Annotated in this window: 47 protein-coding genes and 1 pseudogene (2 of these 48 running past the window's edge); 31 read left to right on the top strand and 17 right to left on the bottom strand. The window is 71.4% G+C overall.

The window, feature by feature from the left end; translation table 11 throughout:
* Nucleotides 1-26: the final stretch of a glycoside hydrolase family 28 protein gene (locus K7G61_RS25985; RefSeq protein ID WP_225849401.1), read on the top strand. It extends 1,468 nt beyond the left edge of the window; the window shows 26 of its 1,494 coding nt (coding positions 1,469-1,494); its start codon lies off the left edge, out of view; it ends in the stop codon at nt 24-26.
* A gap of 444 nt (nt 27-470) precedes the next feature.
* Here the strand turns inward: K7G61_RS25985 and K7G61_RS25980 are convergent, their stop codons facing one another.
* Complete coding sequence (locus K7G61_RS25980) at nt 471-1,016, bottom strand: DUF1697 domain-containing protein (RefSeq protein ID WP_225849400.1); 546 nt, start codon at nt 1,014-1,016, stop codon at nt 471-473.
* Between the two features lie 263 nt (nt 1,017-1,279).
* On the opposite strand from K7G61_RS25980, the gene K7G61_RS25975 reads away from it, so the two are divergent.
* The 9 genes from K7G61_RS25975 (at nt 1,280) to argF (ending at nt 12,282) form a co-directional block, all read left to right on the top strand.
* Nucleotides 1,280-2,473 (top strand): AAA family ATPase, encoded by a 1,194-nt coding sequence (locus K7G61_RS25975; protein ID WP_225849399.1) that lies wholly within the window; start codon nt 1,280-1,282, stop codon nt 2,471-2,473.
* A gap of 95 nt (nt 2,474-2,568) precedes the next feature.
* Entirely contained in the window at nt 2,569-3,000 is a 432-nt protein-coding gene (locus tag K7G61_RS25970; RefSeq protein WP_308190703.1) for a nucleotide pyrophosphohydrolase, read from the top strand.
* 133 nt (nt 3,001-3,133) lie between these two features.
* Nucleotides 3,134-3,595, top strand: a complete 462-nt coding sequence (locus tag K7G61_RS25965; protein ID WP_225849398.1) for a DUF6099 family protein — start codon at nt 3,134-3,136, stop codon at nt 3,593-3,595.
* Nucleotides 3,596-3,628: 33 nt separating this feature from the next.
* Nucleotides 3,629-4,552: an LLM class F420-dependent oxidoreductase gene (locus K7G61_RS25960; protein ID WP_225849397.1), complete on the top strand. Its 924-nt coding sequence runs from the start codon at nt 3,629-3,631 to the stop codon at nt 4,550-4,552.
* A 7-nt stretch (nt 4,553-4,559) separates the two neighbouring features.
* Nucleotides 4,560-5,453, top strand: coding sequence for a homocysteine S-methyltransferase (mmuM, locus tag K7G61_RS25955; protein ID WP_225849396.1), 894 nt, complete (start codon nt 4,560-4,562; stop codon nt 5,451-5,453).
* Between the two features lie 160 nt (nt 5,454-5,613).
* A complete protein-coding gene (locus K7G61_RS25950; RefSeq protein WP_225849395.1) occupies nt 5,614-7,218 on the top strand; it encodes a 3' terminal RNA ribose 2'-O-methyltransferase Hen1 in 1,605 nt (534 codons plus the stop codon).
* Complete coding sequence (locus tag K7G61_RS25945) at nt 7,215-9,791, top strand: polynucleotide kinase-phosphatase (RefSeq protein WP_225849394.1); 2,577 nt, start codon at nt 7,215-7,217, stop codon at nt 9,789-9,791. The genes K7G61_RS25950 and K7G61_RS25945 overlap by 4 nt, the downstream gene beginning before the upstream one ends.
* A gap of 150 nt (nt 9,792-9,941) precedes the next feature.
* Nucleotides 9,942-11,165, top strand: coding sequence for an arginine deiminase (locus K7G61_RS25940; RefSeq protein WP_225849393.1), 1,224 nt, complete (start codon nt 9,942-9,944; stop codon nt 11,163-11,165).
* Between the two features lie 118 nt (nt 11,166-11,283).
* Nucleotides 11,284-12,282 carry an ornithine carbamoyltransferase gene (argF, locus tag K7G61_RS25935; RefSeq protein ID WP_225849392.1) on the top strand — a complete coding sequence of 333 codons (999 nt, stop codon included), beginning with the start codon at nt 11,284-11,286 and terminating at the stop codon, nt 12,280-12,282.
* A gap of 98 nt (nt 12,283-12,380) precedes the next feature.
* Here the strand turns inward: argF and K7G61_RS25930 are convergent, their stop codons facing one another.
* The 3 genes and pseudogenes from K7G61_RS25930 to K7G61_RS25925 all read right to left on the bottom strand — a co-directional run bounded on the left by K7G61_RS25930 (nt 12,381) and on the right by K7G61_RS25925 (nt 15,303).
* On the bottom strand, nt 12,381-14,021 hold the full coding sequence (locus K7G61_RS25930) for a glycoside hydrolase 43 family protein (RefSeq protein ID WP_374204236.1): 1,641 nt from the start codon (nt 14,019-14,021) through the stop codon (nt 12,381-12,383).
* Nucleotides 13,998-14,321, bottom strand: a pseudogene (locus K7G61_RS37370) (cellulose binding domain-containing protein); the annotation flags it as partial. The gene K7G61_RS25930 and the pseudogene K7G61_RS37370, both read right to left, overlap by 24 nt.
* A 514-nt stretch (nt 14,322-14,835) precedes the next feature.
* On the bottom strand, nt 14,836-15,303 hold the full coding sequence (locus K7G61_RS25925) for a hypothetical protein (RefSeq protein ID WP_225849391.1): 468 nt from the start codon (nt 15,301-15,303) through the stop codon (nt 14,836-14,838).
* A 98-nt stretch (nt 15,304-15,401) separates the two neighbouring features.
* Between K7G61_RS25925 and K7G61_RS25920 the strand changes: the two genes are divergently transcribed.
* The 6 genes from K7G61_RS25920 (at nt 15,402) to K7G61_RS25895 (ending at nt 21,833) form a co-directional block, all read left to right on the top strand.
* Nucleotides 15,402-16,007 carry a dihydrofolate reductase family protein gene (locus K7G61_RS25920; RefSeq protein WP_225849390.1) on the top strand — a complete coding sequence of 202 codons (606 nt, stop codon included), beginning with the start codon at nt 15,402-15,404 and terminating at the stop codon, nt 16,005-16,007.
* 775 nt (nt 16,008-16,782) lie between these two features.
* On the top strand, nt 16,783-17,106 hold the full coding sequence (locus K7G61_RS25915) for a hypothetical protein (protein WP_225849389.1): 324 nt from the start codon (nt 16,783-16,785) through the stop codon (nt 17,104-17,106).
* A complete protein-coding gene (locus K7G61_RS25910; RefSeq protein WP_225849388.1) occupies nt 17,103-18,554 on the top strand; it encodes a hypothetical protein in 1,452 nt (483 codons plus the stop codon). The genes K7G61_RS25915 and K7G61_RS25910 overlap by 4 nt, the downstream gene beginning before the upstream one ends.
* Nucleotides 18,555-18,596: 42 nt before the next feature.
* Nucleotides 18,597-19,769, top strand: a complete 1,173-nt coding sequence (locus K7G61_RS25905; RefSeq protein ID WP_225849387.1) for a DUF262 domain-containing protein — start codon at nt 18,597-18,599, stop codon at nt 19,767-19,769.
* Nucleotides 19,766-20,878 carry a DUF3696 domain-containing protein gene (locus tag K7G61_RS25900; protein WP_225849386.1) on the top strand — a complete coding sequence of 371 codons (1,113 nt, stop codon included), beginning with the start codon at nt 19,766-19,768 and terminating at the stop codon, nt 20,876-20,878. The genes K7G61_RS25905 and K7G61_RS25900 overlap by 4 nt, the downstream gene beginning before the upstream one ends.
* Before the next feature lie 16 nt (nt 20,879-20,894).
* Nucleotides 20,895-21,833 (top strand): hypothetical protein, encoded by a 939-nt coding sequence (locus K7G61_RS25895; protein ID WP_225849385.1) that lies wholly within the window; start codon nt 20,895-20,897, stop codon nt 21,831-21,833.
* Between the two features lie 199 nt (nt 21,834-22,032).
* On the opposite strand, the gene K7G61_RS25890 is transcribed toward K7G61_RS25895, so the two are convergent.
* The 3 genes from K7G61_RS25890 to K7G61_RS25880 form a co-directional block, all read right to left on the bottom strand.
* Nucleotides 22,033-23,562, bottom strand: coding sequence for a UDP-N-acetylglucosamine 1-carboxyvinyltransferase (locus tag K7G61_RS25890; RefSeq protein ID WP_225849384.1), 1,530 nt, complete (start codon nt 23,560-23,562; stop codon nt 22,033-22,035).
* 193 nt (nt 23,563-23,755) lie between these two features.
* Nucleotides 23,756-25,069: a hypothetical protein gene (locus tag K7G61_RS25885; RefSeq protein ID WP_225849383.1), complete on the bottom strand. Its 1,314-nt coding sequence runs from the start codon at nt 25,067-25,069 to the stop codon at nt 23,756-23,758.
* The gene (locus tag K7G61_RS25880) at nt 25,066-25,935 is read right to left on the bottom strand and encodes a class I SAM-dependent methyltransferase (RefSeq protein ID WP_225849382.1); all 870 of its coding nucleotides are present in this window, start codon (nt 25,933-25,935) and stop codon (nt 25,066-25,068) included. The genes K7G61_RS25885 and K7G61_RS25880 overlap by 4 nt, the downstream gene beginning before the upstream one ends.
* 331 nt (nt 25,936-26,266) lie before the next feature.
* On the opposite strand from K7G61_RS25880, the gene acnA reads away from it, so the two are divergent.
* From acnA to K7G61_RS25825, 11 genes are all read left to right on the top strand, one after another.
* Nucleotides 26,267-28,984: an aconitate hydratase AcnA gene (acnA, locus tag K7G61_RS25875; RefSeq protein WP_308190702.1), complete on the top strand. Its 2,718-nt coding sequence runs from the start codon at nt 26,267-26,269 to the stop codon at nt 28,982-28,984.
* A gap of 619 nt (nt 28,985-29,603) precedes the next feature.
* Nucleotides 29,604-30,998 carry an N-acetylglucosamine/diacetylchitobiose ABC transporter substrate-binding protein gene (gene ngcE, locus K7G61_RS25870; RefSeq protein ID WP_225849380.1) on the top strand — a complete coding sequence of 465 codons (1,395 nt, stop codon included), beginning with the start codon at nt 29,604-29,606 and terminating at the stop codon, nt 30,996-30,998.
* 81 nt (nt 30,999-31,079) lie between these two features.
* A complete protein-coding gene (locus K7G61_RS25865) occupies nt 31,080-32,012 on the top strand; it encodes a carbohydrate ABC transporter permease (RefSeq protein ID WP_225849379.1) in 933 nt (310 codons plus the stop codon).
* A 15-nt stretch (nt 32,013-32,027) separates the two neighbouring features.
* The gene (locus K7G61_RS25860) at nt 32,028-32,963 is read left to right on the top strand and encodes a carbohydrate ABC transporter permease (RefSeq protein WP_225849378.1); all 936 of its coding nucleotides are present in this window, start codon (nt 32,028-32,030) and stop codon (nt 32,961-32,963) included.
* 271 nt (nt 32,964-33,234) lie between these two features.
* Nucleotides 33,235-34,437 carry an ROK family transcriptional regulator gene (locus K7G61_RS25855; RefSeq protein WP_225849377.1) on the top strand — a complete coding sequence of 401 codons (1,203 nt, stop codon included), beginning with the start codon at nt 33,235-33,237 and terminating at the stop codon, nt 34,435-34,437.
* 139 nt (nt 34,438-34,576) lie between these two features.
* On the top strand, nt 34,577-35,689 hold the full coding sequence (locus K7G61_RS25850) for a sugar ABC transporter substrate-binding protein (protein ID WP_225849376.1): 1,113 nt from the start codon (nt 34,577-34,579) through the stop codon (nt 35,687-35,689).
* Nucleotides 35,690-35,870: 181 nt separating this feature from the next.
* Nucleotides 35,871-36,659: an ATP-binding cassette domain-containing protein gene (locus K7G61_RS25845; protein WP_225849375.1), complete on the top strand. Its 789-nt coding sequence runs from the start codon at nt 35,871-35,873 to the stop codon at nt 36,657-36,659.
* Between the two features lie 17 nt (nt 36,660-36,676).
* Nucleotides 36,677-37,963, top strand: coding sequence for a sugar ABC transporter permease (locus K7G61_RS25840; protein ID WP_374204235.1), 1,287 nt, complete (start codon nt 36,677-36,679; stop codon nt 37,961-37,963).
* A gap of 232 nt (nt 37,964-38,195) precedes the next feature.
* On the top strand, nt 38,196-40,169 hold the full coding sequence (gene dxs / locus K7G61_RS25835) for a 1-deoxy-D-xylulose-5-phosphate synthase (protein ID WP_225849373.1): 1,974 nt from the start codon (nt 38,196-38,198) through the stop codon (nt 40,167-40,169).
* A 169-nt stretch (nt 40,170-40,338) separates the two neighbouring features.
* Nucleotides 40,339-41,898 (top strand): amino acid permease, encoded by a 1,560-nt coding sequence (locus K7G61_RS25830; RefSeq protein ID WP_225849413.1) that lies wholly within the window; start codon nt 40,339-40,341, stop codon nt 41,896-41,898.
* Between the two features lie 67 nt (nt 41,899-41,965).
* Nucleotides 41,966-42,829, top strand: coding sequence for a thioredoxin domain-containing protein (locus K7G61_RS25825; RefSeq protein ID WP_225849372.1), 864 nt, complete (start codon nt 41,966-41,968; stop codon nt 42,827-42,829).
* An 87-nt stretch (nt 42,830-42,916) separates the two neighbouring features.
* Here K7G61_RS25825 and K7G61_RS25820 read toward each other — a convergent pair whose 3' ends face one another.
* The 5 genes from K7G61_RS25820 to K7G61_RS25800 all read right to left on the bottom strand — a co-directional run bounded on the left by K7G61_RS25820 (nt 42,917) and on the right by K7G61_RS25800 (nt 49,547).
* A complete protein-coding gene (locus tag K7G61_RS25820) occupies nt 42,917-45,046 on the bottom strand; it encodes a 3-hydroxyacyl-CoA dehydrogenase NAD-binding domain-containing protein (protein ID WP_225849371.1) in 2,130 nt (709 codons plus the stop codon).
* Complete coding sequence (locus K7G61_RS25815; protein WP_225849370.1) at nt 45,043-46,284, bottom strand: acetyl-CoA C-acyltransferase; 1,242 nt, start codon at nt 46,282-46,284, stop codon at nt 45,043-45,045. Before K7G61_RS25815 ends, K7G61_RS25820 begins: the two co-directional genes overlap by 4 nt.
* A gap of 213 nt (nt 46,285-46,497) precedes the next feature.
* Entirely contained in the window at nt 46,498-47,742 is a 1,245-nt protein-coding gene (locus tag K7G61_RS25810) for a ribonuclease D (RefSeq protein ID WP_225849369.1), read from the bottom strand.
* 139 nt (nt 47,743-47,881) lie between these two features.
* A complete protein-coding gene (locus K7G61_RS25805; protein ID WP_225849368.1) occupies nt 47,882-48,547 on the bottom strand; it encodes a response regulator transcription factor in 666 nt (221 codons plus the stop codon).
* A 376-nt stretch (nt 48,548-48,923) separates the two neighbouring features.
* Complete coding sequence (locus K7G61_RS25800) at nt 48,924-49,547, bottom strand: DUF3000 domain-containing protein (RefSeq protein ID WP_225849367.1); 624 nt, start codon at nt 49,545-49,547, stop codon at nt 48,924-48,926.
* Nucleotides 49,548-49,691: 144 nt separating this feature from the next.
* Here K7G61_RS25800 and hemE point away from each other — a divergent pair, with 144 nt between their 5' ends.
* Nucleotides 49,692-50,759 carry a uroporphyrinogen decarboxylase gene (gene hemE / locus K7G61_RS25795; protein ID WP_225849366.1) on the top strand — a complete coding sequence of 356 codons (1,068 nt, stop codon included), beginning with the start codon at nt 49,692-49,694 and terminating at the stop codon, nt 50,757-50,759.
* A 66-nt stretch (nt 50,760-50,825) separates the two neighbouring features.
* On the opposite strand, the gene K7G61_RS25790 is transcribed toward hemE, so the two are convergent.
* Complete coding sequence (locus K7G61_RS25790; RefSeq protein WP_308190701.1) at nt 50,826-52,037, bottom strand: DUF4349 domain-containing protein; 1,212 nt, start codon at nt 52,035-52,037, stop codon at nt 50,826-50,828.
* Between the two features lie 209 nt (nt 52,038-52,246).
* Here K7G61_RS25790 and hemG point away from each other — a divergent pair, with 209 nt between their 5' ends.
* Nucleotides 52,247-53,719 carry a protoporphyrinogen oxidase gene (gene hemG, locus K7G61_RS25785; protein ID WP_225849365.1) on the top strand — a complete coding sequence of 491 codons (1,473 nt, stop codon included), beginning with the start codon at nt 52,247-52,249 and terminating at the stop codon, nt 53,717-53,719.
* Between the two features lie 4 nt (nt 53,720-53,723).
* Nucleotides 53,724-54,461 (top strand): hydrogen peroxide-dependent heme synthase, encoded by a 738-nt coding sequence (gene hemQ / locus K7G61_RS25780; RefSeq protein ID WP_225849364.1) that lies wholly within the window; start codon nt 53,724-53,726, stop codon nt 54,459-54,461.
* 23 nt (nt 54,462-54,484) lie between these two features.
* On the opposite strand, the gene K7G61_RS25775 is transcribed toward hemQ, so the two are convergent.
* On the bottom strand, nt 54,485-54,913 hold the full coding sequence (locus tag K7G61_RS25775; protein ID WP_225849363.1) for a helix-turn-helix domain-containing protein: 429 nt from the start codon (nt 54,911-54,913) through the stop codon (nt 54,485-54,487).
* Between the two features lie 160 nt (nt 54,914-55,073).
* On the opposite strand from K7G61_RS25775, the gene K7G61_RS25770 reads away from it, so the two are divergent.
* Entirely contained in the window at nt 55,074-56,006 is a 933-nt protein-coding gene (locus tag K7G61_RS25770; RefSeq protein WP_225849362.1) for an NADP-dependent oxidoreductase, read from the top strand.
* A gap of 53 nt (nt 56,007-56,059) precedes the next feature.
* Here the strand turns inward: K7G61_RS25770 and K7G61_RS25765 are convergent, their stop codons facing one another.
* The 3 genes from K7G61_RS25765 to murC form a co-directional block, all read right to left on the bottom strand.
* A complete protein-coding gene (locus K7G61_RS25765; protein WP_225849361.1) occupies nt 56,060-56,755 on the bottom strand; it encodes a peptidyl-tRNA hydrolase in 696 nt (231 codons plus the stop codon).
* Between the two features lie 112 nt (nt 56,756-56,867).
* Nucleotides 56,868-57,272, bottom strand: coding sequence for a peptide-methionine (R)-S-oxide reductase MsrB (msrB, locus tag K7G61_RS25760; protein ID WP_225849360.1), 405 nt, complete (start codon nt 57,270-57,272; stop codon nt 56,868-56,870).
* A gap of 10 nt (nt 57,273-57,282) precedes the next feature.
* Nucleotides 57,283-57,671 carry the final stretch of a UDP-N-acetylmuramate--L-alanine ligase gene (murC, locus tag K7G61_RS25755; protein ID WP_225849359.1) on the bottom strand. The gene runs 1,015 nt beyond the window's last position, so the window shows 389 of its 1,404 coding nt (coding positions 1,016-1,404); its start codon lies beyond the right edge, outside the window; the stop codon is at nt 57,283-57,285.

Below are 57,671 nucleotides of genomic sequence, written 5' to 3'. Positions count from 1 at the left end.
CCTTCCCGTCCTTCCCGGCCCTGTGACCTCTCCGCCCCCACCCCTCACCGGCGGGCCTCACCGGGCCGCGGATCCCGGTGGGCGGCCTCCGAAGCGGCGGGCGACCTCCGAAGCGGGGCGCGGGCGGCGCGCGCGGCCCGCGCCCGCGTGAGACGGTGGGAGGACCCGGGGGTCCACCCACGACTCGGAGGCGCACCCGCGAGGAGGACCGAGATGAGGGCGCTGGAGACGATCGGATTCTCGCTGGCCGTGATCATCATCGTTGTCGCCCTCCTGCTCTTCCTGATGGGCGGCCCGAACTACCCGCGGCACCGTTAGCCGGCCCGGCGAAACCCGCCCGCAAGGCCTGGCCCACCCGGCCGGGCGGGGCCCGGCACGACCCGCCTTGGCCGCCCGGCCGGGTGAGGCGCCGGCACGACCGCCCGCCCTGGCTCGCCCGCCGCGGCGGCCCGGCGTGGGCAGTACAGCGGTCAGCCTGCGCTGAGCTCGACCAGCTTGCCGACCGTGTTCCAGTTGCGGGACGTGGCCGTCATGCCCAGCCAGCGGTCGGTGAACAGCCCCGCCAGCCTGGAGTCGCGGATCGTGTCGGGAAAGTGGGCGTAGATCTCCCGCTCACCCGCCCGGAAGGTGTCGGGCGCGTACGCCTCCGGGTCGATGGTCGCCAGCCGGTCCAGCGGCGGCGGGCCGGACAGGAAGACGACCAGGAAACGCGATCCGTCGATCCCCTCCATCGGGAAGGGGTTCGCCTCCGCCACGCGGCGCAAGTCCGTGCCCGAGCGCACCAGGCAGGCGATCGTGAGGCCGAGCTCCTCCGCGATGGCCTGCTGCAGATCGCCGGCGATCCGCAGCGGGTCCTCCTCCTCGTGCGTGAACACGGCATTGCCCGACTGGAGGTGGGTGCGCGCGTCGGTGGCTCCGACACGCGCCAGCAACTCGCGCAGAGTCTGCATCGGCAGCCTGTTGGCGCGGCCGACGTTGATTCCGCGCAGCAAGGCGACATATCTGGTGCTGGTCACGTCACAACCGTAGCGAGCGGCACTGACAGCCGGCGGCATAGCGAACGGGCCGCGACACACCCCGCCCGGGCGGCACGGACGGCGGTCGGGTACGGCCCCGGAAGGCCGCTCGCCGTGAGTGTCGCCTGCGGCCGCGGTGCGGACACGGTCGCATCGGTTTTCTCTCCGGTGGCCGCCCGGTTCATGCATCATGTCCCTCTTTCGGGCGATGCTTGCTCCGCTTGAACGGTTCTTCGCGTGTGCCGCTGGCTATTTTCGCGCCCATGAACACCCCCCACGACCGGCCGGCTGTCACCGAACTGCGCTTGTCGGCCTTCAAATCGCACCGCGGCGCCACCTTCGCGCTCGACCCGCTGACCCTCCTCGGCGGGCCCAGCGGCAGCGGCAAGTCGAGCGTTCTGGAAGCACTGGCCTCGTTGGGACGACTGGCCTGCGGGGCGGAGCTGGAGGAAGCGTTCGGGGCAGTCCGAGGGGGCGCCGTCGCGTGCGTGCCGCAGAGCGCCCGGCCCGACGCCCAGGGCCGGCGCGGGTTCCGCATCGGCTGCACGGTCACCGGTCCCGTCGGTCCGGTCCGGCTCGACATCGCCGTCCAGACCGAGCCGGCCCTGCGTATCGTCGGTGAGCGGCTCACCGGCGGCGGCGAGACTCTGCTGACCACGGCGCTCAGGGACCCGTCCCGGTCCACGGTCCAGGCCGCCTGGCACACCGCCGGTGTCGTGCCGGTCACGCGCGCCCCGCTGCCCGACGACCGCCTGGCCACCGCGCTGCTGCCCCTGCGCGTGTCGGGACGTACCGACGGCCAGCGGCTGGTCCTCGCCGCGGCCGAGCAGGTCGTGGTGGCGCTGCGCGGCATCTTCCCCGTGGCCCCGCGCCCGGAGCTGATGCGCGGGCCCGTACCGCTCGGCGACGGGCGCTTGCGCACCGCCTGCGACAACCTCCCGGCCGTACTCGCCAGGACCGAGGGCGAATGTGCCACCCGGCACGCGGCGCTGGTCAACGCGGTGCGCGAGGTGTGCAGCGGGCCCGTCGAGGGTCTGACCACCCTGCCCGCCGTGCTGCCCGGGGACGGGCGCGGCCCGCCGGTCGAAGCGGTGATCGCCGCTGTGGATCGCGGGCCGCTGGGCACCGTCCCGGTGGACCGTCTGGGCGACGGGGAACTGCGTTTCCTCGCCCTGGCCTTGGTACTGCTCACCGGGCCCGGTGTGCTCGATGTCGACACCAGTACGGAACTGCTGCCGGCCGGCCAGGTGCTGACCGTGCTCGGGGACGGTCTCGATCTCGGCCTCGACAGGCGTCAGACGCGCGAACTGCTCCGGCTCGCCGTCCTGGCCGGCGCCCGTGGGCACATCCGCCTGGTGGGGACCGTTCAGGACGTCTCCTGCGCGGAAGGCATGGGCGGTATCAGGGTCACCGGGCTCGGCGCGGATCACGAGGATGCGGTAGACCAGTCGGGGTGACGGACGGAACGGAACGTACAGCGAAAACGCGAGGACCGGGACCGGGACCGGGGTCGGCACCGGAACCGGGAATGGGGTCGGCACCGGAACCGGGAATGGGGTCGGGACGGGGCGCCGAGCCCGGTACCGGCTCCGGCCGCGAACCCGGCCTCAGCCCCGGCTCTGACCAGAGGGCCGCCGAGCGCCCGGACCTGGCGGCTCTGCAGCGTCGGCTCGCCGAATTCGCGGCGGTCCGGCGCTGGCAGCCGTACCACACCCCGAAGAACCTGGCGGTTGCGCTGAGTGTCGAGGCCTCGGAGCTGCTGGAGATCTTCCAGTGGATGACGCCGGAGCAGGCCGCGGCGGTCATGGACGACGAGACCGCGGCCCACCGGGTCCGGGACGAGGTCGCGGACGTGATGGCCTATCTCCTGCAGTTCTGCGAGGTGCTCGGCATCGACGTGCTGACCGCGCTGGCGGCGAAGATCGACCGCAATGAGCTGCGGTTTCCCCGGCCGATGGACGGCGCGGACGCTTCCTCCGAGTGAGTCGCCCGGAAACCGCGGACGGAGTTATCCACAGGCTCGCGGACATCGCTCCCGCCACCCCGCGAAGATCTGTCACTCTGGGTGATGTCAGCGGTGACGCAGGGTCGCCGCGATGGAACCGGGAGGTACGGACATGGACGCGGCACGCCTGGTGGCGCGGGCCGAGGAGGCGCTGCGCCGCGATCGGCGACCGGAGACTGTCGTCGCCGAGGCCTGGCAGGCGTACGAGCTGACGGAAGCGGTGGGCCGACTGCTGACGGCGGACCGGGACGGCCACGCGAAGGCGGACACCGGACCAGGGGAGTCGGTGGCCGGGGCGGACCACGCATGGCCCGTGGTGCGCGCGGGCCCCGCCCTCGCGGGAGTGGCCGCGGACGCGAGTCCACCGAGGGTGGTGCGGCTGACCTCGGTGCGTGACCCGGCCGGCACGTTGCACGCGCTGCGTGTGCTGCTGGGCGAGATCGGGCTCGCCCTGGTGGACATGGCGTGCACGGCCGAGGACGAGGCGGCGTACTGGCTGTGCATCGAGGCGCTGGACGCCGTGGACGACGCGAAGGACCGGGTGCGGGAGCTGAGCGGGGCGACCCCGCGGTGACCAGGGAGTCCGACGTACGGGCAGGATGGGGGGATGGAGCTACGAATCTTCACCGAGCCCCAGCAAGGGGCGAGCTACGACACGCTGCTGGCTGTGGCCAAGGCCACCGAGGACCTTGGCTTCGACGCCTTCTTCCGATCCGACCACTACCTCGTCATGGGCGACTCGGACGGCCTGCCAGGACCCACGGACGCGTGGGTCACCCTGGCCGGGCTCGCCCGGGAGACCAGCAGGATCAAGCTGGGCACGCTCATGACGGCGGCCACCTTCCGGCTGCCGGGCGTGCTGGCCATCCAGGTCGCGCAGGTGGACCAGATGTCGGGCGGGCGCGTGGAGTTCGGGCTCGGCGCGGGCTGGTACGAAGCGGAGCACTCCGCGTACGGCATCCCCTTCCCCAAGGAGAAGTTCGGCCGCCTGGAGGAACAGCTCGCCGTCGTCACCGGCCTCTGGTCGACTCCGGTGGGCCAGACCTTCGACTTCGACGGGAAGTTCTACCAGCTGAAGGACTCGCCCGGACTGCCGAAGCCCGCGCAGGCGAAGGTGCCGCTGATCATCGGGGGCCTCGGCGCCAAGCGGACCCCGGCGCTGGCGGCGCGGTACGCGGACGAGTTCAACCTGCCGTTCGTCTCGCTGGAGGACACCGCCTCGGCGATCGGCAGGGTGCGCGAGGCCCTCCAGGCCACCGGGCGCCCGGCCGACGAGATGGTGTACTCCAACGCCCTGGTGGCCGTGGTCGGCAGGGACGACGCGGAAGTCGCCCGCCGCGCGGCGGCGATCGGCCGGGACGTGGCGGAGCTGAAGGCCAACGGGCTGGCGGGTACGCCGGCCGAGGTCGTGGACAAGATCGGGCGGTACGCCGAGCTGGGCTCCACCCGCTTCTACCTCCAGGTCCTCGACCTGTCGGACCTGGACCACCTGGAGCTGATCTCCTCGAAGGTCCAGGCGCAGCTCGGGTGAGCGCGCGATGACCGGACCCGCGCTCCCCTCGGACCGTGCGCTGGTGCTGGACGGCGGGCTGTCCAACCAGCTCGCCGACCAGGGCTGCGACCTGTCCGACGTCCTGTGGTCGGCACGGCTGCTGGCCGATGCCCCGGCCCAGATCGAGGCGGCGCACACCGCCTACGTCCGGGCGGGAGCGCGGGTATTGATCACGGCGAGTTACCAAGCGACGTACGAAGGCTTCGCCCACCGCGGAGTCGGGAGAAAGGAGGCGACAGCCCTCATCCAGAGCAGTGTCACCCTTGCCCGCCGGGCGGCGGCCGGGCAGCCGGGGGTGCGGGTCGCCGCGTCCGTGGGGCCCTACGGTGCGATGCTCGCCGACGGCAGCGAGTACCGGGGACGCTACGGCAGGACAGTCCGCGAGCTGGAGCGTTTCCACCGTCCTCGCATCGAGGCACTGGCGGCGGCCGGGCCGGACTTCCTCGCCTTGGAGACCGTGCCCGACACCGATGAGGCCGAGGCGATGCTCCGCGCGGTGGAGGCCACGGGGGCGGGCGTGCCCGTGTGGCTCTCCTACACCGTCGAGGGCGGCCGGACGCGCGCCGGCCAGCCCTTGCCGGAGGCCTTCGCTCTCGCCGCGGACAGTCCGGACGTGGTCGCCGTGGGGGTCAACTGCTGCGCCCCCGCCGAGGCGGATCACGCGGTGGAGGTCGCCGCGGAGATCACCGGCAAGCCGGTCGTGGTCTACCCGAACAGCGGCGAAACCTGGGACGCGGGCGCCCGCCGGTGGCACGGTGGCGCGGCCTTCGACCCGGACCGCGTGACCGCCTGGCAGGCCGCCGGCGCCCGGCTGATCGGCGGCTGCTGCCGAGTCGGTCCGCGCGACATCGCCCGCATCGCGGCTGCCTTGGCCGAGTAGGCCCCGCCCCGCCGCCCCGCCGCCCCGCCGCCCCGCCGCCCCGCCGCCCCGCCGCCCCGCCGCCCCGCCGCCCCGCCGCCCCGCCGTGCCGGTGCCGGCGGGCGCGGGGATGCCCGGAAATGCTTGGTCGCCGCCGTGCCCGGCCGGAGATACTCGGTCGGTGTTCCTGACGATAACCACCACAGGTGGCAGCGCGGCCCGGCCCGCCACGGACCTCGGGTTCCTGCTGCACAAGCATCCGGACAAGGCACAGACGTTCAGCACGTCCTACGGCGGCGCGCATGTGTTCTACCCCGAGGCGTCGGCCGAGCGGACGACCGCGGCGCTGCTGCTGGAGGTCGATCCCTCCGCCCTGCTGCGCCGGGGGAAGGGCAAGGGCCGTGGCGGGGTGCCGGACGCGGCGCTGGCGCAGTACGTGAACGACCGGCCGTACGCCGCGTCCTCGCTGCTGGCGGTCGCGCTGCGGACCGTGTTCTCCAGCGCCCTGCGCGGTGAGTGCCGCGCCATGCCGGAACGGGCCGAGGAGCCGCTGCCGCTCACGATCGAGGTGCCCGTACTGCCCGCGAAGGGCGGCCCCGCCCTGGTGGCGCGGCTGTTCGAGCCGCTCGGCTGGCGGGTGGCGGCGGAGCCGGTGGCGCTGGACGAGCGGTTCCCGGAGTGGGGCGAGTCGCGGTACGTGCGCCTGACCCTGGACGGTGAGTTGCGGCTGGCCCATGCCCTGCGGCACCTGTACGTCCTGCTGCCGGTGCTGGACGACGCCAAGCACTACTGGGTCTCGCCCGACGAGGTCGACAAGCTGCTGCGCTTCGGCGAGGGCTGGCTGCCCGCGCACCCCGAGCAGAAGCTGATCACCAGCCGTTACCTGTCCCGCCGTTGGTCGCTGACCCGGCAGGCGATGGAGCGGCTGGAGCTCGCGCGGCTCGCAGAATCCGACGACGTCGAGGTCGAGGAACTGGACAACGCCGTCGCGGCCGAGGCGCCCGAGGGCGCGGAGGGGGAGCGCCCGACCCCGCTGGCCGTCCAGCGGCGCGAGGCGATCCTCGCCGAGCTGCGCGCCCGCGGGGCCGCGCGCGTGCTCGACATGGGCTGCGGGCAGGGCCAGTTGACCGCGGCGATGCTGAAGGAGACCCGGTTCACCGAGGTCGTCGGGGTGGACGTCTCCGTACGGGCCCTGGACATCGCGGCGCGCCGGCTGCGGCTGGACCGGCTCGGCGAGCGGCAGTCCGCCAGGGTCCGGCTGCTGCAGGGCTCGCTGACGTACACCGACGCTCGCCTCAAGGGGTACGACGCGGCCGTGCTCAGCGAGGTCGTCGAGCACGTCGACCCGCCGCGGCTGCCCGCCCTGGAGTACGCGGTGTTCGGCGCGGCCCGCCCCCGTACCGTCGTCGTGACCACCCCCAACGCCGAGTACAACGTGCGCTGGGAGACGCTGCCCGCCGGGCACGTGCGGCACGCGGACCACCGCTTCGAGTGGAACCGCGCCGAGTTCGCCGACTGGGCCCGCGCGGTGGCCGAACGGCACGGGTACGGGGTCGGGCTCGTGCCCGTCGGCCCCGAGGACCCCGAGGTGGGGCCGCCCACCCAGATGGCGGTCTTCACCCTCGCCCCGGCCGGCGGCCCCGGCCGCCACGACACGGGCACGACCGCGGGCACGAACGCGGACGACCCCGCCGACGAGCCCGCTGCCAACCCCGCGGACACGACCACGGGCACGACCGCGGGCACGACCACGGACACCGAGAAGGACCAGGAGGCGGCGGCATGACCACGAGTACCACCAGCACGACGAGCACCGCGGCCGCTCCCCGCACCCTCGCCGTCACCGACCTGTCCCTCGTCGTGCTGATCGGCGCCACCGGGTCGGGCAAGTCGACGTTCGCCGCACGCCACTTCAAGCCGACCGAGGTCATCTCCTCCGACTTCTGCCGCGCCCTGGTCAGCGACGACGAGAACGACCAGAGCGCCACCGGCGACGCCTTCGACGTCCTGCACTACATCGCGGGCAAGCGGCTCGCGGCCGGCCGCCGTACCGTCGTCGACGCCACCAGCGTGCAGCCCGAGAGCCGCAAGTCGCTGATCAAGCTGGCCCGCGAGCACGACGTGCTGCCGATCGCGATCGTCCTGGACGTTCCCGAGCAGGTCTGCGCCGAGCGCAACGCCACCCGTCCCGACCGCGCCGGCCTGCCCCGCCACGTCATCCAGCGCCACCAGCGCGAGCTGCGGCGTTCGCTGCGAGGGCTGGAGCGCGAGGGCTTCCGCAAGGTGCACATCCTGCGCGGCACCGCCGAGATCGACGCCGCCGAGGTGGTGACCGAGCGCCGCTACAACGACCTGACCCACCTCACCGGCCCCTTCGACATCATCGGCGACGTCCACGGCTGCTCGGCGGAGCTGGAGCGCCTGCTGGCCGAGCTGGGGTACGAGGACGGCGAGCACCCGCGCGGCCGGACCGCCGTGTTCCTCGGCGACCTGGTCGACCGCGGCCCGGACAGCCCCGGCGTGCTGCGCCGCGTCATGGGCATGGTCGCGGCGGGCACCGCCCTGTGCGTGCCCGGCAACCATGAGAACAAGCTCGCCCGCCACCTCAAGGGCCGCTCGGTGCAGCACACGCACGGCCTGGCCGAGACCGTCGAGCAGTTTGAGCGGGAGCAGGCGCTGGACCCGGAGTTCCGCGACCGGGTCGCGTCCTTCATCGACGGCCTGGTCAGCCACTACGTCCTGGACGGCGGCAAGCTGGTGGTCTGCCACGCCGGCCTGCCCGAGAAGTACCACGGCCGTACGTCCGGCCGGGTCCGCTCGCACGCCCTGTACGGGGACACCACCGGCGAGACCGACGAGTTCGGCCTGCCCGTGCGCTACCCGTGGGCCGAGGACTACCGGGGCCGCGCCGCCGTCGTCTACGGCCACACCCCCGTGCACACCGCCTCCTGGATCAACAACACCATCTGCCTGGACACCGGCGCGGTCTTCGGCGGCAAGCTGACCGCGCTGCGCTGGCCGGAGCGCGAACTGGTCGAGGTGCCGGCCGAGCGGGTCTGGTACGAGCCGGCGAAGCCGCTGCTCACGGAGGCGCCCGGCGGCCGCGAGGGGCGCCCGCTGGACCTCGCCGATGTCGCGGGGCGCCGGATCGTGGAGACCTCCCTGATGGGCCGGCTCGCCGTGCGCGAGGAGAACGCGGCCGCCGCTCTGGAGGTGATGAGCCGTTTCGCGATCGACCCGCGCCTGCTGGCCTACCTGCCGCCGACCATGGCGCCGTGCGCGACCTCCCAGCAGGACGGCTACCTGGAGCACCCCCTGGAGGCGTTCGCCGCCTACCGCGAGGACGGGGTGCGCCAGGTGGTGTGCGAGGAGAAGCACATGGGCTCGCGCGCGGTCGCCCTGGTGTGCCGGGACGAGGCCGCGGCGGGCAAGCGGTTCGGTACGCACGGGGCGACCGGCGCGCTGCACACCCGTACCGGACGGCCGTTCTTCGACGACCCCGCCGTCACGGAGGAGGTGCTCGCCCGGGTCCGGCGGGCGGTCACGGCCGCCGGGCTGTGGGAGGAGCTGGAGACCGACTGGCTGCTGCTCGACGCCGAGCTGCTGCCCTGGTCGCTCAAGGCGTCCGGGCTGCTGCGCAAGCAGTACGCGGCGGTCGGGGCGGCCGCCGGTTCCGTCTTCCCGCCCGCCCTCGCCGCCCTGGAGGCAGCCGCGGGCCGGGGGAGCGACGTGGCCGCGCTGCTGGACCGGCAGCGGGAGCGCGCGGCGGACGCCGCGGCCTTCACGGAGGCGTACCGCCGCTACTGCTGGACCACCGACGGCCTGGACGGAGTGCGCCTGGCGCCCTTCCAGATCCTCGCCGCCGAAGGCCGCGCCCTGGCCGCCCTCCCGCACGACCGGCAGCTCGCCCTCATCGACCGCCTCGTCGCCGCCGACCCGTCGGGGATGCTGCGCGAGACCGGCCGCCTCGTGGTGGACACGGCCGACGAGGACTCCGTGGCGGCGGGTGTGCGCTGGTGGCTCGACCTCACCGAGGCCGGCGGCGAGGGCATGGTCGTCAAGCCCCTGGCCGCGCTCGTGCGGGCCGAGGGCGGCCGCCGGCTGGTGCAGCCCGGCATCAAGTGCCGGGGCCGGGAGTACCTGCGGATCATCTACGGACCCGAGTACACCCGGCCCGAGCACCTGGCGCGGCTGCGCTCCCGGTTCCTGGGGCACAAGCGCTCCCTGGCGCTGCGCGAGTACGCCCTCGGCCTGGAGGCGCTCGACCGCCTGGCCGCGGGCGAACCCCTGTGGCGCGTCCACGAGGCGGTCTTCGCCGTCCTCGCGCTGGAGTCCGAGCCGGTCGACCCCCGGCTGTGAGATCACGCAACCGTGAGATCACGCAACCGTGAGATCACGCGACCGCGCGGGCCGGTGATCCGCGAGTCCGCCTCCCGGCAGCCGCCGCCGGGAGGCAGACTGGTGGACAGGCACCGTTGGCCCGGGTCCGGCGTGGGAAGGTCTTCTCTCATGGGATTTCACGTCGACTCCGAGGCCGGGCGGCTGCGCCGCGTCATACTGCACCGCCCGGACCTCGAACTGAAGCGGCTCACCCCCAGCAACAAGGACGCCCTGCTCTTCGACGACCTGCTGTGGGTGCGCAGGGCGCGGGCCGAGCACGACGGGTTCGCCGACGTGCTGCGCGACCGCGGGATCGAGGTGCACCTCTTCGGGGACCTGCTGCGCGAATCCCTTCTCGTGCCGCAGGCCAGGGACCTGGTGCTCGACCGGGTCTTCGACGAGAAGGAGTACGGCCCGCTGGCCACCGGGCACCTGCGGGCCGCGTTCGACGAGCTGGACGCCGCCGAGCTGACCGAGGCGCTGGTCGGCGGGATGACCAAACGGGAGTTCCTCGAACTGTTCGCCGAGCCGGTCTCCGTCCGCTTCCACGCCATGGACCTCGACGACTTCCTGCTGGCCCCGCTCCCCAACCACCTTTTCACCCGCGACACCTCGGCCTGGGTCTACGACGGGGTGAGCATCAACGCCATGCGCTGGCCCGCCCGGCAGCGCGAGACCGTCCACTTCGAGGCGATCTACCAGCACCACCCGCTGTTCGCCGCAGGCGGCTTCCACATCTGGTCCGAGGGCCAGGCCGCCTACCCCTCGACCATCGAGGGCGGCGACGTCCTGGTCATCGGCAAGGGCGCGGTGCTGATCGGGATGAGCGAGCGCACCACACCGCAGGCGGTGGAGATGCTCGCCCGCGGGCTGTTCGAGGCCGGCTCCGCGCAGACCATCGTGGCCCTGGACATGCCCAAGGGCAGGGCGTTCATGCACCTGGACACGGTGATGACGATGGTCGACGGCGACACCTTCACCCAGTACGCGGGCCTGGGCATGCTGCGCTCGTACACCATCCAGCCGGGTGCGGCCGGCGGCGAGCTGAAGGTCACCGACCACCCGCCCGAGCACATGCACCGGGCCATCGCGGCCGCGCTCGGCCTGGACGCGATCACCGTGCTCACCGCCACCCAGGACGTGCACTCCGCCGAGCGCGAGCAGTGGGACGACGGGTGCAACGTGCTGGCCGTGGAGCCGGGAGTGGTGGTGGCCTACGAGCGGAACGCGACGACCAACACGTTCCTGCGCAAGCGCGGCATCGAGGTGATCGAGATCCCCGGCAGCGAACTGGGCCGCGGCAGAGGCGGGCCGCGCTGCATGACCTGTCCCATCGAGCGGGACGCGGTGTGAGGAGGAGCACTGGTGACGGCGGGGGCGGCGCGAAGAAGGGACTGTATAACAATGCTGGAGTTCGTATAGAGTTCCAGAGTTCTGAGCAGCCGTACCCGTCACACCGAGGAGTTCCGCGATGGCCGTCGACCTCAAGGGCCGGCACTTCCTGAAGGAGCTGGACTTCACACCCGAGGAGTTCCGCCACTTCGTCGAACTGGCCGCGGAGCTGAAAGCGGCGAAGCGAGCCGGGACCGAGCAGCCGCGGCTCACCGGCCGCACCATCGCGCTGGTCTTCGAGAAGACCTCCACCCGGACGCGGTGCGCCTTCGAGGTCGCCGCCGCCGACCAGGGCGCCCGCACCACGTACCTCGACCCCGCGGGCTCGCAGCTGGGGCACAAGGAGTCGGTCAAGGACACCGCCCGGGTGCTGGGCCGGATGTTCGACGGCATCCAGTACCGGGGCCACGGCCAGGCCGTCGTCGAGGAACTGGCCGCGCACGCCGGGGTGCCGGTCTGGAACGGCCTCACCGACGAGTGGCACCCCACCCAGATGCTCGCCGACATCCTGACGATGACCGAGCACAACCCGCGGCCGGTGGAGGAGATCTCGTACGCCTTCCTCGGCGACGCGCGCTCCAACATGGGCAACTCCCTGTTCGTGACCGGCGCGCTGCTCGGCATGGACGTCCGCGTCGCCGCCCCGCGCAGCCTGTGGCCGGCCTCCTCGGTCGTCGCCGACGCGCGGCGGCTGTCCGAGACCACCGGGGCGCGCCTCACCCTCACCGAGGACGTCGAGGAAGCGGTGGCCGGCGCCGACCACGTGCACACCGACGTCTGGGTCTCCATGGGCGAGCCCAAGCAGGTGTGGGACGAGCGGATCGAGCTGCTCAAGCCGTACGCGGTCACGTCGGCCGTCATGCGCGCCACCGGCAAGCCCGAGTCGACCTTCCTGCACTGCCTGCCCGCGTTCCACGACCTGGGCACCGCCGTGGGCCGCGAGATCCACGCCCAGTACGGCCTGGACTACCTGGAGGTCTCCGACGAGGTCTTCGAGTCCGAGCGCTCGGTCGTCTTCGACCAGGCGGAGAACCGGCTCCACACGATCAAGGCGGTTTTGGTGGCCACGCTGGCGTAGCCCGGGCTGCCGTACCGGCGGGTGTGTGCCTGACCGGCGCGGCCCGGGTCGCGCCGAGCCGGCCGGCAGCGCGGCGGCGCGCGCTGCCGGCCGTCGTGTCACGGCGTCGACAGCGTGAAGCGGTCGACCTTCACCGATCCGCCGAGTGCCTGGGTGGCGTAGTCGAAGACGGCGAAGCGGTAGCCGAGGAAGAACTGCCAGGAGTTGTCCAGCGTGAAGCCGGGACCGAGCGGGGTGAAGTTCACTCCGTCGGTGCTGTAGGAGAAGTGGCCCTGGTCATTGGATCCCGGCCTGATGTCGGCGCCGGCGCGCAGCCAGATCTTGCCGCCGCTGACGGACGCGGTGGCCTGCTGGGTGCCGGTGCTCGTGGTGTTCCACGAACTGTTCATGGTGACGTTGTTGGTCATCACCACCTTCGTGGCGCCGTTGTCCTTGGTGACACCTATCCACGCGGAGGAGTTGCGGAAGAGGGCGAGTCCGGCGCGGTCGCCGTCGCGCATGGTGCCGTAGTCCAGCTCGATCGTCGCGGTGGACGACGGTCCGAGGATGCGGTGGGTGAGGGTGTTGCGGGCCTGGTAGAGGTCATTGGTCACGGTCGCCGTCTGGAGCGTCAGACCGTTGCCTGCGGACCACTTGGTGTTGTCGGGGTTGTGGTTCCACTCCCACTGGGGGTCGAGCGTGCTCGCGCTGAAGGTGTCGGTGCCGGTGGGCGGCTTGGTCTGCTCCGGCGGCGCGGGCACGTTCGGGTACGGGTACGTGCTTCCCCAGGCATTGTTGACCTTCTGCAGCACGGGCCAGCCCTGGGAGTCGAACTTCACGGGCGCGAGGACGGGGATGCGGCCGCCGGGGTAGGCGTCGACGAAGGCCATGTAGTACCAGTCGCCGTTCGCGGTCTGCACCAGGCTGCCCTGGTGCGGCACGCCGCTGCCGGGCACCGGAGTGCCGATGTTCACCTCCAGCGGCTGCTCGGTGTAGGGGCCGAACGGGCCGTTGGTGGACTTCAGCACGTACTCGGAGTTGGCGGGGTGGTCGACCAGGATGTAGTAGTTCCCGTTGATCTTGTACATCCGGTTGCCCTCGGTGGAGCCGGTGCTGGAGGGATCGGTGAACACCGCCTGGGTGCGGACCTGGCTGAGTCCGTCGGCCGACAACTGGGCGACGTAGTGGGTGCCGCTGCCGTAGGCGACGTACATGCTGTCGTTGTCGTCGACCAGCAGGCCGTCGTCGTAGTAGCAGTTATTGATCACCGAGCGCTGCTTCCAGTCACCGGTGATCGAGGTGGACGTGTAGACGTAGGTCTTGTTGAAGTCGATGCAGCCGATCCAGTAGTAGGTGCCGTTGCTCTGGCGGTAGCGCAGCGACGAGGCCCAGATGCCGTGCACGTACGCCCGTCCGCCGTTCAGGTCGTACGTGGAGCCGAAGGGCAGGTCGGGTACGGCGTGGCCGATGGGCTCCCAGTGCACGAGGTCGTAGGAGCGCATGATCGGCGCGCCCGGCGACTGGTGGAAGGAGGAGGCGGAGTAGTAGTAGGCGTTGCCCTGCCGGAAGATGTCGTTGTCCGGGTAGTCCTCCCACAGCACGGGGTTGCTGAACGTGGCGGACGGCGGCCACGGCGTGGGAGTGCCGGTGGGTGTGTCCGTGGGGGTGTCGGTCGGGGTCCCGGTGGGGGTGTCCGTCGGGGTGCCGGTGGAGACGCCTCCCGTGCAGGTGGTGCCGTTGAGCGCGAAGTCGGTGGGCACCGGATTGCTGCTGTTGTTCCAGGTGCCGTTGAACCCGAAGGTCGCACTGCCGTTGGTCGCGATCGCGCCGTTGTACGACGCGTTGGTGACGGTGACGCCCGAGCCCGACTGGGTGTAGCTCCCGTTCCACAGCTGGGTGACGGTCTGCCCGGCACCGAACGACCAGGTCAGCTTCCAACTGCTGACCGGATCACCGAGATTGGTGACGGCCACGTTCGCGCCGAAACCGCCTCCCCACTGGCTGGAGACGGTATAGGTGACCTGGCAGCCCGCGGCGGCCTGGGCCGATGTGGCGGCCATGGCGCCCAGACCGGCGGCCGCGAGTGCCGTTACAACCCCGCCGACGAGCCATCGTCGGCGATCGACGATTTTCATTGGGACACGCTCCTGTGCTCGCGGGCCCGGCGAACACGGACATCTCGCCGTTCACCCGACGCTGATTGATGGGGTGTCTTGACGACGGATGGCGTCGCATCGAAGAGGGATGCTGACAGCGCGGCTGCCGGACCGCAAGGGTGTGATCTCGCGGGCGCGAGCCGAGAAGGTCCGGAGCGCGGAGTGTCCTCCCTGGTCAGAGGGAACGATGAAGGAGGGCATCGCTGCCGCCTGCGCAAGCAGCTCATCCAGATCGGCCGAGAACCGTAGTTGTGGCTCGAAAGCGATTACGGTCACTCGCGACGCCCGACATCCCATGTGCCGTCCGTCCGGCGCGGACGAGGCAAGGGCCGTCTCCGAAGCCTGGGGGTACGGGCACCTTTGGCCTCAACTCATCGGAAATGTGCACCAGGGGGCGGAGATTCGCCGTTCGTGTGGCTCATGCTGCCATTACTGTCCTGGCGTGACCGGATACGGTGGCTCGTGAGTTGTCGAAGCCGCGCAGAGCGGCTCGCGCCGCCTCGTGGAATCTCCGCCCCGACCTGAGCCCGTGGCGGTAACTCACGGTGAATTCGAGCACATCGCCGGTATCAGTGAAGAACAGGCACTTGTTGACGTCGTCGGTGGGCATGGCCAGGATGAATTCGCCGCGCGATGTGGCGCTGCTGTAAACGCCGTCAAGGCGCGGCATCGTCTTGGCGCCGGCCCGCCAGCTGTCGGAGTCGTGTCGCGGGTAGCCGCGCGCCACGAAGGTGCCGGGATCGGGCGGCACGCCGATGTATCCGAAGCTCCGGAACCGGCCCGGGGACAAGCCGGCGTAGCTTTCGTAACCGCAGGAAAGGCACTGGAGATCGCCGCACTCGAAGCGCACCAGTGGGACGCCGTGCATCACGTGCACCTCGGACATCTTCCAGTAGGGTGACGGCCCTGCCGCCGCCCCGCGCACGTTCCGCCGATGACTTTCCGGCGGCTGTGCCGTCTACCCGTCGACGGAAGGAGCGCACCATGCGCAAGATCATCGTTTGCACGTTCCTGACCCTGGACGGCGTCATGCAGGCCCCGGGCGGTCCGGACGAGGACGCCGAGAGCGGCTTCGAGCACGGCGGCTGGCAGAGGCCCGTGTCCGACGACGAGGTCGGCGCGGCCATTGCCGGCTGGTACGAGGACTCGGACGCGATGCTGCTCGGCCGCAAGACGTACGAGATCTTCGCGTCGTACTGGCCGACCGCGGACCCCGCCAACCCGTTCACCGAACGGATGAACAGCATGCACAAGTACGTGGCGTCCCGGACCCTGACCTCCGTCGAGTGGCAGAACTCCACGCTGCTGGAGGGCGACACCGTCGATGCCGTACGCAAGTTGAAAGCGTCCGACGGCGGCAGCATCAACGTCGTGGGCAGTGGCGACCTCGCCCAGACCCTCATGCGGCACGACCTCGTCGACGAGTACCGGCTGACCGTTCACCCGGTGATCATCGGCACCGGCAAGCGGCTGTTCGCCGACGGAGCGATCCCCACCGCACTGGTGCCGGTCAGCGTCTCGACGACGAAGGGCGGCACCGTCGTCGGCGTCTACCGGCCGAACGGCAGGCCCGACCACGACAGTTACTGACGCGACGGGGAGGCGGCCCGCCGCGAGCGCGAAGTCCCGGACGTGCCGCCGCCCCCTTTCCTGACCCGGTACACCGCAGGTCGGGCGGGGTGCGGCGGCCACCCGCCCGTCTCAGATGTCCCGGAAGGGAGCAGGCGGCGCCGTGACCTGCGGCGCTAGGGGGCAGCACGTCGCTGACCTGCATAGATAGCCTTTCGACTGTTTCATGCTCGTGCCCGTTGATGCAGCTGGAAGTCCCAGAAAAGTCCCGGGCGGCTCCCACTTCCGAAGCCGGCCTTTCGCCCTGCACGAACGCGATGCTCGAAGGGGAACAGCCCAACTGCGCACCGAGTCCCTTGCGGCAGATGCCCGCCCGGACGCGCAGCACCTTCAGCATGCGGCCGAACCCCAGGACGACCCACTGCCTTGCATCCTCCGCCTGGGCGCGGACCGTTCTCCTTGCCGTCCTCCCGCAGGCGGGCGGACGGTGCCTCACTCCCTGCGCCACTCCCGAGACCGTCGCCCCTGTCTTCCGCCGCGTCCACAGTCATAGCCACTGCCTCTCCCGCCGAGTGGGCGAATCAGCCACCTGGGACGGCAGTCGTGACGCCGCGCATCTCGTATGGCTTTCCCCCGCGAGTACAGAACTACTTGTCGCCAGGAAGCGTATTGAGATCGTCACGTCATGCCACCGCGGTGCACAGTCCAGGCGGCTGGCCGACTCCGTAATCCCCCGGGGACGAGGATGATTCCGGGAGCCCGGAACGGCAATCGGGCTCGACGGTAGGCTCGCGCCATGACGACCATTGAATACCGGGGCGAGAGCGCTAACTTGAAGGTGCTGGCACGGGAGATCGAGGCGGATCCACGCCTCGCCGGAGCGTGCTCCCTCACCCTCACGCCGTTGCGCCATGACAGGCGCGACTCCTTGCGTCACGCGAACTGGGCGGAGATCTCTGTCTCGGTCGCCTCCGGACTGGCCACGAACGCGGTGTACGACGCTCTAAAGGTCTTGGTCGAGCGGGCGCGTGACCGTGGCCCCGTGGACGAGGTGGCCCCGCGTCCGGAGGGCGGCAGCGGCGAGGAGACGGACGGCACCGAAGGGGCGGCGGAGCGGTGACTGTCCACTCCCCGCGCCTGCGGAACAGCAGCGGCGCCGAGCTGAACCTGCGCAGCCAGATTCTCTTCCAGGACCCGACCCGCACACGTACCAGAGACCTCGTCACAGCGGTCGGCTCCTGGCACAAGACCTACGTGCACGAGAGCAGCCACTGGGCGCGGTACCACGGATCCACCGTCGGCATCCTACTGAGCCTGCTACGGCGATCGAGGGACGGGCTGGCCGCATACAGTATCTCTCGGTTGAGCCGACAGCAGGTACAGGGCCTCCACGAGAGCCGGAGCAGCGGACTGCCATTCCTCTCCTTCAAGCGCTACCCCCGACACACCGACGGAGAGCTGAGATACGATGAGCTGGACTGGCTGAATCTCTACTACTCGTACTCCCTTCTGCTGGATCCCGAAGGTTTGACAGAGTTCGATTTCACGACCTGGGACACACGGGCGGCGTTCGAGAACTCGTTGCAAGACACGTGGCGCCAGTGTGCGGGCGTGGAGATGACCGAGCGTCCCGAGGACACGCCTGTTAGCGTTACGGGGCCCCTGAGTCTCGTACACACTTCCGAGGGGTCGCTCACCACCCGCATCCTGTTCGAGTGCGCGGCGGTGATCGACGAACTCTTCCAGTTCGAGGGCGCCTTCATGCGCATGACCGACCCGACGCTGCGGGAGTTCCTGCACGAGGAGATGGGCGGTGAGTACGGGTTTCCGTGGCGTCTGGCGGGGGTTCTGGCGGGGCGAGACCTCGGCGGGAGTGTCGTCCTAGCCCTCATCGACTTCGCGCTGAACCCGGTGGTGCCGGGCCTCACCTCCGACGACCCGTCCGTCGACTGGAGGGAGCTGTACCCGCCCTACCGCTTCGCGGCGGCGGCGAAGGCGATGGCGGACTGGGAAAGCGACCTGGAGTTCCAGTATCCGAGTCATGAGATGACGGTTCACTTCCAGCAGATGCTGGCCAAGCGCAGCGGGCTCCGCATGGGACGCGTGGTGGCCCGCCCGTCCGGCCTCTCCACGCTGCGGGAAGCCGCCACGAAACCCATGCACCTGGCCGAACGAACCCCTGCCGTCTCCCTCATGTGCGCCTCACACCTGCTCGATCTCCGCGAGGAGGACGTCTGCGCACTTTCCCACTACGGCGTCAACTTCATGGGCGACCGGGCGGTCAGGTTCGTCGACCCCGATCGGGACATGTGGTGGCTGTTCCCGGTTTTCCAGGTGAGTCTGGGTGAGTACAGGTGGCCTGCGGAGCACGTGAACCTTGACGAGGCCACGGACCTTCTGCTGGGCGCCGCCGTAGCATCGGCGTACGACGATATCCTGCACGGCACCGGCCCTCTCGCCTCGGACCACCTTCCCCGTGCCCTTTTCGAGGATCGCGGACAGGTCGAAGCGCTGAGCAAGGTCCTCAAGGACTCCACGGGGCTGGACATGGGCTGGGCCCGCGCCTGATTCCCCACGCGTCCGAGGGAGTCGCCCGGCTACGATCGCCCCATGACGACCTCGGACATCCCAGAGCCGGCGAAGATCACGGAGGAGCACTTCCTCGACACTGGTACCGGAGTAGAGGCGGAGACCGAGGCGGAGGACGGTCCACCGGAGATCGCCCGACCGTGGGACCCGGAGCAGATCCGGGTCAACACCAAGCAGTTCTCGCTGCGCAACGCCCTGGACATGATCGAGGACGGGTCGCTGGAGCTGGCCCCGGACTTCCAGCGCGGTCGGGTATGGAAATCCAGGCAGAAATCCCGGCTCATCGAGTCCGTGCTTCTGCAGATCCCGCTTCCCGCCTTCTACTTCGCCGAGGACACCGACGGGCTCATGCGCGTCGTCGACGGTCTCCAACGCCTCTCGACCATTTATGACTTCGTCCGTGGGGGAGACGAGCGCGGATTCGAGCTGAGGGGCCTGGAGTACCTCCAGAGCGCGGTTGAGGGCAAGCGTTTCGAGGACCTTCCCGCCCCGTGGAAGCGGCGCATCCACAACACCCAGATCGTCGCCAACGTCATCGATCCGACGACTCCGTCCGACGTCATGTACGACATCTTCAAGCGCATCAACACGGGGGGTACCCCCTTGAACGCGCAGGAGATCCGGCACTGCATGAGCAAGGACCGCAGTCGGAACATCCTGCGGAAGATGACTTCCACGACGGAGTTCAACGAGGCGACCAACAACATGGGCGGCCACATCCGGATGAATGACCGGGAGATGGCCCTGCGTTTCGCCGCCTTCTGGCTGATGGGCACGGACGGCTACGCGCAGTACGCCGCGATGGACTCCTTCCTCCAGCGCACCACCACCATGTTGGACAATGAGAAGCACGTGACCGAGGCCAGGGTGGAAGACCTCGTGGCGGCCTTCCGCAAGGCCATGGTGAACGCTCGTCTGGTCTTCGGTGAGCAGGCGTTCCGCAAGTGGCCGCTGGAGTCGTCCGGCCGGAACCCGATCAACCGGGCACTCTTCGAGGCATGGTCGATCACCCTCGCCAGATACGAGGCGAGGGACCTCGAACGGCGCCGTGAGGCGATCGTGGACGCCGCGCGTTGGCTGATGACGAACGACTACCAGTACTTGGAAGCGATCACCTTCTCCACGGGTGACGTCCGCCGTGTGATGCTCCGGTTCGGCATCACGGCCAAGGTCGCCGAGGAGGCCGGTAGGTGATCACCTTCCTACGCGTCCGGTACTTCAAACGCTTTACCGACGCGTCCTTCGCCCTGCGCCCGCTCACCGTGCTGACCGGACTCAACGGTACCGGGAAGAGCACCACCATCCAGACCCTGCTGCTGACCCGCCAGCTCGCCGACGCGCCGGCCGGCCGAGTGGTACAGCTCAACGGTCCCTATGGACTCGCCCTGGGTGAGGCACACGAGGTGCTGCACCCGGACGCCCCCGACTCCACCATCGAGATCCAGATCGGCGGCGACGGCACTCAGACGCCGAGTGTGCACCGCTTCACGGTCCCCGACGAGCAGGCGCTTTACCTGCGGGTGGCCGACGACAGCGGGCCGCCGCCGACGGAACTGTGCGGCCAGGGAAGCGCGTTCACCTACCTGTGCGCCGAGCGTCTCGGTCCCCGCGACCAACTGGGCGTCTCCGCCGAGCACCCCGACCTGATCGGGGTCGGCGTGCAGGGCCAGTACACCGCGCAGTTACTTGCCCTGCACGAGACTCGCGCGGTGCCTGAGCCGCTGCTCCATCCGGCGACCCGGAACACCCACAACGTCACGACCCTGCGCACGCAGGTGGAGACCTGGGCCTCCGACATCATCCGCCCTATCAAGATCACCGCTCAGTGGCCGCCCGGCATCACGGCGAGCACCATCCGTTTCCAGGAACCGGGCCTGCTGAGCGAGCCGATCCGCCCGGCCAACATGGGCTTCGGATTCTCCTACGCACTGCCGGTGATCGTCGCCGGTCTCCTCACCGGTCCCGGGAACCTGCTGATCGTCGAGAACCCGGAGGCGCACCTCCACCCTGGCGGTCAGTCCAAGCTGGGCCGCTTCCTGGCCCGGGTCGCCGGAGCCGGAGCCCAGGTGATCGTCGAGACGCACAGCGACCACGTGCTCAACGGGGTCCGGCTGGCAGTGGCAGAGGAGCGGAGCCTGCGGTCCGAGGACGCGGTCGTGCACTACTTCGGCGAGGAGGAAGCCGGTTCCGCACCCATCGAGTTCACCACGAAGGGTGAACTGACCGAGTGGCCGCGAGGCTTCTTCGACCAGATCGAACAGGACCTGGGGAGGCTGGCACGTGCCAGGCGCAGGGGGCGGTGAACGGTACCGGATCGTCATGGACGAGTCGTCCTTCGACTTCCGGGGGTTGACGGAGGAACGGTTGACGGACCTGCTGGACGACTTCAGCGACACGCTGGAGGAATTATCCGAACAGCAGGCCGTCGCCGTCTCGCCGTTGTGGATGGAGGTGGAGTGCGCAGACGATCGTGAGCTCTACGACGTCCTGTACGAGGGAGAGGCGCCCCACGCAGGGCGGGACGCGCGGCTGAGAGCGATCCGTCTCATGGACCGCTGCCCCACCTGGGACACGGACGTGCCCGGCCTGCCCGACCGCGTCGAAGTGGCGGGCGTCGGCCGGGACCTCGCCTGGTCCCTCTGCTACGCCTGGTGGCGGACACGGCAGCGGCACCACGTCGCATGCCTGGTCTTCCCCGTCGGAGATCGCCGAGGCTGGCTCCCGGTCTCCGCGATCGACGGGTCGACGGGTGAGCCGGCGGTCGAGGAGGTCTTCCACCTCGTCGAGGCGCCCGCGCTGTCCGAATTCCGGCGTTCCCTCTTCACGCGGGAGAACATCGCGGAGCGGGACTTCTTCGACCTCGCCCGCCAGAGTTTCCCGCAGTTGGTCTTCGCCGACTCCCTCTCCTTCCGCAGGTTCGACGGCGGCTACGCCGAGATGCGCGACTGGGTTGTACGGCTCCTGAGCGTGGTGCACGACCACTTCGCCGACGCCCTGGCCCTGCACTCGGGGCAGCCGCACCAGGTGCAGGCGGAGCTGGGCCGCTTCGGCCTGGACCTGTCCCCGGAGAGCCCCAGCACCCGGTCCAAACCCGCGATCATGAGGCAGCGGGACGTCAACCACGAGGGCGAGACCTACCGCTGCGAATGGCATGGCAAGAAGGAACGGCACCGCAATCGCGTTCACTTCAGCCTGCCCGAGCCACGCCTCGGCGGTCGCATACTCATCGGCATCTTCGTGGACCACCTGGACACCTGAGCGAGAAAGCGGAAAGCGCGGCCGCGCGCGGCGCGTTCAGCGCCCCGGTGCCTCGTACGTCCCTTTTCGCCGGCCGTGACCGGGACGAGCCCGACTCCGGTCAAAGGTCCCGAAACGCCCCAGAGGCGCCGCCACCTCCCGTCCCGCCTCGCGTTCAGGCGGGTCAGCAGCGGTGTGGCGGCGCTTCTTCGGAAGATTTTCAAATATCCCGGAAGATCTCGATCTGCGCGCCGATCGTGTTCAGCCGCTCCGCCAGGTCCTCGTAACCGCGGTTGATCACGTAGACGTTGCGCAGCACCGAGGTGCCTTCGGCGGCCATCATCGCCAGCAGGACGACCACCGCGGGCCGCAGCGCCGGCGGGCACATCATCTCGGCGGCGCGCCAGCGGGTCGGGCCCTCGACCAGCACACGGTGCGGGTCGAGCAGTTTGACCTGTGCGCCCAGGCGGGTGAGTTCGGTCAGGTAGATCGCCCGGTTGTCGTACACCCAGTCGTGGATGAGCGTCGAGCCCTGGGCGGTCGCCGCGATGGCGGCGAAGAACGGGACGTTGTCGATGTTGATGCCCGGGAAGGGCATCGGGTGGATCTTGTCGATGGGGGAGCTGAGCTTCGACGGATGCACGGTGAGGTCGACCAGGCGGGTGCGGCCGTTGTCCGCCCGGTACTCGGCGGACAACTCGTGGTCCAGGCCCATCTCCTCCAGCACCGCGAGCTCGATCTCCATGAACTCCACCGGCACGCGGCGGATGGTCAGCTCCGACTCGGTGACCACGGCCGCGGCCAGCAGGCTCATCGCCTCGACCGGGTCCTCGGAGGGCGCGTAGTCCACGTCGCGCTCGATGTACCCGACGCCGTGCACGGTGAGCGTGGTGGTGCCGATGCCCTCGACGCGCACGCCCAGCTCCTCCAGGAAGAAGCACAGGTCCTGGACCATGTAGTTGGAGCTGGCGTTGCGGATGACGGTGACGCCGTCGTGCCGCGCCGCGGCCAGCAGCGCGTTCTCGGTGACGGTGTCGCCGCGCTCGGTCAGTACGATCGCCCGCTTCGGGGTGATCCCGCGGTCCACGACGGCGTGGTACGAGCCGTCGGTCGCGGTCACGTCCAGACCGAAGTGGCGCAGCGCGTTCATGTGCGGCTGGACCGTGCGGGTGCCCAGGTCGCAACCGCCCGCGTACGGGAGCCTGAACCGGTCGGTGCGGTGCAGCAGCGGGCCGAGGAACATGATCACGCTGCGGGTGCGGCGCGCGGCCTCGGTGTCCATCGCGTCGAGCTCCAGCTCGGCCGGCGGCACGATCTCCAGGTCGTTGCCGTCGTTGATCCACCGGGACCGCACACCGATGCTGCCGAGCACCTCCAGGATGCGGTAGACCTCCTCGATCCGGGCCACCCGGCGCAAGGTGGTGCGGCCCGCGTTCAGCAGGGTCGCGCACAGCAGCGCCACGCACGCGTTCTTGCTCGTCTTGACGTCTATCGAGCCGGACAGCCGACGCCCGCCCACCACGCGCAGATGCATCGGGCCCGCGTAGCCCAGCGCGACGATCTCGCTGTCGAGCGCCTCACCGATACGCGCGATCATCTCAAGGCTGATGTTCTGGTTACCGCGCTCGATCCGGTTCACCGCGCTCTGACTGGTACTCAGAGCCTCCGCCAACTGGGCCTGTGTCCAGCCACGATGCTGACGGGCGTCACGGATGAGCCTGCCGATACGTACGAGGTAGTCGTCGGTCATGACACTGAGGCTATCTCACATATGAGATGCGGCAACTCGACGAGATCATTTGTGACAGGCCTGCTACACACCGCCCGGCACCCGGTGACAGTGTCACCGGCACATGCGCGTACTCGCCATGGACGTTTCATTCCGGCCGCTTGCCCGCGATCGCCGTCGGCAATCACCGTACCCGCCGCCGTGCCGGACCGCCCTACCGGCCCGGCGCCGCGACGGCCCCCTCGCCGTCGGCCGGCGGGCGCTGCGGCGGGACGTCACCGCGGGGGGAGCGCCGGGCGTACCGGGCGGGACCGCGGGCGGGAGGCGGGGCGGGCGCGAGGGCGGTACGCGGACGTGGACCCGCGGACCCGCGCGCGGTGCCGCCCGGGCCCGCGCGGCCGGGCACGATCACCGCCATCAGGCAGGACACCGCCATCCCGATCAGCCCGGCGACCACGCCGAGCTTCGTCTCCAGCGACACCTTCGGCAGCACGAACACCGCGATGTCCAGGCCGAAGGAGGCGGCGCTGACCACCGCCAGGGCCGCCGCGAGCCGGTTGAGCCGGGTGTCCAGGGCCTCGGACCGCATGGAGGCGGCGGCAAGCAGCGAGTTGCTGACGTAGCCGAGCAGCTTGTCGGCCCGCTCCTGCGTGTCGTCCAGACCGATCACCTGCCGTGCGGCCAGGTAGGCGGCGCGGTGGCCCTGGGTCGACTCGATCCGGTAGGAGTCCAGGTGGTGGAAGTCCGACCACAGGCCGTCCAGGAACCGCCGGAAGGCGTGCACGTCGGCGCTGTCGGGGTAGCCGCGGGCGAGGTCGGCCAGCACCCAGCGGCCCGCGATCAGCGCGCCGACCAGCAGCGACTGCTGGGCCACCGCGATGTCGGTGGGCTCGGTCATGGTGAACAGCTCGTCCAGCGCCACCGCCGGATCCCGGTCCCAGGCGTAGGTGTACGGCAGCAGGATCCGGCAGTCGGGTCCGGAGATCACCTCGGGCACCCGGGGGTCCGGCGGCCACGGCGGGTTGTCGGTGACGAAGTGGGCGTTGTAGCGGGCCGAGCGCCGGTCGATCGGGCTGTGCTCGCCGTTCAGCGCCAGGTCGGGGCGCAGTGCCACGTCACTGACCAGGCCGCTGCTGACCGAGGCGGCCAGGACTGCCGACAGGATCGCCCCGTCCGCCTCGCGCAGGGCACGGTTGACGGAGGCGTCGAGCGCGTCGAGTTCCGGCAGCTCCAGCAGCCGCAGGTCGGCCTCGTGCCGCAGCGCGTAGATCACCAGCACCGTGCCCGCGGACAGGATGCGGGCGTGGCAGGCGACGATCTCGACTCCCGGCACGCCGACCGCCGGTTTGACGACCGAGGTCAGGTCCATCTCGACGGTGGCGTCCGGGTTGTAGGCGAGCGATTGCAGGGACCCGGGAACCGGCCGCAGCTCCCCCAGGTCCGGCACGGCCACCGGTGCCGGCGTGTCCGCGGGTGTGCTGTGGTGGAGGGGGTAGGCCCGGCACTGCAGGTGCAGTACGTCACTCATACGGCGGCCGCCGATCGGGCGACCGCCACGTACTCGGGGATCAGATCGGACTCGGGGACGGCGACCCGGCCCAGATAGCGGCGCTGCAGGTCCTCCGGGCCGAGGTCGGTCAGCGGGCTGCCCAGCAGGGTGGTCAGCTCGTGGTGGGTCAGGTGGGTGGCGTCGGCGGGCACGTCGCGGCTGCGGAACCAGTGCCGCTGCTCCTCCAGTACCCGGCTGCCGCTCGCCGCGGCCGGCCAGTAGCTCACCGCGGTGACCGCCGTCGTACCGAACGCGGCGCCCAGGCGCACCACCGCGCGGGCCTCGTCGGGCGGCAGGTAGAACAGCAGGCCCTCGGCGACGTAGGCCACCGGCCGCCCGTCCGCCAGCTCCCGTACCGCCGCGGCCAGCCGCTCGCGGTCCTCGGCGCGGCCGAGGTCGGCGGCCATGTGCCGCACGTCGCGCGCCGCGGCCACCCCGCGGGCCACCAGCTCGGCCGCCCGCCGCCGCTTGGCCGCCACCATGTCCGGCAGGTCCACCTCCAGCGCGGCGGGGAAGGGCAGCAGCCAGGGGTACGAGGAGAAGCCCGCGCCGCACACCACCAGCACCGTGCGCGGGTCCCGCCGCAGCTCCTCGGCCAGCGTGTCGGCGATGAACCGGCCGCGCAGCGAGACCACCAGGTCGTCGTGCGCGTACACGGCGTCGGCGAACTCCCGCCACAGCTCGCGCACCGCCCCGCGCTCGTCCTCGGGGATCCACGCCGCCGCCAGGCCGTCCTCGGCCAGCTCGGGCATGCGGGCCCTCGACTCGTTCACCAGATAAGCGGTCAGCTCGACTCCGCCGCGCACCGCGGTCACCCCCGGCCCCCCGTCCGTCCCCCATGACATCCCGTCACCCTCCTTGGTATCACCCGGTCACGGGGCGGGTGCAAGTACGCGCCCGTGCGGGCCGCGCTCCGGGAGCGCCCGAGCCCTGCCCCCGGGAGCGCCCGGACCGCGCCCCGGGAGCGTCGGGGGCACGGCCCGCGGCCCGCTCCGGTGGGCTGCCCGGCCGGTCCCGGGGGACGGCCCGAGTCCGGTACTCGCCGGGGGGCCGACGGGCCGTGCGTGATACAACTGCGGTAGAGTTATCTTGACATCGAGATATCTGCGGAAGCGCACCGCCAGGTCGGCAGCACGCGGCGGTGGTACGCGCGAGACATGCATGAAGGAGACTGTCGTGTCGGCGAACAGCTTCGACGCCCGCAGCACACTGCAGGTGGGCGACGAATCGTACGAGATCTTCCGGCTGGACAAGGTGGCGGGTTCGGACCGGCTGCCGTACAGCCTGAAGGTGCTGCTGGAGAACCTCCTGCGCACCGAGGACGGGGCGAACATCACCGCCGACCACATCCGCGCCCTCGGCGGGTGGGACTCGCAGGCGCAGCCGAGCCAGGAGATCCAGTTCACGCCGGCCCGGGTGATCATGCAGGACTTCACCGGCGTGCCGTGCGTGGTGGACCTGGCGACCATGCGCGAGGCGGTCAAGGAGCTGGGCGGCGACCCGGCGAAGATCAACCCGCTGGCCCCCGCCGAGCTGGTCATCGACCACTCGGTGATCGCCGACGTCTTCGGCGCGCCCGACGCCTTCAAGCGCAACGTGGAGCTGGAGTACGGCCGCAACAAGGAGCGCTACCAGTTCCTGCGCTGGGGCCAGACCGCCTTCGACGAGTTCAAGGTGGTGCCGCCCGGCACCGGCATCGTCCACCAGGTGAACATCGAGCACCTGGCCCGTACCGTCATGGTCAGGAACGGCCAGGCGTACCCCGACACCCTCGTCGGCACCGACTCGCACACCACCATGGTCAACGGCCTGGGCGTGCTCGGCTGGGGCGTCGGCGGCATCGAGGCCGAGGCCGCCATGCTCGGCCAGCCGGTGTCCATGCTGATCCCGCGGGTGGTCGGCTTCAAGCTGACCGGCGAGCTGCCCACCGGCACCACCGCCACCGACCTGGTGCTGACGATCACCGAGATGCTGCGCAAGCACGGCGTGGTCGGCAAGTTCGTGGAGTTCTACGGGGAGGGCGTCGCCGCCACCTCGCTGGCCAACCGCGCCACCATCGGCAACATGTCGCCGGAGTTCGGCTCCACCGCCGCCATCTTCCCGATCGACGCCGAGACGCTCGGTTACCTGCGGCTGACCGGGCGTTCCGAGCAGCAGGTCGCGCTGGTGGAGGCGTACGCCAAGGAGCAGGGCCTGTGGCTGGACCCGGCCGCCGAGCCGGACTTCTCCGAGAAGCTGGAGCTGGACCTGGCCACCGTCGTGCCGTCCATCGCCGGCCCCAAGCGCCCGCAGGACCGCATCGTGCTGGCGGACGCCGCCCAGCAGTTCGCCACGGACGTGCGCAACTACGTCACCGAGGACGAGGAGACCGGCAAGGAGTCCTTCCCCGCCTCCGACGCCCCCGCCCACGAACACAACGGCGTACCCAGCAAGCCGACCCTGGTCACGCCGGAGCAGGGCCCGGCGTACGAGATCGACCACGGCGCCGTCACGGTCGCCGCGATCACCTCCTGCACCAACACCTCCAACCCGTACGTCATGGTCGCCGCCGCGCTGGTGGCCAAGAAGGCGGTCGAGAAGGGCCTGACCCGCAAGCCCTGGGTCAAGACCACCCTCGCCCCCGGGTCCAAGGTCGTCACCGACTACTTCGACCGGGCCGGCCTGACCCCGTACCTGGACAAACTGGGCTTCAACCTGGTCGGCTACGGCTGCACCACCTGCATCGGCAACTCCGGCCCGCTGCCGGAGGAGGTCTCCAAGGCGGTCAACGAGGCCGACCTGGCCGTGACCAGTGTGCTGTCCGGCAACCGCAACTTCGAGGGCCGGATCAACCCCGACGTCAAGATGAACTACCTGGCCTCCCCGCCGCTGGTCGTCGCGTACGCCATCGCGGGCTCCATGAAGGTGGACATCACCCGCGACGCGCTGGGCACGGACCAGGACGGCAAGCCGGTGTACCTGGAGGACATCTGGCCGTCGGAGTCCGAGGTCAACGACGTGGTCGCCGCCGCCATCGGCCAGGACATGTTCCGCCAGTCGTACGAGGACGTCTTCGCCGGCGACGCGCAGTGGCAGGCGCTCCCCATCCCCACCGGCGACACCTTCGAGTGGGACCCGCAGTCCACCTACGTGCGCAAGCCCCCGTACTTCGAGGGCATGGGGACGGAGCCGGAGCCGGTCACCGACATCACCGGCGCCCGGGTGCTGGCCAAGCTGGGCGACTCGGTCACCACCGACCACATCTCCCCGGCCGGCGCCATCAAGGCCGACACCCCGGCCGGGAAGTACCTGACCGAGCACGGCGTGGAGCGCCGCGACTTCAACAGCTACGGCTCGCGGCGCGGCAACCACGAGGTGATGATCCGCGGCACCTTCGCCAACATCCGGCTGCGCAACCAGATCGCCCCCGGCACCGAGGGCGGCTTCACCCGCGACTTCACCCAGGACGACGGGCCGGTCGCCTTCATCTACGACGCCTCGCGCAACTACCTCGACCGGGGCATCCCGCTGGTCGTCCTGGCCGGCAAGGAGTACGGTTCCGGCTCCTCGCGCGACTGGGCGGCCAAGGGCACCGCGCTGCTCGGCGTGAAGGCCGTCATCGCCGAGTCCTACGAGCGCATCCACCGCTCGAACCTCATCGGCATGGGCGTGCTGCCGCTGCAGTTCCCCGAGGGCGCCACCGCGCTGTCCCTCGGCCTGACCGGTGAGGAGACCTTCTCCATCACCGGCGTGACCGCGCTCAACGACGGCACCACCCCCGCCACCGTCAAGGTCACCACCGACACCGGCGTGGAGTTCGACGCCGTGGTGCGTATCGACACCCCCGGAGAGGCGGACTACTACCGCAACGGCGGCATCATGCAGTACGTGCTGCGTTCGCTGATCCGGAAGTGACCGGCGGCGGGCGGGCGCGATAGCACCGCTGTCGCGGCGGTTCCGGGCCGCGCCCGCCGCGCCCCGCGCCTTCCGGTGACGACGCGCCGCTTCCGGTGACGACACGCCATTTCCGGCGACGACGGGCCGCACCCCGATCACGGGTGCGGCCCGTCGTTCATTTGTCACGTTCATTTCTCGAACACGCGGGCCGCCGCCGGTCGCCGCGGCCGGGGTGAACCCGGGGTGAAGGGGCGTCAGGGGGGCGGCCGGCCGGCGCCCGCGCGGGGGAGCGGCGCGCGCCCCCGGGTACGGCCGCCGGCCCGCCGCGGGGCACGGCGCCGCGCCACGCGGCCGGACCGGCTGTCCACGTTTCGGACAGGTCTCAACTCGGGAAAGCTTCTCGGCCCCGCTGGTCTCGATCTTGCCCTGCCGGAGCCAAGTGGACTATACCTGTCGGCGTCCAAGGAACCCGCTGAGGGCGGGACGCGCGGGGGAGTGAACGGGTGGCCCAGCCGACCGTTTTCGATATCGTTCCTCGCCTCACTGGATGTACGGCATCACTCAAGCTTCAACTGTTCGCGGGCGTCGGCGGATTCCGCTGCACCGCATGAGTCCTGGAGAAGGCGAGGACTTGAGCATGGGATCCGAAATGAACCGCCGGGATCTGGTCAAGCGAACGGCCGCGATGGGCCTGGTGGCCCTGCCGTCGGCCGGGCTGCTGAGCGCGTGTGCGTCCAGTGGGGGCGGCAGTGACAGCTCGACCTCCAAGCCGACCGCCACCTCGGCGGACAACCCGCTCGGCGTGGACGCGTCCAAGCCGCTGGACGTCCTGATCTTCAAGGGCGGGTTCGGTGACGACTACGCCAAGCGCTTCGAGGGGCTGTACTCGAAGAAGTACCCGAACGCCAAGGTCTCGCACAACGCCACGCAGAACATCACCGGTCTGCTCCAGCCCCGGCTGAACGCCGGCAACCCCCCGGACGTCGTCGACGACTCCGGCAACCAGCAGATCAAGCTGGACGTGCTGCAGAAGTCCGACCAGCTCACCGACCTCACCCCGCTGCTCGACGCGCCCTCCCTCGACGACCCGAGCAAGAAGGTGCGCGACACCCTGATGCCGGGCACGATCGAGCTGGGCACCATCGGCGGCAAGTTCGTCAGCCTCCAGTACGTGTACACCGTCTTCGGCCTGTGGTACTCCGGCAAGCTGTTCAAGCAGCACGGCTGGACCGCCCCGAAGACCTGGGCCGACTTCATGTCGCTGTCCGAGGAGATCAAGAAGGCCGGCATCGCGCCCTTCGCCCACCAGGGCAAGTACCCGTACTACATCAACGTCGCCATCATCGACCTGGCGGTCAAGCACGGCGGCGCGGACTGGCTGACCCGGCTGGACAGCCTCGACGAGACGGTCTGGGACGAGGACGCCCCCAAGCAGGCCATCAACGCGATCTACGAGATCGTGCAGAAGAACTACCTGCTGCCCGGCACCAACGGCATGACCCACATCGAGTCGCAGACCGCCTGGAACCAGTACAAGGCCGCCTTCATCCCCTGCGGTGCCTGGCTGGAGAACGAGCAGCTCAAGGCCACTCCCTCGGACTTCGAGATGACCTTCATGCCGATGCCCTCGCTGCCCGGCGACAAGATGCCCTTCGAGGCCATCCGCGGTGGCGCCAACGAGCCGTTCATCGTGCCGAAGAAGGCCCCGAACGCGATCGGCGGCATGGAGTTCATGCGCTACATGCTCAGCAAGGCGGGCGCCACCGCCTTCGCCCAGAGCGCCAACTCGCTGTCGGTGCTCAAGGACGGCATCGGCCCCGACGTCCAGCTGCGTCCGGGCACCAAGTCCACCGTCACCGCGCTGTCGGCGGCCGGGGCCAACGTCTTCAACCCGACCTACCTGCAGAACGCCAGCTCGCTGGACGTCGACATGGGCAACGCCAGCTCCGAGCTGATGGCGGGCCGCATCAAGCCCGACGAGTGGCTGAAGCGCACCAAGGCGGCCACTGTTAAGGCCAAGAAGAACGCCTGACGATAGTGACGGTGGCGCGCCTTTCACGCGGCGCGCCACCGCCGGGCCGGACAGCAGCAGAGCGGAGCAGGGCCAGCAGCCATGAGAAACCGTAAATATCCCTTCATCGTGGGATTCCTCGTCGTCCCCGTCGGCCTGTACGCGCTACTCGTGCTGTGGCCGTACCTCCAGACCTTCGGCTACTCGTTCACGGACTGGACGGGCGAGTCGCAGAAGATGGACTTCGTCGGCTTCAAGAACTACTCGACGCTGTTCCACGACGACGTCTTCCGCAAGGCGCTGTGGCACAACGTCCTGCTGCTGGTCTTCCTGCCGCTCGTCACCATCCTGCTGGCGCTGTTCTTCGCCTTCCTGCTCAACGTCGGCGGGCGCGGCGGCACCAGCGGTGTGCAGGGCGTGCGCGGGTCCGCGCTGTACAAGGTGATCTTCTTCTTCCCCCAGGTGCTCTCGGTGGCGATCCTGGTGGTGCTGTTCGAGGCCGTGTACCGCAGCGACCAGGGCGGCCTGCTCAACGGCATCCTGGTCAAGCTGGGTCTGCAGGACAAGAACAATCCCGTCGAATGGCTCAACGACCCCAATCTGGTCCTGTGGTGCATCCTGGGCGTCCTGGTCTGGTCCGGGGTGGGCTTCTACCTGGTGCTGTTCTCCGCGGCCATGCAGTCCATCCCCAAGGACATCTACGAGGCCGCGCTGCTGGACGGCGCCGGACGGGCGCACACCTTCTTCCGGGTCACGATGCCGCTGCTGTGGGACAGCATCCAGACCGCCTGGGTCTACCTGGCGATCGCCGCGATGGACGCCTTCGCCCTGGTCGCCTCGCTGACCCCGGGCACGGCGTACGGCGGCGGCCCGGACGAGCACAGCGAGGTGCTGTCCACCTACCTGATGCGCAACTTCCTCTACTACGGCAAGAGCGGTTACGCCTGCGCCATGGGCGTCGTGATCCTCTTCCTGACCCTGATCCTGTCCGCCGTCATGCTCCGGGCCACCCGGCGCGAGCGCATCGAGTACTGAGCCGAGGGGCGTGAGATGAGCACAACCACCAAGGAGCCGACCGCGCCCGGCGCGCCGGACGCCCCTCCCGGCCGCCTGTCCGGCAAGCAGGCCAGGCAGGCCCGCTTCGGCGACAGCGGAGCGGTGCTGAACGTCTTCTCCCACGGCTTCCTCGTGCTGTGGTCGATCATGGTCGTCCTGCCGCTGGCCTGGATCGTGCTGAGCTCCTTCAAGACCGACGCCCAGATCGGCGGCAGCGCCTGGACCTGGCCGCACCACTGGTCGCTCGGCGTCTTCCAGCGCGCCTGGGACAAGGGCATCGGCAGCTTCCTGCTGCACACCGTCATCGTGATGGTGTTCTCCGTCACACTGACCATGCTGCTCGGGTCGATGGCGGCCTACGTACTGGCCCGATACGAGTTCCCCGGCAACCGGTTCTTCTACTACCTCTTCGTGGCCGGCGCGATGTTCCCGGTCTACCTGGCGCTGGTGCCGCTGTTCTTCATGGTCAAGAACCTCGGCATGCTCAACACCTACCAGGGCCTGGTCCTGGTCTACGTCGCCTACTCGCTGCCGTTCACCGTCTTCTTCATGCACTCGTTCTTCCGGACGCTGCCGACGGCGGTGCACGAGGCGGCGATGATCGACGGCTGCTCGCACACCCGGGCGTTCTTCCAGGTCATGCTGCCCATGGCCCGGGCCGGCCTGGTCAGCGTCGGCATCTTCAACGTGCTCGGCCAGTGGAACCAGTACATCCTGCCGCTGACCTTGATGCAGAAGCAGAGCGGCACCGACCACGACCGCTCGGTGCTCACCCAGGGCCTGATGAACCTCGCGCTCCAGCAGGGGTACGCGGGCGACATGCCGGCCCTGTTCGCGGGCATGACCATCGCCATGCTCCCGGTGCTGGTGGTGTACCTGTCCTTCCAGCGGCAGGTCCAGTCGGGCCTGACGGCGGGCACCCTGAAGTAGCCGGCGGCAGCCCTCCGGGCCCTTTCCGAGCCGCCCCGGGCGGCCGAGCGGCTCCGCGCGCGACGCGGAGCCGCTCCGTGGCGTTCGCGGCCGAATCCCGTAACGGTGTGGCTCTCCCCCTTGACGGGACATCACCCCAAACACTCAACTTAGAGTTCACATGTTGTAGACGACGGGGTCTCACTGGTGTGGCAGCAGCGACACCGGTCGCCGGTCCCGTCCCGTGCGGGCGGTCGGGGGTGTCCCGGACCGCCGGGCAGGAGTGGATGTCGTGGAGACTCCGGGGTCGCAGTCGTCACTGCACCGGGCCAACCTGGAGCGCGTCGTGCGCGCCGTCCGGCTGGCCGGGTCACTCACCCAGGCGGAGATCGCACGGAGTACGGGTCTGTCGGCCGCGACGGTCTCCAATATCGTCCGTGAGCTGCGGGACAACGGAACGGTGCAGGTCACGCCGACCTCCTCGGGCGGTCGGCGGGCCCGCAGCGTGGCTTTGTCCGGGGACGCCGGCATCGTGGTGGGGGTCGATTTCGGCCACTCTCATCTTCGGGTCGCGGTCGGCAACCTGGCGCACCAGGTGCTCGCCGAGCAGTCGGAGCCGATCGACGTCGACGCCTCGGCGTCCGAGGGCTTCGACCGGGCCGAACAGCTGGTGGCGAGGCTGGTGGAGTCCACCGGGATCGGCCAGCGGAAGGTGCTCGGCGTGGGACTGGGCGTGCCGGGACCCATCGACGTGGAGTCAGGGGTGCTCGGCTCGACGGCCATCCTTCCCGGGTGGAGCGGCATCAATCCGCGCCAGGAGCTGTCCGACCGGCTCGGGGTGCCCGTCCAGGTGGACAACGACGCCAACCTCGGCGCCCTCGGCGAGCTGGTGTGGGGCGGCGGGCGCGGGGTGCGGGACCTGGCGTACATCAAGGTCGCCAGCGGCGTCGGCGCCGGGCTGGTGATCGACGGCCGGATCTACCGCGGTCCGGGCGGTACGGCGGGCGAGATCGGCCACATCACGCTCGACGAGTCGGGGCCGGTGTGCCGCTGCGGCAACCGGGGCTGCCTGGAGACCTTCACCGCGGCCCGCTACGTCCTGGAACTGCTGCGCGGCAGCCACGGGGAGGGCCTGACCGTGCCGAGGATGGTGCAGTTGGCGCGCGGCGGCGACCCGGGCTGCCGCCGGGTGATCGGCGACGTCGGGCGGCACATAGGCATGGGCGTCGCCAGCCTGTGCAACATCCTCAACCCCAGCAGGATCGTGCTGGGCGGGGACCTCGCGGAGGCGGGCGAGCTGGTGCTCGGCCCGGTGCGGGAGTCCGTGTCGCGGTACGCCATCCCCAGCGCCGCCCAGCGGCTGTCCGTGGTGCCCGGCGCCCTCGGCGCGAGAGCGGAGGTCCTGGGAGCGCTTGCCCTGGTGCTGTCCGAAATGGGCGATTCAACACTTTTGGAGGGTAATGCGACTGTCGATGCGCCGGCCTTCTCTGCATAACTGAGCGTTCACACAGCTAACGAAACGCGCCGTTGCCATCTCGTTAAGTGTTTACTTCTTGACGACATGCCGTCAGTCGGAGTTGACTCACCAGCACCTCGGCCGCGGCGTTGCGGCCCTGTCAGGGAGGCAACCTCACATGAACGCAAAGAAGCGTCGGCTTGTCGTCGGGACGGCCATCGCCTCACTCGCGATGGTGTCCGTGGCCGCTTGCGGCAAGGCGGGCGGCAGCGACAAGGGGTCGAGCGACGCCAGCAGCGGCAGCAGCGGCAGCGGCGCCAAGTCGATCGGTCTCCTCCTGCCGGAGAACGCCACGACGCGCTACGAGAAGTTCGACAAGCCGCTGATCGAGGCCAAGATCAAGGAACTGTGCGCGGACTGCACCGTCCAGTACGACAACGCCGCCGGTGACCCGTCCAAGCAGGCGCAGCAGGTCAACACCATGATCACCAAGGGTGTGAAGGTCCTGATCCTGGACGCGCAGGACTCCGTCGGCATCGAGTCCTCGGTCAAGGCGGCCGTCGCCAAGGGCATCAAGGTCGTCGCCTACGACCGCCTCGCGCAGGGCCCGGTCTCCGCGTACGTGTCCTACGACAACGAGAAGATCGGCGAGCTGCAGGGCCAGGCCCTGCTGGACGCGATGGGCTCCAAGGCCACCCCGAAGTCCAAGATCGTCATGATCGACGGCGACCCGGCCGACCCCAACGCCGCCATGTTCAAGGCCGGCGCGCACAAGATCCTCGACGGCAAGGTCGACATCGCCTACGAGCAGACCGGTCTGTGGAAGGACACGGTCGCCAACCAGAAGGTGACCGCCGCGATCACCCAGCTCGGCAAGGGCAACATCGCCGGCGTGTACTCGGCCAACGACGGCATGGCCGGCGGTATCGCCACCGCCCTGAAGGGCGCGGGCATCAACCCGCCGCTGACCGGTCAGGACGCGGAGCTCGCGGGTATCCAGCGGATCCTGGCGGGCAGCCAGACGGCCACCATCTACAAGCCGTACAAGCCGGAGGCCGACGCCACCGCCCAGATCGCGGTCGACCTGCTGGAGGGCAAGAGCTTCTCCGACGTCGCCACCACCACCTCCACCAGCGGCTCGGGCGACAAGGTCCCGTCGCTTCTGATCGGCGCCACCTCGGTGACCAAGGCCAACATCAAGGACACCGTGGTCAAGGACGGCCTGTACACCACCGCCCAGATCTGCACCGCCGAGTTCGCCCAGGCCTGCAAGGCGGCCGGCATCCAGTAAGGACCGCAGCACCCGTAAGCCCGTCCGGCACCCCGCCCCACGATTCCACCCCGCTGACGGGGCGGGGGCCGGACGGAAACGCTTACGGGTGCGCCCGGTTGACGTTTGGGCCGTACCACTGTCCCATGTCTCTGTAATTTTTTGAGCTTTGTACATCCCCGCCGGTCAGGCGGCGAAGGAGATGGTTGACGTGTCCGCTACGCCCGTGCTGGCGTTGCGCGGGGTCTCCAAGCGATTCGGTGCGGTCCAGGCCCTCACCGACGTCGAACTGGAGGTCCACGCCGGAGAAGTGGTCGCCCTCGTGGGTGACAACGGTGCCGGTAAGTCCACCCTGGTCAAGACGATCGCCGGCGTGCATCCGGTGGACGAGGGCGTCATCGAGTGGGAGGGCACCCCGGTCGGCATCAACCGGCCGCAGGACGCCCAGCACCTCGGTGTGGCCACCGTTTACCAGGACCTCGCTCTGTGCGACAACCTCGACGTGGTCGGCAACCTGTACCTCGGACGCGAGCTGCTGCGGTTCGGCAGCCTCGACGAGGTCACGATGGAACAGCGCGCCCGAGAACTGCTCAACACGCTGTCGATCCGCATCCCCAGCGTGCGTATCCCGATCGCGAGCCTGTCCGGCGGCCAGCGCCAGGTGGTGGCCATCGCCCGCGCCCTGATCGGCGACCCCAAGGTCGTCATCCTCGACGAGCCCACCGCCGCCCTCGGCGTGGAGCAGACCGCCCAGGTCCTCGACCTGGTCGAGCGGCTCCGCGAGCGGGGTCTGGGCGTCATCCTCATCAGCCACAACATGGCCGACGTGATGGCCGTCGCGGACACCGTCCACGTACTGCGGCTGGGCCGGAACAACGGCTCCTTCCCGGTGAAGGAGACCACCAACGAAGAGATCATCGCCGCGATCACCGGCGCCACGGACAACGCCGTGACCCGCAGGCAGGCGCGGAACACGGAGGCGGCCAAGTGAGCAGCGACAAGACCACCATCGACACCTCGGCGGCCGGCGGTCAGCCGCAGGCCGAGGAAGTACCGCCGCCCGCGGTGGAGGCGGTGGACCCGCGGCTGCTCGTCCGCGAGCAGGGCTTCAAGGGCTACATCACCGAGTTCCAGCGCCGCCTGAAGGGCGGTGAGCTGGGCTCCCTGCCCGTCATCGTCGCGTTGATCATCATCTGGACGATCTTCCAGATCAAGGACAGCCTGTTCCTCAGCTCGTCCAACATGGTCAACATCAGCTACTTCCTGTCCGGCACGGGCATGCTCGCCGTCGGTCTGGTCTTCGTGCTGCTGCTCGGCGAGATCGACCTGTCGGTCGCGTCGGTCAGCGGTCTGATCTCGGCCCTGTTCGCCGTCTTCACCACCACCCACGGCCTGGATCCCTGGCTGTCGGTGGTGCTGGTGGTGCTGATCGGTATCGGCATCGGCGCCCTGCACGGCTTCTTCTTCGCCAAGATCGGCGTCCCGGCGTTCGTCGTCACCCTGGCCGGCTTCCTGGGCTGGAACGGCCTGATGCTGTGGGTGCTGGGCTCCACCGGAAGCCTCTCGATCGCCGACAAGGGCCTGCTGCACACGCTCGGCCAGCGCTCGTTCTTCATGAACCAGGACATCGCCGGCGCCTACGTCCTGGCGACCGTCGGTGTCGCCGCCCTGCTGGCCGGCTCCCTGCTGGAGCAGGGCCGGCGCCGCAAGGCCGGGGTGCCCTACCGCCCGACGAGCGAGATCCTCCTGCGGGTCGGCCTGCTGGCCGTCGTCTCCTACGTGGCGGCGTACGTGCTGAACAAGTCCGCCGGTGTGCCCAACGCCCTGGTGATCTTCCTGGTCACCCTGGTCATCTGCGACTTCGTGCTGCGCCGCACCACCTTCGGCCGCAAGGTCTTCGCGGTCGGCGGCAGCATCGAGGCCGCCCGCCGGGCCGGTATCAACGTGGCGCTGGTGCGCATCGCGGTGTTCGCCATCTCCGGCGGCTTCGCCGCCATCGGCGGTCTGTTCCTGGCCGCCCAGACCTACACCGCCACCCTCCAGGCCGGCAGCGGCAACCTGCTGATGCTCGCCATCGCCGCCGCCGTCATCGGCGGTACCAGCCTGTTCGGCGGCCGCGGCAACGTCTGGTCGGCGCTGCTGGGCATGCTGGTCATCCAGTCCATCCAGACCGGCCTGGACCTGCTCAACATGAACCAGTCCATCCAGTACATGATCACCGGCGCGGTGCTGCTGGCCGCCGTGGTCGTGGACTCCGTGTCGCGCCGGACGCAGCGGGCCTCCGGCCGCGCGTGACACCCCGCGGTGGCCGCGGGCCCGTCCCGCGGCCACCGCGACGTACATCACCGAACCGCCGGACGCTCCTGGACCCCTCCAGGAGCGTCCGGCGGTTCGGCGCGGTCTAGACTCGACGGATGTTCCGGCCGTGTGGGCCGGAACGCGCGGAAAACACGCCGGAAGGTGCCGGTACGCGCCGGAAAACCGGTGCCGGCCGGAACGACAAGGACAACAGCCAGAGGAGGAGCGGGTGGCCCTGCTGACCCGTATCAACGGACCCCGTGACCTCGACCGGCTCAGCCCGCCGCAGCTCGTGGAGCTCGCGGCCGAGATCCGTGCCTTCCTCGTGGACGCGGTGTCCAAGACCGGCGGCCACCTCGGCCCCAACCTGGGTGTGGTGGAGCTCACCATCGCGCTGCACCGGGTCTTCCACTCGCCCAAGGACCGCGTCCTGTGGGACACCGGCCACCAGGCTTACGTGCACAAGCTGCTGACCGGCCGCCAGGACTTCGGCAGGCTCAAGAGCACCGGAGGGCTGTCCGGCTACCCCTCGCGGGCGGAGTCCGAACACGACGTCATCGAGAACAGCCACGCCTCCACCGTGCTGGGCTGGGCCGACGGCCTGGCCAAGGCCAACGAACTGCTCGGCCGCGACGACCACGTGGCCGCCGTGATCGGCGACGGCGCCCTGACCGGCGGCATGGCCTGGGAGGCGCTGAACAACATCGCCGCCGCCAAGGACCGGCCGCTGGTCATCGTCGTCAACGACAACGAGTGGTCGTACTCGCCGACCATCGGAGGCCTGGCCAACCACCTGGCGACCCTGCGCACCACCGACGGCTACGAGCAGTTCCTCGCCCGCACCCGCGAACTGCTGGAGCGCACCCCGCTCATCGGCAGGCCGCTGTACGAGACGCTGCACGGCGCCAAGAAGGGCCTGAAGGACTTCATCACCCCCCAGGGCATGTTCGAGGACCTGGGCCTGAAGTACGTCGGCCCGATCGACGGCCACGACATCGAGGCCGTCGAGTCCGCCCTGCAGCGCGCCAAGCGCTTCCGCGGCCCGGTCATCGTGCACTGCATCACGGAGAAGGGCCGCGGCTACACCCCGGCCGAGCGGGACGAGATCGACCGCTTCCACGGCATCGCCCCCATCCACCCCGACACCGGCCTGCCCATCGCGGCCGCAGGCGCCGACTGGACCTCGGTCTTCGGCGACGAGATGGTCGAACTCGGCCGCGAGCGGCCCGACATCGTCGCCATCACCGCCGCGATGCTGCACCCGGTGGGCCTGACCAAGTTCGCCAAGGAGTTCCCCGGGCGGGTCTACGACGTCGGCATCGCGGAGCAGCACGCCGCCGTCTCGGCCGCGGGGCTGGCCACCGGCGGGCTGCACCCGGTGGTCGCGGTCTACGCGACCTTCCTCAACCGCGCCTTCGACCAGGTGCTGATGGACGTGGCGCTGCACAAGTGCGGGGTCACCTTCGTCCTGGACCGTGCGGGCGTCACCGGCAGCGACGGCGCCTCCCACAACGGCATGTGGGACATGTCGATCCTCCAGGTCGTCCCGGGCCTGCGGATCGCCGCCCCGCGCGACGCCGACCAGGTGCGCGCCCAACTGCGCGAGGCCGTCGCCGTCGAGGACGCCCCGACCGTGGTGCGCTACTCCAAGGGCGCGGTCGGCCCCGCCGTGCCCGCGGTCGGCCGGATCGGCGGCATGGACGTGCTGCGGGCCGCGCCCCGGGACACCGCCCGCCCGGACGTCCTGCTGGTGTCGGTCGGCGCGCTGGCCCCGATGTGCCTGGAGATCGCGGACCTGCTCGACGCGCAGGGCATCACCACCACCGTGGTGGACCCGCGCTGGGTCAAGCCCGTGGACCCGGAGCTGCCCCGGCTCGCGGCCCGGCACCGCGTGGTGGCCACCGTCGAGGACAACGGCCGGGTGGGCGGCGTGGGCGCCACCATCGCCCAGGCGCTGCGCGACGGCGAGGTGGACGTGCCGCTGCGGGACTTCGGCATCCCCCAGGAGTTCCTCGCCCACGGCTCCCGCAAGGACGTGCTGGCCGCCGTCGGCCTCACCGCTCCCGCGATCGCCCGCCAGGTCACCGGGCTGGTCGCCACCATCGACGACCGGCCCGCCGGTGAGTCCGGGGCCGGCACGGAGCCGGACGCCGGACGGGCCGCGGACGCCGCCGCGCAGGCGCCCGAGACCGCCCGCGACTGACCCGGCCCGTCACACCGCGCGAAGGGGGTCCACCCGGACGGGTGGACCCCCTTCGCGCTCGGCGTAGGCGTAAGCGCGCCTTTACGGGTGAGGCGACCTGCCGGAGTGCAGTAGCCACAGCCGCCCCGCCGGGGGACGGCGCAGCGACCCGGAGGTGACGCACGTGGGCCTGGACATCGGCACCCGCGACGGGAACGGCCCGCGGCCCGGTCCGCCCGGTCCGCGCGGCCTGCTGCGCACCAAGAGCATCGAGCAGTCCATCGCCGACACCGAGGAGCCCGGGCACCACCTGCGCCGCGAACTGTCCGCCCTGGACCTGGTCGTCTACGGCGTCGGCGTCATCGTCGGCACCGGGATCTTCGTGGTCACCGGCTCGGTCGCCAAGCAGTACGCGGGCCCGGCCGTCGCCCTGGCCTTCGTCGCCGCCGCCGTCGCGTGCGCGCTGGCCGGGCTGTGCTACGCCGAGTTCGCCTCCACCGTGCCGGTGGCCGGCTCCGCGTACACCTTCTCGTACGCCTCCATCGGCGAGCTGCCCGCCTGGATCATCGGCTGGGACCTGGTGCTCGAACTCGCCCTCGGGGCGGGGGTGGTGGCCGGCGGCTGGTCCGGGTACGTGGCCGAGCTGCTGTCGCACTTCGGGATCCACGTGCCCGACGCGCTCAGCCACAGAAGCGGCCACTTCGGGTTCGACATCCTGGCGGCGGGACTGGTCCTGGTGCTCACCGGGATCGTGCTGGCCGGGGTGAAGCTGTCGGCGCGGATCACGGGACTGGTGGTCGCCGTCAAGATCACCGTGGTGCTCATGGTGATCTTCGCCGGCATCTTCTACGTCACCGGCGGCAACTACCACCCCTTCCTGCCGCCCTCCAAGCCGAACCCGGGCGGCGGCGGCGACCTGCACGCGCCGCTGGTCCAGGTGCTGTTCGGCTTCACGCCCTCGTCGTTCGGCGTGATGGGCATCTTCTCCGGCGCGGCCGTGGTCTTCTTCGCCTTCATCGGCTTCGACATCGTGGCCACCGCCGCCGAGGAGACCCGCCGCCCCCAACGCGACGTGCCCCGCGGCATCCTCGGCTCCCTGGTGGTGACCACGGTGCTGTACGTGGCGGTGTCGCTGGTGGTCACCGGCATGCAGAAGTACTCCGACCTGGACACCACCGCGCCCCTGGCCACCGCCTTCAAGTCGGTCGGCGCGCCCTTCTGGTCCGGCGCGATCAGCTTCGGCGCCGCCGTCGGCCTCACCTCGGTGGTGCTGATCCTGCTGCTCGGCCAGACCCGGGTGTTCTTCGCGATGAGCCGCGACGGACTGCTGCCGCGCGCCTTCTCCCGGGTGCACCCGCGGCTCGGCACGCCGTACCGGACCACCGTGCTGCTGGGGGCCGCGGTGGCCCTGATCGCCGGGTTCTTCACGGTCTCCCAGTTGGAGGAGATGGTGAACATCGGCACCCTGTTCGCCTTCGTGGTGGTCGCCGTGGGCATCGTCGTGCTCCGCCGCAGCCGCCCCGACCTGCACCGCTCCTTCCGCGCCCCCTGGGTGCCGGTGCTGCCCGCGCTCTCGGTGTGCGCCTCGCTGTGGCTGATGCTCAACCTGACCGTGGAGACGTGGCTGCGGTTCGCCGGATGGATGCTGCTGGGGCTGCTGATCTACTTCGGCTACGGCCGTTCGCACAGCCGGCTGGCCGGCACAGCCCCGCGCCCGCCCGCCGGTTCCCCCGGAACGGGGCCTGAGTGACGTCCGGGGCCGCCGCGATGGTAGAAATGCGCGGAGAACAGTGCGGGACAATCGAGGTGGCGTAGTCATGACGGAGTCCAAGGGACCCGGAAAGTCCGGCGGCGGCGCGGTTCCGGGCCTGAAGAAGCGGAAGGGCCCGGTGCAGCGGCTGCGGCCCTACGCGGTCACCCTGGCGGCCATGGCCGTGGTGTTCGGCGGCTCCGCGCTGATCGGCGCCCACGTGCGCGCCCACAAGGACGACAAGGTCTCCGAGCCCAACGGCGTGGCCGCCCCGGCCGTGGTCCCCACCGGCCCGGTGAGCACCGCCACGCCGAGCCCGACGGCCGGCAACCAGCCCAGGCTCTCGGTACCGGTGAACCCCTCCGTCCCGGTCACGATCACCATCTACGAGGACCTGCGCAGCCCCGAGTCCAAGGCGTTCGAGCAGGAGTACAGCCCCATGCTCACGCAGCTGCTCCTGACCGGCCAGGCCCGCCTGCACTACCGCCTGGTGACCGCCTCCGACGCGCAGTACGGCGGCAGCGGCTCCAAGGTGGCGGCCAACGCCGCCGCGTGCGCGCAGGACCAGGCAAGGTTCACCGCGTTCGTCAAGCAGGTCTGGAACCACCAGCCGGACGACCCGAAGACCGACAAGCTGAACAGCGTCAAGCTCATGGAGAAGCTGGCCAAGAAGACCGGCAAGATCCAGATGGGCAAGTTCGAGCCGTGCGTGGAGCAGGGCGACCACGACGGCTGGGTGAAGGAGTCGCAGGCCGACTTCGCCGCCCAGCACCTCGGCGACGTGCCCGCCGTCCAGATCAACGACACCGTCGTGAAGACCGTGCACACCACGCTGACCCCGCAGAAGCTGCGCTCCATGGTGCTCAAGGAGGCCAAGCACGTGATCGCGGTCCAGGCCACGCCGGCGCCCACGCCCACGCTGCTGGGCTGACGGCCGCCCCGGCGTCCGGGGAACACACGAAGCGGCCCGGTCCGGTGCGTGAGAGCACCGGACCGGGCCGCTTCGTCCGGTTCGGCCCTACGCCGGGACGCTCGCCACCCCGGGCGCCAGGAAGTCCTTCCCGTTGACCCGCCGGGAGACGCCCTCACGGTCCAGGTAGGGGGTGATGCCGCCCAGGTGGAACGGCCAGCCGGCGCCCGTGATCAGGCACAGATCGATGTCCTCGGGCTCGGCGACCACGTTCTCGGCGAGCATCAGGCCGATCTCCCCGGCCACCGCGTCCAGCACCCGCGCCCGCACCTGCTCCTCGGTCAGGACGGTGTCGCCCTGCTTGAGGAGCGCGGCGACCTCCGGGTCCAGCTCGGGCCGGCCCGAGTCGTAGACGTAGAAGCCGCGCTTGCCGGCCTTGACGACCGCCGCCAGGTTCGGCGAGACCTTGAAGCGGTCCGGGAAGGCCCGGTGCAGCGTCTCGGAGACGTGCAGGCCGATCGCGGGGCCGACCAGCTCCAGCAGGACCAGGGGCGACATCGGCAGGCCCAGCGGCTCGACGGCCTTCTCGGCCACGGCCACGGGCGTGCCCTCGTCGATGACGTTCTGGATCTCGCCCATGAAGCGGGTCAGGATGCGGTTGACGACGAACGCCGGGGCGTCCTTGACCAGCACCGCGGTCTTCTTCAGCTTCTTGGCGACCGCGAACGCCGTCGCCAGCGAGGCGTCGTCGGTGGCGGCGGCGCGGACGATCTCCAGCAGCGGCAGCACCGCGACCGGGTTGAAGAAGTGGAAGCCGACCACCCGCTCGGGGTGCTCCAGCTTCTCGGCCATCTCCGAGACCGACAGCGACGAGGTGTTGGTGGCCAGGACGGCGTCCGGCCGGACCACCGCCTCCAGTTCGGCGAAGACCTGCTGCTTGACGCCCATCTCCTCGAAGACGGCCTCGATGACGAAGTCCGCGTCCCCGAAGGCGGCCGCCTTGTCCAGGTGGCCGGTGACCAGCGCCTTGAGGCGGTTGGCCTTGTCCTGGCCGACCCGGCCCTTGGCCAGGAGCTTGTCGACCTCGCCGTGCACGTACGCCACGCCCTTGTCGATCCGCTCCTGGTCGATGTCGGTCAGCACGACCGGCACCTCCAGACGGCGGGCGAACAACAGCGCCAACTGCGAGGCCATCAGGCCCGCGCCGACGACGCCCACCTTGTTCACCGGGCGGGCCAGCGACTTGTCCGGCGCCCCGGCCGGGCGCTTGCCGCGCTTTTGCACCAGGTTGAAGGCGTAGATGCCGGCCCGCAGTTCGCCGCCCATGATCAGGTCGGCGAGCGCGGCGTCCTCGGCGTCGAAGCCCTGCCGCAGGTCGCCGTTCCTGGCGGCGTCGATGATGTCCAGCGCCCGGTAGGCGGCCGGGGCGGCGCCGTGCACCTTGCCGTCGGCGACGGCCCGGCCGCGGGCCACCGCCCGGTCCCACGCCTCGCCGCGGTCGACCTCGGCGCGGACCACCTCGATCTCGCCCTTGAGTACGGACGCGGTCCAGGCCAGCGACTGCTCCAGGAAGTCCGCGGCCTCGAACAGGGCGTCGGCGATGCCGAGTTCGTGCACCTGCGCGCCCTTGAGCTGCCGGTTCTGGTTGAGCGAGTTCTCGATGATCACGGTGACCGCGCGGTCGGCGCCGATCAGGTTCGGCAGCAGGGTGCAGCCGCCCCAGCCGGGCACCAGGCCGAGGAACACCTCGGGCAGCGAGAAGGCCGGCACCGCGGCGGAGACCGTCCGGTACGTGCAGTGCAGGCCCACCTCGACGCCGCCGCCCATCGCGGCGCCGTTGTAGTACGCGAAGGTCGGCACGGCCAGCGACGACAGCCGCTTGAAGACGTCGTGGCCGCCCTTGCCCACCGCCAGCGCGTCCTCGCGGCGCTTGAGCAGCTCCACGCCCTTCAGGTCGGCGCCCACCGCGAAGATGAACGGCTTGCCGGTGACGCCCACGCCCACGATCTCGCCGGCCGCGGCCTCCTTCTCGACCTGGTCCAGGGCCGCGTCGAGGTTGGCCAGCGACTGCGGGCCGAAGGTGGTCGGCTTGGTGTGGTCGAAGCCGTTGTCGAGGGTGATGAGGGCGAACCTGCCGACGCCGCCCGGCAGATCGAGGTGCCGTACGTGCGCCGCGGTGACGACCTCGCCGGGGAACAGCTCGGCCGCACCCTTCAGAAGTTCCTGCGTGCTGCTCATTTCTTCCCCTCGCCGCGGCCGTTGCCGGCTCCGCTCCAGTGCGGGTTCTCCCAGATCACCGTGCCGCCCATGCCGAAGCCGACGCACATGGTGGTGATGCCGTAGCGCACCTGCGGCTGCTCCTCGAACTGCCGGGCGAGCTGCGTCATCAGCCGCACGCCGGAGGAGGCCAGCGGGTGGCCGAAGGCGATGGCCCCGCCGTACTGGTTGACCCGCGGGTCGTCGTCGGCGATGCCGTAGTGGTCCAGCAGCGACAGCACCTGGACGGCGAAGGCCTCGTTGATCTCGAACAGGCCGATGTCGTCGATGCCCAGGCCGGCCTTGGCCAGCGCCTTCTCGGTGGCCGGGATCGGGCCGACGCCCATCACCTCGGGCTCCACGCCCGCGAAGGCGTAGCTGACCAGACGCATCTTCACCGGCAGTTCCAGCTCGCGGGCCACGTCCTCGGCGGCCAGCAGGGAGGCGGTGGCGCCGTCGTTGAGACCGGCCGCGTTGCCCGCGGTGACCCGGCCGTGCGGACGGAACGGCGTCTTGAGCCCGGCGAGCTGCTCCAGCGTGGTGCCCGGCCGCATCGGCTCGTCGGCGGTGGCCAGGCCCCAGCCGGTCTCGCCGCCTTCCTCGCTCGTGCGCCGGATCGCGATCGGCACCAGGTCCTGCTGGATCTTCCCGTTGGCGTACGCCTTCGCGGCCTTCTCCTGGCTGCGCACCGCGTACTCGTCGGCGCGCCGCTTGGTCAGGTGCGGGAAGCGGTCGTGCAGGTTCTCCGCGGTCATGCCCATGAACAGGGCGGACTCGTCGACCAGCTTCTCCGAGACGAAGCGCGGATTGGGGTCCACGCCCTCGCCCATCGGGTGCCTGCCCATGTGCTCGACGCCGCCGGCCACCACCACGTCGTACGCGCCGAAGGCGATGCCGCCGGCCGTGGTCGTCACGGCGGTCATCGCGCCGGCGCACATGCGGTCGATGGAGAAGCCCGGCACGGTCGTCGGCAGTCCGGCGAGGATGCCGGCCGTGCGTCCCAGAGTCAGTCCCTGGTCGCCGATCTGCGTGGTGGCGGCCACCGCCACCTCGTCCACCCGGGCGGGGTCCAGACCGGGGTTGCGCCGCAGCAGCTCCCGGATGCACTTGATCACCAGGTCGTCGGCGCGGGTCTCGTGGTAGATGCCCTTCGGGCCCGCTTTGCCGAACGGGGTGCGGACGCCGTCGACGAAGACGACGTCCCTTCCGGTACGAGGCACGTTTGGCTCTCCCTCTTGTGTGTTCGCTTGCCTCCGGGCGCTCGGACCCGGCGTACCCGGGAGAGGGCGAGCGAAGGGCCGGACGCGCTTCGAAGGCTGGGCGCAGCTACTGGACCCTCATGCTACTCGCGGGTAACCCGAGTGCACAGCCCTACTCGCGGAAGCGTCCCAGGTCACACCGAAGGGTGGTTACCGGCGGTCACCCGCCGCAGGTCACTGCTCGGAGGGGCGGGCCGCCAGGGCCTGGGTGAGCGGCGCGGTGATCAGGCCGATCTGCCAGCGGCGGGCGCCCAGCGAGGACAGCGTGGAGGCCACGACCTCGGGGGTCAGCTCCGAGGGCGGGGTCCAGCACAGCCGGCGGACCGTGTCGGGGGAGACCAGGTTCTCCTGGGGCAGGCCCAGCTCCTCGGCGAGCGCGGAGACCGCCGCCCTCGCCGCCGACAGGCGGGCCGCGGCGGCCGGGTCCTTGTCCGCCCAGGCCCGCGGCGGCGGGGGACCGGTGTACGAGGCCGACGGCAGCGGCAGCTCCCGCTCGGGCAGCGCCCGCGCCCGGTCGATCGCGGCCTGCCACTGCTCCAGTTGGCGGCGGCCCATCCGGTGGCCGAAGCCGGGCAGCGCGGCGAGCGCGTGCACGTTGGGCGGGACCTCCAGCGCGGCGGCGACGATCGCGGCGTCGCTGAGCACCCGGCCGGGCGAGACGTCGCGCTCGCGCGCGGTCCTGTCCCGGGCCAGCCACAGCTCGCGCACCACGCCGATCTGCCGCCTGCGCCGCACCTTGTGCATGCCGGAGGTGCGCCGCCACGGGTCGACCCGGGGCGGGGGCGGCGGGGCCGCGACGATGGCCGCGAACTCCTCCAGCGCCCACTCCAGCTTCCCCTGGACCCGCAGCTCCTCCTCCAGGGCGTCGCGCAGGTCGTTCAGCAGCTCCACGTCGAGCGCGGCGTACCGCAGCCAGGGCTCGGGAAGCGGCCGGGTGGACCAGTCCACCGCGGAGTGGCCCTTCTCCAGGGTGTAGCCGAGCACGTTCTCCACCATCGCGCCCAGGCCCACCCGGGCGAACCCGGCCAGCCGTCCGGCCAGTTCCGTGTCGAACAAGGAGGTCGGGCGCATGTTCAGCTCGGCCAGGCAGGGCAGGTCCTGGGTGGCCGCGTGCAGCACCCACTCCGTGCCGGCGAGCGCGTCGTCCAGGGCGGACAGGTCGGGGCACCCGACGGGGTCGATCAGCGCGGTCCCTGCTCCGGCGCGGCGCAGTTGGACCAGGTAGGCCCGCTGGCCGTAGCGGTAGCCGGAGGCGCGCTCGGCATCGACGGCGACCGGGCCGGAGCCCGCGGCGAAGGCAGCGACCACGTCTGCGAGCGCCCGCGGGCTGGCGGTCACCGGCGGGATTCCCTCGCGCGGGTCCAGCAGCGGGACCGGCGCCGAGGTTGCTTGGGTTGCGGTCTCTCTGGCGTCGGTCACCTGTCAAGGGTAGCCGGGCACGGCTTGTTGCGCGCTGAACCGTCGCAGCGGGGGCGAACCGTTCCGCCTGCCGCGGGCCCGCGCACGGCGGCGCCCGTCGGCGGAACGTTCCGCCGACGGGCGCCGCCGCCCCGCGCGCTCAGTGGATGATGCCGGTACGCAGGGCCACCGCGACCATCCCCGCCCGGTCGCCCGTGCCGAGCTTGCGGGCGATCCGCGCCAGGTGGCTCTTGACGGTCAGCGCGGACAGGCCCATGGACACACCGATCGCCTTGTTCGACTGGCCCTCCGCGACCAGCCGCAGCACCTCGACCTCGCGTCCTGACAGCTCCCGGTAACCGCCGGGGTGGCCGGCCACGCCCGGTGGACGGCGCTGCAGCCGGGCGGCGGTCGCGCCCAGCGGGGCCAGCCCGGGGCGCAGGCCGAGCGCGCCTGGGCTGTTGCGGGTACCGGTCACGACATAGCCCTTGACGCCGCCGGCCAGCGCGTTGCGCACCGCGCCGATGTCGTCGGCGGCCGAGAGCGCCAGCCCGTTCGGCCAGCCCGCGGCCCGCGTCTCGGCGAGCAGGGTCAGCCCTGACCCGTCGGGCAGGTGGACGTCGGCGACGCAGATGTCACGGGGGTTACCGACCCGCGGCCGGGCCTCGGCGATCGACGAGGCCTCGATGACATCGCGCACCCCGAGAGCCCACAAGTGCCGGGTGACAGTGGAGCGGACGCGGGGGTCGGCGACGACGACCATGGCCGTCGGCTTGCTGGGACGGTAGGCGACCAGGCTCGTGGGCTGCTCAAGAAGGACGGACACCGGGCCTCCTGTGGCAAAGGGGACTGAAAGGGTCACAGTCCTCTTCGGCAGCAAATGCCCCCGGCTTTAGGGAAAGATCACGATTTATTGGGTATCAATTGCGGCAAATCGGACGGCCGATCGAACGGACGGCCAACGGGGGCACAGACGAGCGCCCCGCCGGACTCGCGCCCGCGCCGCCCGCGCCGCCCGCCGGGCCGTGCCGCCCGCAGCGCCCGCGGCCGGGGCGCGGGTCACACGCGCGGGACGGCCCGGCGGGTCACGTGCGCCGGACCGGCCGTGCGTTCCGTACCGGCCGTGCGTGTGCGTTCCGTACCGGCCGTGCGTTCCGTACCGGCCGGGCGGGCCGTGCCCGCGCCGCCGGGCGGCGGCGCCGTCACGTACGCCGCTTCGGCAGCGGCACGACGCCGCTCGCCCCGCGCACCGGGGAGTCCGGCGCGTCGGACGGCGGCAGCCCGGCGCAGGCGCACAGCAGGTCGCACCAGGCCGCGAGGTGGGCCGCCAGGTCGGGGGCCTCGCCGCCGGCCTCCCGCGGGGTCCAGGAGGCCCGGATCTCGATCTGCGTCTCGTCCTCCCGGTCGGCGAGCCCGCCGAAGTAGTGCGACGAGGCGCGCGAGACCGTACCGCTCGGCTCCCCGTAGGCCGCGCCGCGCGCGGCGAGGGCGCCGGTCAGCCACGACCAGCTCACCTCGGGCAGCAACGGGTCGCCGGCCATCTCCGGCTCCAGCTCGGCGCGGGTCAGCGTCACCACCCGCAGGTCGCCGTGCCACGCCTCCTGGCCGTCCGGCTCGTGCAGCAGCACCAGCCGCCCGTCCGCCAGTTCCTCGCCGTCGACCCGCACGGTGGCCTCCAGGGCGTACGCGTACGCCGCCAGGCGCCGCGGCGCCGCCGTCTCCTCGATCCTGACCTCGGCCCGCAAGCGGGCGGTCCGCAGGCTCTCCACCGCGTGCCGGAAGGGGAAGGGAGCCTCGTCGCCCAAGTGCCCGTGAACCGCTGCCATGCCCGGAAGGGTAAGCGCCCGCGGCGCGCGGCGCGGGGACCAACACCGTACTTGTCGCCGCCCATTCGCCCGCGGCGCCCCGGGACGCGGCACGCGGAGCCTCCGGTGGGCGGCCCGGGCCGCGCGCGTGCGAGGATTTGCGGCGTGACCGCGCACTCGCAGACCGCTGCCTCGACCGCTGCCTCCCCGTTCATCCGCGCCTGCCGGCGTGAGCCCGTCCCGTACACCCCGGTGTGGTTCATGCGGCAGGCCGGGCGCTCCCTGCCCGAGTACCTGAAGGCGCGCGAGGGCGTGCCCATGCTGGAGTCGTGCACGCGGCCGGACCTGATCACCGAGATCACCATGCAGCCGGTGCGCCGGCACAAGGTCGACGCGGCCATCTACTTCAGCGACATCATGGTGCCGCTCAAGGCGATCGGTCTCGACCTGGACATCAAGCCCGGCGTGGGCCCGGTCGTCGCCGAGCCGATCCGCGGCCGCGCGGACCTGGACCGGCTGCGCGACCTGGAGCCGGACGACGTCCCGTACGTCACCGAGGCCGTCGGCATGCTCACGGGCGAACTGGACGCCACCCCCCTCATCGGGTTCGCGGGCGCGCCCTTCACCCTGGCCAGCTACCTCATCGAGGGCGGGCCCTCGCGCACGTACGAGCACACCAAGGCCATGATGTACGGCGAGCCCGAGCTGTGGTCCGCGCTGCTGGACCGGCTCGCGGAGATCACCGCCGCGTTCCTGAAGGTGCAGATCGAGGCGGGCGCGAGCGCGGTCCAGCTCTTCGACTCCTGGGCCGGGGCGCTGGCCCCCGTCGACTACGAGCGGTACGTGATGCCCGCCTCGGCGAAGGTCTTCGACGCGGTCGCCTCCTACGGTGTCCCGCGCATCCACTTCGGCGTCGGCACCGGCGAACTGCTGCGCCTGATGGGCGAGGCGGGCGCCGACGTGGTCGGCGTCGACTGGCGGGTGCCGCTGGACGAGGCGGCCCGCCGGGTCGGGCCCGGCAAGGCGCTGCAGGGCAACCTCGACCCGACGGTGCTGTTCGCCCCGACGGCGGCCGTCGAGGCGAAGGCCCGGGAGGTGCTGGAGTCCGCCGCGGCCGTGACCGCCGCCGGGGGCGGCCACGTCTTCAACCTCGGACACGGCGTGATGCCCAGCACCGACCCGGACAAGCTGACCCGCCTCGTGGAGTTCGTGCACCGCGCCACGGAACGCTGAACGCGACGCCGGCCGGTCCCGCCCGGCCGGCGTCGCACGGCCCGGGGGCATGAGTCGCCCGGCGCCTCACGCCCCGGGCGGCTCCCGGTCCGCGCTCGCGTTCCCGTCCGCGGTTCTGTTCGCGTCCGTTCCCGTGCCCGCGCCCGTGCCGGTATCCGCACCGGAGGGTGCGGCGGCGGGCGCCGCGGGATACGCGGGGTACGCGGGCACTCTCGGCACGTCCGCGTCCGCGCCCCTGCCCGCGCCCGCCGGGCCGCGAAGCGAGGACGCCGCCCGCGGGACCGCTCCAGTACGCGGCAGCCGCCGCCGTACCAGCCGGTACACCCACCACACCAGCGCCGCGACCGCCGCGAACGGCGCGACCACGGACAGCACCACGAGCACCGTGCGCACGACCACGCAGAACGCGTGCCAGCCGTCGCGCAGGGCGTGGCCGACGGTGGTCCAGAAGCCGTGGTCCTTCTCGCGCTCCGGCGCCGCGGGCGCCGCCTTGGCCGCGGGCTCGACGAGCCGCAGCGTGACGGACGCCAGGTCCACCCGCGACTTCAGCGCCGCCTGCTCGGCCTCCATCGACTCCAGCGCCGCCTCGCGGGTGCTCAGCTCGCTCTCCAGCGCCACCACGTCGGTCAGCGACCCGGCCCGGTCCATCAGCGCCCGCACCCGCGCCACGCTCGCCTGCTGCGACTTGACGCGACTGGTGACGTCCACCACCTGGCCGGTGACGTCCTCGACGCTCACCTTGCGCTCCAGCAGCGTGCCGAGCCCGGCCAGCTCGGTGAGCAGGCTGTCGTAGGCCGCCGGCGGCACCCGCAGCTGCACCGTCGACTGGACGTGGCCGCGGTCGTCCACCGCGGTGTCCTCGTCGCCCGCGTACCCGCCCGCCGACGCGGCCAGCCGCCGGGCCCGGTCCAGCGCGTCCTCCACGTGCGGGGTGCGGACGGTGAGGTTCGCGGTGCGCGCCAGGTACGTCGCCTGCGCCTGCCCTCGGGCGGACGGTGTGCCGCCCGCAGCCGCCTTACTGCCGGTGCCGGTGCCGGTGCCGGTCGCGGACGGGACGCCGGCGGGCGCGCCGCTCGGGCCGTAGGCGTTCGAGCCGGACGCGTTCGGGCCGGACAGGTCCGGCGCCGCGCCGCGGGCGGCGGGGCCCGCGGCCGCGTTGTCGGCGTGCGAGGCGCCGCTCCCGCCGCTTCCCGAGCCGCACCCGGCCACCCCCAGCGATGCCGCCAGCAGCAGCGCCCCCAGCGCCGCGGCCCCCCTTCGCCGTCCCGTACCGCCCACCGGTCCGCCCGCCCCCGGTCCGCCCGGTCTCCCCGACCCGCCGGCGGCCGTCGCGCGGCCCGCCCTCGTACGCCTCATGAAGTCCCCCCGATGACAGGGCTGTTGGAATCCGTCACGCATTCGACGCGGCCCCCTCCCGCCCGGTTTCCGGCCGCGGCTGCGAAGGGGTCACGGTCGGGCCTCGATCCGGCGTCTGAGACAGTGGGGAGATGAGCCAGACGCGAAGCGCGGCCGGTGCCGCGGGGCAGGCCGGCGGCGCCCACGTGGTCGTCGTCGGCGGGGGGATCGCCGGACTCGCCGCCGCCTGGGAGCTGGCCGGCGGCGGAGCCGCGGTGACCCTGCTGGAGGCCTCGCGGCGGCTCGGCGGCAAGCTCCACGCGGACGAGATCGCCGGCGTGCCGGTCGACCTGGGCGCCGAGTCGATACTCGCCCGGCGGCCCGAGGCGGTGGCGCTCGCCCGCGAGACCGGGCTCGGCGACGACCTCGAACCGCCGGCCGTCCTCGGCGCCACGGTGTGGACCCGCGGCAGGCTGCGGCCCCTGCCGTCCGGCCACGTCATGGGCGTTCCCGGCGACCTGCGCCCGCTCGCGGCCTCCGGACTGCTGTCCGCGGCCGGACTGGCCCGGCTCCCGCTCGACCACGTGCTGCCGCGCACCGACATGGGCGACGACGTCGCCGTGGGCCGCTATGTCGCCGCCCGCCTCGGCCACGAGGTCGTCGACCGCCTCGTCGAACCCCTGCTGGGCGGCGTCTACGCGGGCGACGCCTACGAGATCTCGCTGCGGGCCGCCGTGCCGCAGTTGTTCAACGCCGCCCACGACGGCCGCTCCCTCATCGAGGCCGCCCGCGGCCTGCAGCGCAAGGCGGCCGCCGCGGGCCCGGCCGGCCCGGTCTTCAACGGGATCCGCGGCGGCGTCGGCCGCCTGCCGCTCGCCGTGGCGCGGGCGTGCCGCGCGGCCGGCGTCACCATCGAGACGGGGGCCGCCGTGCGCGAACTGCGCCGCACCGGCGCGCACCGCTGGCAGGTCGGGCTCGACGACCGGACCCTCACCGCCGACGCCGTGGTGCTGGCCGTTCCCGCGCCCGCCGCCGCCCGCCTCCTGGCCGCCGAGGCACCGGCGGCCGCGGCCGGGCTCGCCGCCGTGGAGTACGCCGGCATGGCCCTGATCACCATGGCCTTCCGTCGCCGCGACCTGCTCGGCCTGCCCCGCAGCAGCGGCTTCCTGGTCCCGCCCGTCGACGGCCGCACCATCAAGGCGTCCACCTTCTCCAGCCACAAGTGGGGCTGGCTGGACAAGGCCGGCGGCGACACCTTCGTGCTGCGCACCTCCGTCGGCCGCTACGGCGACGAGGCGGTGATCGCCCGGGACGACACCGACCTGGTGCGGCTGTCCCGGGACGACCTCGGCGAGGCCACCGGCCTGCGGGCCGCCCCGGTCGCCGCCCGTGTCACCCGTTGGGAGGCCGGGCTGCCGCAGTACGCGGTCGGCCACACCGACCGGGTCCGCCGGATCCGCGAGCAGGTCGGCAAACTGCCCGGCCTCGCGGTGTGCGGCGCCGTCTACGACGGGGTGGGCATCCCGGCGTGCGTCGGCAGCGGGCGCGCCGCGGCGGCCGGGGTGCTGCGGACCCTGGCGCCGGGCACCCTGGTGCCGGGCGGCGCGGCGGGCGCGGGAGAATGAGGGTATGAGCGACTCGACCGGCACCCCCGACACCACCCCTGCCAAGGTCCCCAACGCGGGCAAGAAGGCGAAGGACCTCAACGAGGTCATCCGGTACACCCTCTGGTCGGTGTTCCGCCTGCGGGAGGCGCTGCCCGAGGACCGTACGGGCTACGCCGACGAGGTGGCGGAGCTGTTCGCCCAGCTCGCCGCGAAGGACGTCACCGTACGCGGCACCTACGACCTGTCCGGTCTGCGGGCCGACGCCGACCTGATGATCTGGTGGCACTCCGAGACCTCGGACGCGCTCCAGGAGGCGTACAACCTCTTCCGCCGCACCCGGCTCGGCCGCACCCTGGAGCCGGTGTGGTCGAACATGGCGCTGCACCGCCCCGCCGAGTTCAACAAGTCCCACGTCCCGGCGTTCCTCGCCGAGGAGACCCCGCGCGCCTACGTGAGCGTCTACCCCTTCGTGCGGTCCTACGACTGGTACCTGCTGCCCGACGAGGACCGCCGCCGCATGCTCGCCGACCACGGCAAAATGGCGCGCGGCTACCCCGACGTGCGGGCCAACACCGTCGCCTCGTTCTCCCTCGGCGACTACGAGTGGATCCTGGCCTTCGAGGCCGACGAGCTGCACCGCATCGTGGACCTCATGCGGCACCTGCGCGGCTCCGAGGCGAGGCGGCACGTCCGCGAGGAGGTGCCGTTCTTCACCGGCCGCCGCCGCGAGATCGGCGAGCTGGTGGCGGGGCTGGCGTAGCCCCGCGGCGGCCGGGCCGCGTCTCACCGGGACGCGGCCGCGCCCTCCTCCCGGGTGGCCCGGGAGTCGTACTCCTCCCGCGAGTCCAGCACCCGCTCGATGTGCCGCTCGGACCACTCCTTGACCGCGCCGAGCACCGGCAGCAGCTCCCTGCCGATCGCCGTCAGCTCGTAGTCGACCCGGACCGGGACGGCCGGCGTCACCGTGCGCGTGACCAGACCGTCCCGCTCCAGCGAGCGCAGGGTCTGGGTGAGCATCTTCTGGCTGACCCCGGCGATGGTCCTGGCCAGCTCCGCGTACCGCCGGGGGCCGCCGGCCAAGGCGCTGATCACCAGCGTCGTCCACTTGTCGCTGAGCCGGTCGAGCAGCTGCCGGGACGGGCAGGCGGCGATGAACGCGTCGTACGCGACGCGGGCCTCGGCACGGCGCTGGGCAGCGGTGCGGGTGGGCATGGCAACCTCCCTGCGGGTGGGATACGCACTTCCAGGTGCCTTCTTACCAGAAGAGAGCAGCTCTCCATAGGTTCGTAACCAGCGCGCCGCCGTGCGGCGGGCGCGCCGCGCGGCACAGCGGTGCCGCGCGCACACGTACACGGACCAGGGAGAAATCATCATGCGCGCAGTCGTCGTCCGCGGCTTCGGCGGTCCCGAGGCACTGATGACCGTCGACGCGGAGCTGCCGGAGCCGGGGCCAGGGCAGGTGCGGATCGCCGTGGCCGCCGCGGGCGTCAACCCCGTGGACCTCGCGGTGCGCGGCGGGGTGCTGGTCAGGATCGGGTTCACCGAGCCCCGCGAGCAGTCCGGGGTGGGCTGGGACGTCGCCGGAGTGGTCGACGCCGTCGGCGAGGGCGCCGGCTTCGCGGTCGGCGACCGGGTGATCGGGCTGATCGACCGCCTCGACCTGCCGCTGGGCGGGTACGCGCAGCACGCCGTCCTGGACCGGGGGAACGTCGGCCACGCGCCGCGCGGCGCGAGCGACGCCGAGGCGGCCACCATTCCGCTGAACGCGCTCACCGCCGATCAGGGCCTGGACCTGCTGGGCCTGTCCGAGGGCGAGACGGTCCTGGTCACGGGCGCGGCCGGCGGGGTGGGCGGCTTCGCGGTCGAACTCGCCGCCCTGCGCGGCCTGCGCGTCGTCGCCGTGGCCGGGGCGCGGGACGAGGAACTGGTCCGGGGGTTCGGCGCCGAGCACTTCGTGCCGCGCGGCACGAACCTCGCCGACGCCGTACGCGCCCTGGTCCCCGGCGGGGTGGCCGGTGTCCTCGACGCCGCCATGCTCAAGACGGAAGCGCTGGAGGCTCTGCGCGGCGGCGGCTCGTTCGTGGCGGTCAATCACGGCGCCGACCCGGTCCCGCGGCGGGGCACCCGCGTCTCCAACGTCTGGGTGCGCGCCGACGGGCCGCGCCTGACCGAGCTGTCCGCCCTCGCCGACGCCGGCCGGATCACCCTGCGCGTCGCCGGCACCTACCCCCTGGAGAAGGCCGCCGAGGCGCACGCCCGGCTCGCCGCCGGGGGCGTACGGGGACGGCTGGTGCTGCTGCCGTAGCCGCGCGGTCCCGTAGCCGCGTCCCGTAGCCGCGCGGTCCGCGCCGGGCGCCGTCAGCGCAGCGCCGGGTGGTCCGCGACGACCGTGCAGGAGCCGGGGGCGATCTCGGTGAAGCCCGCGTCCCTGACCACCGGCAGACCGGAGCCGGTCAGACCGGCCCACGCCTGCGGCGCGGCGGTCCGCACGGCCAGCGGGAAACCGGCCTCGCGCCACGACTTCCGCTCGGCGTCGGACAGCTCCCACCAGGCCAGTTGGGCGCCGTGCCCGGCCTGTGCCATCGCCTTGCCCGCCGACATGGTGATGTCGGGGTTCAGCCAGAGCACCGGCTCCGCCGGGTCGGCGGGCGGCGGGGGCTCGGGGTCCTCCAGCTCGGTGCCGGAGACCTGCAGCCTGGCGAGGTCCTTCGGCCAGCCGTCCAGCGGGACCGGCGGGAAGACCCGCACCTGCGCCGAGCCGCCGGTCAGCGTGATCCCCGGCAGCGCCTCCGCCCGCCGCCACTCGGCGCCGCGGGCCCGCCGCACAACCTTGCGGATCCGGGCGTCCTGCCAGTCGCGCACCGCCCGCGTCCACTCGCCGTCCTCGGCGGTCGCCCGCTCGTCCGACAGCAGCGTCAGGACCGCCCGCGCGGCGGTCTCCAGGGCGTCGGTGCGGTGCGGCGGTGCGTCCCGCTCCAGCCGGACGACGAGGGGAAGGACGAACTGCGGTGCCGCGTCACGGTCCGCGGCCTGGTGCTGGAACGGGCTGCTCACCCGCCCAGTCTGCCACCGGCCCGGGGCGGCCGGGCCACCCGTACCGCTGACGGAACGGGCCCCGGGCGGCCGGACGCCACGGGGCGACCGGCCGCCGGGGGACGGCCGCGGGTCACTCCTCGGGGCTCAGCCGCAGCGAGATCGAGTTGATGCAGTAGCGCTGGTCGGTGGGGGTCGGGTAGCCCTCGCCCTCGAAGACGTGGCCCAGGTGCGAGCCGCAGCGCGCGCAGCGGACCTCGACCCGCACCATCCCGAGCGAGCGGTCCTCGATCAGCTCCACCGCCTTGGAGTCGGCCGGGTCGTAGAAGGACGGCCAGCCGCAGTGCGACTCGAACTTGGTGTCGGAGCGGAAGAGCTCGGCGCCGCAGGCGCGGCAGGAATAGACGCCCTCGGTCTTGGTGTCGGTGTACTCACCGGTGAACGGACGCTCGGTGCCGGCCTCGCGCAGGACCGCGTACTCCTGCGGCGACAGCTCCGCACGCCACTGCTCTTCGGTCTTGTTCACTTCGTACGGCATCGGGTTCTCCTCATGCGTCGAGGCGGGCCAGGATCCGGGGACCGAGATCGGTCACGTCGCCGGCGCCCATGGTGAGAACGAGATCGCCGTGCTTGGCCATTCCTGCGACGACGTCCGCGACGGCCTCCTTGTCGTGCTCCGCCGTGACGTCCGCGCCCGCCGCCCGCGCCGCGTCGATGATCAGCTCGCTGGTCACCCCGGGAACCGGGTCCTCCCGCGCCGGGTAGATGTCCAGCACCACCGAGGCGTCGGCCAGCGCCAGCGCCGCTCCCATCTGCGCGCCCAGCTCCCTGGTGCGGCTGAACAGGTGCGGCTGGAAGACGACCAGGACCCGCGCGTCGCCGGCCGCGCCCCGGATCGCCTCCAGGTCGGCGGCCATCTCGGTGGGGTGGTGGGCGT

The organism is Streptomyces sp. HPF1205 (genome assembly GCF_020400825.1).
In the GTDB taxonomy this organism is placed as follows: Bacteria; Actinomycetota; Actinomycetes; order Streptomycetales; family Streptomycetaceae; genus Actinacidiphila.
The sequence above is the reverse complement of the archived record's forward strand: the minus strand, read 5'-3'. Positions and strand labels throughout refer to the sequence as shown.

Bases quoted from the DNA above. Each gene is read 5' to 3' on its own strand.
- K7G61_RS25975 (WP_225849399.1), top strand. From the start codon at position 1,280: ATGAACACCCCCCACGACCGGCCGGCTGTCACCGAACTGCGCTTGTCG.
- K7G61_RS25970 (WP_308190703.1), top strand. From the start codon at position 2,569: ATGGGGTCGGGACGGGGCGCCGAGCCCGGTACCGGCTCCGGCCGCGAA.
- argF (WP_225849392.1), top strand. From the start codon at position 11,284: ATGGCCGTCGACCTCAAGGGCCGGCACTTCCTGAAGGAGCTGGACTTC.
- K7G61_RS25925 (WP_225849391.1), bottom strand. From the start codon at position 15,303: ATGTCCGAGGTGCACGTGATGCACGGCGTCCCACTGGTGCGCTTCGAG.
- K7G61_RS25965 (WP_225849398.1), top strand. From the start codon at position 3,134: ATGGACGCGGCACGCCTGGTGGCGCGGGCCGAGGAGGCGCTGCGCCGC.
- K7G61_RS25920 (WP_225849390.1), top strand. From the start codon at position 15,402: ATGCGCAAGATCATCGTTTGCACGTTCCTGACCCTGGACGGCGTCATG.
- K7G61_RS25850 (WP_225849376.1), top strand. From the start codon at position 34,577: ATGAACGCAAAGAAGCGTCGGCTTGTCGTCGGGACGGCCATCGCCTCA.
- K7G61_RS25940 (WP_225849393.1), top strand. From the start codon at position 9,942: ATGGGATTTCACGTCGACTCCGAGGCCGGGCGGCTGCGCCGCGTCATA.
- K7G61_RS25775 (WP_225849363.1), bottom strand. From the start codon at position 54,913: ATGCCCACCCGCACCGCTGCCCAGCGCCGTGCCGAGGCCCGCGTCGCG.
- K7G61_RS25895 (WP_225849385.1), top strand. From the start codon at position 20,895: ATGGACGAGTCGTCCTTCGACTTCCGGGGGTTGACGGAGGAACGGTTG.
- K7G61_RS25960 (WP_225849397.1), top strand. From the start codon at position 3,629: ATGGAGCTACGAATCTTCACCGAGCCCCAGCAAGGGGCGAGCTACGAC.
- hemQ (WP_225849364.1), top strand. From the start codon at position 53,724: ATGAGCGACTCGACCGGCACCCCCGACACCACCCCTGCCAAGGTCCCC.
- K7G61_RS25770 (WP_225849362.1), top strand. From the start codon at position 55,074: ATGCGCGCAGTCGTCGTCCGCGGCTTCGGCGGTCCCGAGGCACTGATG.
- K7G61_RS25865 (WP_225849379.1), top strand. From the start codon at position 31,080: ATGAGAAACCGTAAATATCCCTTCATCGTGGGATTCCTCGTCGTCCCC.
- mmuM (WP_225849396.1), top strand. From the start codon at position 4,560: ATGACCGGACCCGCGCTCCCCTCGGACCGTGCGCTGGTGCTGGACGGC.
- K7G61_RS25845 (WP_225849375.1), top strand. From the start codon at position 35,871: ATGGTTGACGTGTCCGCTACGCCCGTGCTGGCGTTGCGCGGGGTCTCC.
- K7G61_RS25820 (WP_225849371.1), bottom strand. From the start codon at position 45,046: ATGAGCAGCACGCAGGAACTTCTGAAGGGTGCGGCCGAGCTGTTCCCC.
- msrB (WP_225849360.1), bottom strand. From the start codon at position 57,272: ATGCCGTACGAAGTGAACAAGACCGAAGAGCAGTGGCGTGCGGAGCTG.
- K7G61_RS25905 (WP_225849387.1), top strand. From the start codon at position 18,597: ATGACGACCTCGGACATCCCAGAGCCGGCGAAGATCACGGAGGAGCAC.
- K7G61_RS25880 (WP_225849382.1), bottom strand. From the start codon at position 25,935: ATGTCATGGGGGACGGACGGGGGGCCGGGGGTGACCGCGGTGCGCGGC.
- ngcE (WP_225849380.1), top strand. From the start codon at position 29,604: ATGGGATCCGAAATGAACCGCCGGGATCTGGTCAAGCGAACGGCCGCG.
- K7G61_RS25825 (WP_225849372.1), top strand. From the start codon at position 41,966: ATGACGGAGTCCAAGGGACCCGGAAAGTCCGGCGGCGGCGCGGTTCCG.
- K7G61_RS25890 (WP_225849384.1), bottom strand. From the start codon at position 23,562: ATGACCGACGACTACCTCGTACGTATCGGCAGGCTCATCCGTGACGCC.
- K7G61_RS25885 (WP_225849383.1), bottom strand. From the start codon at position 25,069: ATGAGTGACGTACTGCACCTGCAGTGCCGGGCCTACCCCCTCCACCAC.
- K7G61_RS25945 (WP_225849394.1), top strand. From the start codon at position 7,215: ATGACCACGAGTACCACCAGCACGACGAGCACCGCGGCCGCTCCCCGC.
- K7G61_RS25915 (WP_225849389.1), top strand. From the start codon at position 16,783: ATGACGACCATTGAATACCGGGGCGAGAGCGCTAACTTGAAGGTGCTG.
- K7G61_RS25860 (WP_225849378.1), top strand. From the start codon at position 32,028: ATGAGCACAACCACCAAGGAGCCGACCGCGCCCGGCGCGCCGGACGCC.
- hemG (WP_225849365.1), top strand. From the start codon at position 52,247: ATGAGCCAGACGCGAAGCGCGGCCGGTGCCGCGGGGCAGGCCGGCGGC.
- K7G61_RS25800 (WP_225849367.1), bottom strand. From the start codon at position 49,547: ATGGCAGCGGTTCACGGGCACTTGGGCGACGAGGCTCCCTTCCCCTTC.